The sequence below is a fragment of the Halalkalibacterium halodurans genome (assembly GCF_005671335.1).
Lineage (GTDB): Bacteria > Bacillota > Bacilli > Bacillales > Bacillaceae_D > Halalkalibacterium > Halalkalibacterium halodurans.
Map to the genome: position 1 here is coordinate 2941250 of NZ_CP040441.1, position 56238 is coordinate 2997487.

Here is a 56238-nt window from a genome sequence, read left to right on the forward strand (position 1 = left end):
CATCCGCCGAGGTCTTCTACTGTCCCTTCTCTGCAGACAGGACACGTATCTCCAACTTCAGAGCCGATCGTGACATCGGTTGTTCGCACATCTTGAATCGTGTCGACAAGAACGATTTTTTTCTCGCTTTGCTCGGTTTCTGCTAGTACATCCTCATCCAGCGTATTCTCTTCCGCTTTTAACGAAAGTACTTGAGCGTCACGGCTTCCATCTACATAGACCGTTCCACCTTTAGCTCCGCCGCGGTAAAGTCGTTCATATACCGCTTGAACCTGCTCAACCGTATAGCCTCTCGGCGCATTCACTGTTTTCGAGAGGGAACTATCTACCCAGCGTTGGATGATACATTGGACATCCGCATGGGCTTCTGGCGCAAGTTCCATCGTTGAAATGAACCATTCAGGCAAGTGATTTTCATCGGCTTCAGGATGGGCCCGCAAATATTCTTGGACGATCTCAGCCTTAACTTCAATAAATTTGCCAAGTCGACCACTACGGAAATAAGAAAAGGAAAAATAAGGTTCAAGCCCTGTCGATACTCCGACCATTGTTCCTGTAGATCCTGTCGGCGCAACCGTCAATAAATGGGAGTTACGAATACCATATTCCAATACACCTTGGCGAATATCCTCAGGCATTTTTTTCATATAGCCGGTCTCAATGAAACGTTGACGTAATTGTTTGGTTTCCTCGTCCGTTTGGCCGACTAAAAATGGAAAACTTCCTTTTTCCTTCGCTAGCTCGATGCTTGTCCGATAGGCTGTAGTAGCAATTGTTTCGAAAATTTGATCGACAAGCTTGTTGCCTTCCTCTGAGCCATACACGGTTTCTGTATAAATCAACAAATCATGAAGCCCCATTACACCTAGACCGACACGGCGCTCCCCTTTCGCTTGTTTCGTGTTTTCTTCGAGGAAATAAGGGGTTGCATCGATGACATTATCCTGCATGCGAACGCCTACTTCCACGGTCTGCTTTAGCTTTTTAAAATCAACTGTTTTCTCTTGTTTATTCGCCATTTCTGCTAGGTTAATCGCCGCTAAGTTACATACAGAGTAAGGCGCAAGCGGCTGCTCTCCGCACGGATTAGTCGCCACAACTTTTTGTCCGTATGCTTTCGCATTGGTCATATCATTAGCATTGTCAATGAAGAAAATGCCTGGTTCTGCACTATAGGTTGCACAAATATTAATTAAGTTCCAAAGCTCCTTCGCGCGAATCATCCGATACGTTTTCACCGGAAATCCCCGCTCTTCCCATTCACGAACATCGCCAACGTTGCTCCACTCACGGTTGTAAATATCCATTTCCTCTTCCGTGTAGTTTTCTACATCTGGAAAGCGCAAAGCATACCAGTCGTCGTTATCTACAGCTTCCATAAATTCTTTTGTTAAGCAAACGGAAATGTTAGCCCCCGTTAAAAAGTCTGGGTTGTTTACCGTATACGTTCCACCGATGCGAAGCTTTTCTTCCGCCTCCTTGATGACTTTCGCGTCAAAGCCTCCCATGCCTGGAATTGACTTATAGTTTACGATTCCTTGGTACATCGCTTCTTCCAATTGGCTAAGCGGTGTAAACTTAAGCTTGTCCTTCACGAGCTTACGAATTTGATCATCGTCCGTATTCTCGAGTAAATAACGAAGGATCCGAGGATTTTGCATTTTTGAAATAATAAATTCAAGGACATCCGGGTGCCAATCGGCAAGCATGATCATTTGGGCTCCCCGTCTTGAGCCCCCTTGCTCGACAAGATGGGTAAGCTTAGCAATATCATCTAACCATGATACTGAGCCAGATGATTTCCCGTTCACTCCACGTGCAAGTGTATTTCTCGGGCGAAGGGTAGAACCGTTCGTCCCGACACCGCCACCGCGGCTCATGATCTCCATCACCTGTTTACGATGTTCTGAAATACCTTCACGAGAGTCTTTTACAAACGGCATTACGTAGCAGTTAAAGTAGGTCACATCGGTCTTTGCACCAGCACCGTATAGTACGCGGCCAGCAGGAACAAAATTCATATTAACAAGCTCTTCATAAAACCTTTCAAACGATTGCTGACGTTTTTCTTCTGTCGTTTCTACCGCAGCCAGACCGGTTGCATTCCGCTTCGCGATTTGCTCATAAAAAATCTCAAGCGGCTTTTCGATAACATCAAGAGAACGTGTGATAATGCCTGTGCTCGCTTCCTCCGGATCATCTAATACACCATGAAATTCTTCGTCCACAAGGACTTTGGCACGATTCTCATCCCAATTCAGTTCCAAAATGAAGCCATATCCTCTTGCAGGAAACTTTGGATCATCCTTTACTGTAAGGACGACAAAATCGCCCTCTCTCAATGTTTTCTTCTCTGTATCTTTGAACGTATACCGATCAAGCATCACCAGGCGGGAAACCCCTTTACGAGTCATATGCATATCACTCGTAATCGGGTGTACTTGTTCAAAATGGGCAATATCTTCGTTTAGTCGTTCAATATTTAGTGTCATTCTCTCTGTCATCGTCGTCATGACGTTCTCCTCCTTAAAGATTGTGAATATGTATAAAAAAGCGAATCATTACGCTAAATTACATGTTTTGTCCAATCGAAACGAAGCGTCGATTGTGCTTGCCTTAGCTTACCATACTAACCAAGTGAAATTCAATATATAGTATCCGATTATTAAAAAATAATACTATATATTGATTATTGGTCAAATGACAATGATTTTGTCAAATATAAAATGGCGCATTTGCGGAAGAAAAAGCGAGGAAATTCGTCATTCGTTATTACTCATTCGCTTTTTTGAACAATTTTCTCTATTGCTTTTTTCCTAGCCACCATGCTTACGGACAAATGTGTAGTTTTCATTTTTTGCTTTTTTTATTTGACAATTTCCCGATTCAATGTTGCAATCAAATGGAAATGATTTGACGGAGGGATTTCAATGGATTATTGCCTTTACCAAGACCAGCTTGTTCCACGTGAGCAACTAAAAATTGATCCAGAGGATAGAGGCTATCATTTTGGTGACGGTATTTACGAAGTGGTCCACGTATACCACGGGAAAGCTTTTGCCTTATCTGATCATTTAACTCGCTTTAAAGAAAGTGCCGAAAAACTTGATCTACCTATGCTCTATTCCACAGACAAACTAGGGGAGCTTGTTCAGCAACTTATTGAAAAAAACAAGCTGGAGCATGGAATGGTCTACTTTCAGATGACCCGGGGGATCAGTCCGCGAAACCATTTGTACACGCGTAATGAAACACCCGTCCTTACCGGTTTTTCAAAACCATTACCTGATGAAAAGAGGGAATCCGTTCGTCTTTATTTGACCGATGATATTCGCTGGCTTCGTTGCGACATTAAAACCATTAACTTATTAGGAAATGTCTTGGCCAAGCGTGAAGCAACCGATCATCAATGCGACGAAGCGCTCCTCCACCGTGACGGAACAGTGACTGAAGGCTCGTCATCGAATGTGTTCCTTATTAAAAATGAAACACTCTACACACATCCAGCAACAAATCTCATCTTGAACGGGATTACACGACAAATCACCATCCGGCTAGCCAAAGCAAAAGGGTATACCGTCGTGGAAGAGCCGTTCCCTAAAGAAGTGATAAAGGATGCTGATGAAGCGTTCATTACGAGCACGATCCATGAAATCACACCAGTAACCGAAGTCATCGGTGATGAAACGGCACATTTTCCTGTTGGACCTGTCACGAAAATGTTGCAACAGGCATTTGCAGAAGAAATTGCCAAACACTCTCAAACAGCGATGAAGCAGTGACCCCATAAGGTCACTGCTTCTTTATTATTTTCGAAAGTTCCACTCATCTGTTTCATAGCGCTCTTTCGCAATTTGTTTCACTTCAGCCTCTTCTGCGTCAGTTAGTGTATACGGCTCAAGCTTAATCGACAGCCCTTTTTCAAAACCATCTTTAAATGCTTTTTTCACTTCTTCCATGGATAAAGGCACATCTCGTAGCTCATTAATCGGAACCGCTTTGTTTTTAAAGTTCCTCTGCATCCGTTCTCGCACACGTTCACTCGGATAGTTAAATAAATCAAACAGCTTATCCTCATCTATATCCAACACGATTGACCCGTGCTGTAGAATAACACCCTTTTGCCGTGTCTGTGCACTGCCGGCCACCTTTCGTCCTTCCACGACGAGCTCATACCAAGACGGTGCATCAAAACAAACAGCCGAGCGAGGGTTTTTAAGGGCATTTTTTTCTTCCTCTGTCTTTGGAACGGCAAAATACGCGTCTAATCCTAGATCACGGAATCCTTCTAAAATTCCTTGGGAGATAATGCGATAAGCCTCTGTAACTGAAGCCGGCATGTCTGGATGCTCCTCTGTCACGATCACGCTATAGGTTAATTCCTTGTCGTGGAGCACTCCTCGACCTCCAGTTGGTCTTCTCACAAACCCTAACTGATGTTTTTCTACCATCTCCATGTTAATTTCTTTCTGCACTTTTTGAAAATAGCCAATCGATAAAGTTGGTGGATTCCACCCGTAAAACCGAATCGTTGGAGGAATAAGACCTTCACTATGCCAATTCAATAGCGCTTCGTCAAGCGCCATGTTATATGCGGGATCACGATCTCCTGAGTCGATAAAACGCCATGTTTCCATTATCATCGCTTCTTTCTATGTAATCTCGACCGTAATAAGTTTAACAAACTTGCCACACTCCCGCCAAGAAACTTGTTTTCCGCTATGGAATGATTGCGATTTTTGTGAAACATGATTATAATCAATGGTGGAATGTAACCGAAGGACAAGGGGTGTCAGTGGATTGATGGTTTATGTTTGGCTAGTACTTTTAGCACTTCTCGTATACGTATTATTCAAGCGGCTTTATACGCCAAAGTATTTAAAGACATTAACGCAAGAAGAATTTATTCAAGGGTATCGAAAAGCTCAACTAATTGATGTGAGAGAACCACGGGAATACGATTCAGGCCACATTTTAGGTGCCCGAAATATTCCACTATCCCAACTAAAACAACGATTAAAGGAAGTTCGGACAGATCAACCTGTATATTTATATTGCCAAAGTGGGGCGCGTAGCCGTCAAGCAGCAGCCATTTTAAAGAAGAAGCACGGTGTGGAAGATGTAAACCACTTAAAAGGTGGCTTCCGTAAATGGACAGGAAAAATCAAAAAAAAGTAATGACAAAAACGGTTGAGGTCATCTCAACCGTCTTGCAAAATTGGCCATTTAGCAGCAGATATAAATCTGAAATGCTCCCATTGCAAAAAAGACGAGGTAGATCATCCTCGTCTTTTCCCATTTATTGTGTTATCTTTTCATAGCGTAAAATTGGTTTTCGTGCAGCAGTCGTCTCATCAAGGCGGCCGATGACCGTATGATGTGGGGCTTCTTGCACGACTTCTGGCGTCTCCTCTGCTTCTTTGGCAATTTGGATCATCGCCTCAATAAATTCATCGAGGGTTTCTTTTGATTCTGTTTCCGTCGGCTCTATCATCAAACATTCTTCCACATTTAACGGGAAGTAAATCGTTGGTGGATGATAGCCAAAATCAAGCAGACGTTTTGCAATATCCAGCGTTCGAACACCAAGCTTCTTTTGTTGTCTTCCCGATAAGACAAATTCATGCTTGCAGTGCTGATCGTACGGCAGATCGAAATAAGGTGCAAGTCTTCTCATCATATAGTTTGCGTTCAATACAGCATACTCTGAGACAGTCCGAAGTCCCTCTGGTCCCATCGTTCGAATGTACGTGTAGGCGCGAACGTTGATGCCAAAGTTGCCGTAGTACGGCTTCACACGGCCAATCGAGTGCGGTCGATCATAGTCCAATCGGTAGGAGTCTCCATCCTTAACCACAACTGGCTTCGGTAAATATGGAATGAGCTCCTTTTTCACGCCAACTGGGCCAGAGCCTGGTCCACCCCCACCATGAGGACCTGTAAACGTTTTGTGCAAATTTAAATGGACAACATCAAAGCCCATATCCCCAGGGCGAGCAATTCCTAAAATCGCATTTGAATTGGCTCCATCGTAGTAAAGCTTTCCTCCCGCTTCATGAATAATCGCAGCCATCTCCACGATATGAGCTTCAAATAGTCCAAGTGTGTTAGGGTTTGTTAACATCAAAGCAGCTGTATCTTCACCAACCACTTCTCGCAAATGATCAAGATCGACTAATCCATCCTCGTCGGTACGAACCGTTACCGATTCAAAGCCTGCCACCGTTGCCGATGCAGGGTTTGTTCCATGGGCTGAATCAGGGACAATGACCTTTGTACGATTTGTATCTCCATTCGCTTCATGATACGCGCGAATTAACATTAAACCCGTCCATTCCCCTTGGGCACCCGCTGCCGGTTGAAGGGTGACTTCATCCATTCCTGTAATTTCAGCTAAAGCCGTTTGCAGTTCATACATTAACCGCAACGCGCCTTGAACTTGTGCTTCAGGCTGGTAAGGATGGATGTTAGCAAATCCAGGATAACGAGCCACATCCTCGTTGATCTTCGGGTTGTATTTCATCGTACAAGAGCCAAGTGGATAAAATCCCGAATCGACTCCATGATTTCGCTTCGAGAGGGCTGTGTAATGACGCATTAATTGCAGTTCTGATACTTCAGGTAGCTCTGGTGCTTCTTCGCGTAAAAATTCAGCAGGGATGAGAGTTTCCACAGGTTGTTCTTGGACATCAAGTTCTGGTAAGCTGTGTCCGACTCGTCCCGGCTTGCTCAACTCAAAAATAAGCGCTTGGTCTTTATTCATCATGCGAACATCCCCACTTCTTTTGCAAATTGATCTATCTCCTCTTTTGTCCTTACCTCTGTCACAGCGACGAGCATATGTCCCTCAAGCTCTGGATACACTTTCCCCAGGTCGTACCCTGCAATGAATCCTTTGGCAAGCAACGCTTCCTCCACTTCATGAAGCGGACTGCTTAACTTAATGATAAATTCATTAAAGCAAGGTCCTTCTGCAACGATTTCTACACCATTGGCCTTAAGCTGGGATTTAGCGTATGCCGCTTTTTGTACGTTTTGTAAGGCCATTTCCTTGACGCCACGTTTACCGATTGTGGCCATAGCAACCGCAGCGGCTAGGGCATTAAGGGCTTGGTTCGAACAAATATTAGATGTCGCTTTTTCACGCCGAATATGCTGCTCTCTCGCTTGTAGAGTAAGCACGAAGCCTCGCTGTCCCTGATCATCGGTCGTTTGCCCAACGAGCCGTCCAGGTACTTTTCTCATCAACTTTTTCGTAGTGGCAAAATATCCGCAGTGAGGGCCGCCATATTGTGTTGGAATTCCAAACGGTTGAGCATCTCCAACGACCACATCAGCTCCGAAGGCCCCTGGTGGCTTCAATAACCCAAGAGCAAGAGGATTACTTGAAACGACAAACGTCGCCTTCCCTTGATGACTAACTGATTCAATTTCCGCTAATGGTTCAAGTCGGCCGAAAAAGTTCGGGTGTTGCACGATCACACAAGCGGTTTCCTCATCATACAACGCTTTTAAATGCTCTACATCCGTTACACCATCGTTCGTGTCGATCTCAACTACTTCTAGACGTTGTCCATAAGCATTCGTCTTTAATACATCGCGCGCCTCTGGATGGACAGCTTTGGAAACAAGAATTTTTTTCTTTTTCGTATGTCCACAGCTCATCATTGCTGCTTCTGCCAATGCTGTCGGTCCGTCATACATGGATGAGTTAGCCACTTCCATTCCGGTTAATTCACAAATCATCGTTTGAAATTCAAAGATGGCTTGTAACTCCCCTTGGGAAATTTCCGGCTGGTATGGAGTATATGCCGTATAAAATTCAGAGCGTGAGATGACATGGTCGACAATTGATGGGATGTAATGGTCATACACTCCGGCACCTAAAAAAGAGGCTTTATCTTTTAAGTGTACATTTTCATTTGCTAACTGCTGAAAATAACGAATGAGCTCTGGCTCTTTTAACGCGTTCGGAATGTTCAGCTTCCCTTTGAAGCGAATATCTTGCGGGATATCGGAAAACAGTTCCTCAATTGAGTCGACACCGATTGCCTGTAGCATTTCCTGTCGATCGTCCGTTGTCATTGGTAAGTAACGATGATTCATCGATGTTCCTCCTTAGTTTCCTCTTTTATAAAATGGGGTGGCGACAACCTTTGCTTTTAACTGTCTCTTGCGTACGTGAACGATGACTTCAGTACCTAGCTCACTATGCTCAGCTTGCAGCAAGGCCAGCCCCACATTTTTTTTCAACGTTGGTGATTGTGTGCCTGTTGTCACAAAGCCAATCTTCTGATTATCCACATAAACCTCATAGCCCGTACGCGGGATTCCTTTATCAACCATTTCAAGTCCAACGAGTTTCCGGGGAGCCCCTTGCTCCTTTTGTTTTTTTAGGATCTCTTTTCCGATAAAATCTTCTTTATCGACTTTAACTGCAAAACCAATACCCGCTTCAATTGGCGAAATATCTTTCGTCAACTCCTGGCCGTATAAAGGTAGTTTGGCTTCAAAACGAAGGGTATCTCTCGCTCCCAGGCCACAAGGAACGACCCCATGTTCTTTCCCTGCTTCAATTAGTTTTTTCCATAGGACAGGCGCATCTTCAGCTAAGCAATAAAGTTCAAAACCATCCTCACCTGTATAGCCAGTTCGCGAAAGAAGAACATTCACACCTGCAATGTTGACGCCATCGACAAATCGAAAAAATTTAATGTCTGCTAGAGGTTCTTCGGTGAGTGTTTGCAATACATTCTCAGCAACCGGCCCTTGTAGAGCAAGCTGTGCCGTTTGATTTGATACGTTGGTAATCGAAACGCCGTCGATTGCATGCTTCTCCATCCATGCTATGTCTTTGTCAATGTTGGCCGCGTTTATAACAAGAAGGTACTGATCTTCGCTCCGCCGATAAATGAGCAAGTCATCGACAGTTCCTCCATTTTCATAACACATCGCTGTATATTGTGCCTGACCGTCTTTGATTTTTGACACATCGTTTGTTACTAAGCGCTGCAAGTAGTTAAGAGCCTGGGCACCTGTCACCTCTACTTCACCCATATGAGATACGTCAAACAGTCCTGCTTTTGTTCGAACTGCTTCATGCTCTTCTTTGATGCTTGAAAACTGAACTGGTAAAGCCCAGCCGCCAAAGTCAATGACCTTACCGCCATACTGTTCGTAAAGATCAAATAATGGTGTTTTCTTTAATTCTGTCATACCCTTCCCTCCTAAAGTTGATCGTCTTAATCGTTTACATCACCTTTCAGCATTCTCTCCGCTGTCAGAATGAAAAAAGAACGTTAAACATTCAGACAACTTATTAAAATCTCGTTTTTACGCGAGCCGGTGAACCAAAAGAAAAACGCTCCCCTTCCAATCTAAAAATTAGTCAATTTTTTACATATAACCAAAAAAGGACAGAGCTTTACACAGTAAGTTGTGTAAAGCTCTGTCCGGTTACCAGAAAGTTTCTTTCCCCTTATCGTAAAAAGGAAATGTCTTCGTAGGTGGTCTAGTGTTAGACGCTCTCCAGAGCTGCGTCGAGCAAGAGTCTTTTTGCCTGAGAGATTCACACCTAATTGTGTTTGCTCCTTCGGCGCTGCATCCTTGCAGTCTCTCCCCTTGCTTTCATCCGCTTTTTATCAATCTGTTTCATGAAAACAGAAAAGTTGTCCATACTATATACATAGTAATGTGTTTCATGTATTACATACGTTTATCCTACCAAGTAGATTTCGCTTGCGCAACTCTTTTTGTGGAAAGGATGAAAGCCAATGGATATCCAAATCCAATATTCAACGGACTGGAAGGAGGAATTTCTGAAACGTCTCGAAGATGGTGGCCCTTGGTCTAATTGGGAAATGGGCAAGCTTGCCTATGAGGCAGCCAACTATCAAGTGATCCCAGAATTTCATGGTCTTCAAGCACCAAAGCACCTTCCTCAGCTTCAACCATTTCCACATCAAATTGAGGTCGCACAGACGGTCATTGAGCAAATGAATGGGAAAGCAATCTTAGCGGATGAAGTCGGTCTCGGAAAAACGATTGAGGCAGGTCTCATTTTGAAAGAATATATGATTCGCGGCTTAGCAAAAAAGGTGCTAATTCTCGTTCCAGCCTCTCTTGTCTCCCAATGGGCGTATGAACTGTCTAGCAAGTTCTACATCCCAGCTATTCCGCAAAAAAAAGCCTATGTCTGGGAGCAATATGATGTGGTCGTTGCCTCGATTGATACAGCTAAAAGGCAGCCTCATCGAGACATCGTGTTAAATCAGCACTATGATCTCGTGATCATCGATGAGGCACACAAGCTTAAAAATCCAAAAACGAAAAATTACGCCTTTATCAAATCATTGAAGCGAAAATATTGCTTGCTATTAACCGCCACTCCTGTACAAAACAAATTAGAGGAAATTTTCAACCTTGTCTCCTTGCTAAAACCAGGACATTTGGGAGATTTGGAAAGCTTTGAAAAGGAGTATCGCGCCAACAAGCGTGCACCGAAAAACGAAGACAAACTAAAAGAGCTTGTCAATAAAGTGATGGTTCGAAATCGCCGAGAAGAAACAGGAATCGAATGGACAAAGCGGATTGTTCAGACGGTACCAATTACGTTTAGTGAAGGAGAGCGGGCCTTTTATCACGCGATTACTAAGCTCAAACAGCAGCCAGACGTCATGACGAATTCCTTTTCTCTGTTAACGTTACAACGAGAGATTTGCAGTAGTCGAGAAGCAGCATTCATGACCTTGAAAAATATGATTACAAAATTAGAGCAAGAAGGCCGAACAAGCCCGATCCTTGAGTCGCTGATCGAACAAGTAGGAACGATTGAAGGACATGCAAAAGCAGAGAAAGCACTTGAGCTCATTCAACAAATTAATGACAAAGTCATTATTTTTACAGAATACAGGGCAACTCAGCTCTACCTCCAATGGTATTTAAAGCAGCACGGTATTTCTTCTGTACCGTTTCGCGGTGGATTTAAACGAGGGAAAAAAGACTGGATGCGCCAACTCTTTGAAAACCGCGCGCAAGTGTTAATTGCAACAGAGGCCGGAGGAGAAGGGATTAATTTGCAGTTTTGCCATCACATCATTAACTATGATTTACCATGGAATCCGATGAGAATTGAGCAACGGATTGGCCGGATTCATCGTCTCGGTCAGACAGAGGATGTCCGTATTTACAATTTTGCTGTAAAGGATACGATTGAAGAACAAATCTTAACGCTACTCTATGAAAAGATTCAGTTGTTTGAGCGTGTCGTTGGGGAATTAGACGACATTTTAACCAAAATGAACGTGGGTTCGATCGAGGAGCATATTCGTGACATCTTTGTCCATTCTGATTCAGAAGGTGAGATGAAAATAAAGCTAGACCATTTATCAGCGATCATGAATGACGTCGCCAATGAAAAGGAGGAGGATCATGCAACAGGAGCAACTGCATCAGTTTCTGACGCGTTACTTTGAAGCAAATGACAGTCCACTTATCGACTCAAGTCCCTACCATCTCACCGCTCAATTGTCGATTGATATGGATAAGCGGTTAATGAATCGGCCTTTCTACTGGCACTATCTAGAGAAAACGGGAGGAATCCCACAACCGATGCAAATGACCCTCGTCACCGATCCGGAAAAAGCGCCAAACGACCTGAAAGGGGAGGCGATTCATTTTGGCGCTCCCCGATTGCATCAAATCTTTCAATCAACAAGGGAATTAGGAGGGTTTCTACACCTATATGAGAACGTTCCAACAACGGGGCAACGTTCTGTTCCTCTCCACCCATGGCTTTGTATAAATGCAAAGATTTCGTATCAATGTGATCGAAAAAAAGACGTTTTTCTTTCCCTTGGCTTAAATTTAATCCATGGTCAGATCGTTCAATCTTTTTTTCCAAAGCTAGAGTCCACATCCTTTTCCTATAAAACGCCGGATTATTGTTTTACCTTGTCTCCTCTTATTACACCACAAAGCGGGTTTATCCGCTTGGAAAAAATGATCGAAACCTATGCACGGAATGAGGGAAGTGAATGGGCTGAGCAAGCCAATAGACGTTGGCAAGAGGACTTACACCTTCTTGAGCAGTTTTATGAACATGTGGACGAAAAACCAGAAAGCTATGAAGTAGAAAAAGCCTCTCTTCGTGGACTGTATGAACCACGAATTGTCATTGATGTCGTAAATGGCGGCCTCTTTTATCTACATCAACAAGTGTTTACACCATAGGAAAGAGGCTGGGACAAAACCCGGTAAATAAAAAATAGAGAGGCACTCATCCCAATAAGTTTGGGTGGGTGTCTCTCTTTCCTTTTTATGCTCTGCTAAACTTTGTTGTTGATTTTCGCTACAGGATGCTCGCTTGCCTCGGGCATTGCCTCAGCTTCCTCGGGAAAACCGCCCTGCGGGATCTTCGCCGAATGCTTTTCCCGAAGGCGTCTCGCTCCTTTCGCTACAATCAACTAATTTGTTGAAACCTAAAGGACACCTTCTGGTAAAATTAAAGTAACCACACAATAACTTACCGGGGGTGTCCTTATGTTTAAATATTATAACATGGATCAAGTGATTTTGCCGTTAGATTTAGAAGTAAAGCTTCAGGAAAAGGATATTGCCTACACTGTAAATGACCTCGTGGAACAGATTCCTGATGAAGCCTTCGCCAGTTTTTTGCGTGAAACGGGCAGCCCTGCTTACCATCCACGAATGATGATGAAAGTGATTTTATGTGCTTACACACAATCTGTTTTCTCCGGAAGAAAAATGGAAGCATTACTCAAGGATAGTATTCGTATGATGTGGCTGGCTCAAGGATACGAACCGAGTTACCGTACCATCAATCGCTTTCGTGTCCACGAAGACGTAAAAGAACTACTACGTCAGTGCTTCGTCCAATTTCGTTGCCAGCTTGTGCAGGAAAAATTGATAGAGGAAGAAGCTATCTTTATTGACGGGACGAAGATCGAAGCGAACGCCAATAAATTTACGTTTGTTTGGCGCAAAGCGACGGAAAAATACAGTGCAGCTTTGGTGGAGAAATCCAATCAAATGTATGATGAATTGCTGGAAAAGGAAATTATTCCGGTAATAGAACGGGAAGATCAGGAAGAACTATCTCCTAAAGAACTCCACGAGGTCGTGCAAAAGCTTGACGAGAAAGTGGAGGAATTTGATAAAAAAATTAAAGAAAGTGCAGAAGTAGAGGAACGTAAACAACTACGTTCGGAACGCAAAAGATCGAAACAGTACCTCAAACAGTTCAAAGATTTTTTGGCCCGCAAACAAAAATACCAAAACGACATGTCCATATTCGGAGAGCGTAACAGTTATTCCAAGACGGATCCGGATGCCACTTTTATGCGAATGAAAGATGATTACATGAAGAACGGCCAGCTAAAAGCAGGATATAATGTGCAAATTGCGACAGAAGGGCAATATACGCTTGCATTTGATGTCTTCGCAAATCCAACAGATACACGCACGCTTATTCCTTTTCTGGATAAGATTGAGGAACACTTCTTTAAGCTGCCCCAGTACATTGTCGCTGATGCAGGGTATGGTAGTGAACAGAATTATGAAGATGTAATGAATCGGGAGTGCACTCCACTTATCACGTATAATATGTACCGTAAGGAGAAGAAAAAAAGATATAAAAATAACGACTTTCACTCTGCCAATTGGGAATATGACGAGGAAACAGATTCTTTTACATGTCCAAACGGGCAAAAGTTGACGTTCCGTTACCTATCGAATCGGAAAGATAAAAGTGGTTTTACACGAGCATTTAAAGTCTACGAGTGTGAGGATTGTTCAGGTTGCCCATTCCGTTCCCAATGCACCAAGGCTAAAGAAGGCCATAATCGAAAAATACACTACAATGAAAAATGGGAACAGCAAAAGGAATCCATCAGACAAAAGCTTTCAGAAGAGAAAACGGGCGAAATCTACGGTAAACGTAAGATTGATGTGGAACCAGTCTTCGGATTTTTGAAGGCTAATTTGGGTTTCACTCGTATGTCAGTGAGAGGAAAAGAGAAGGTAAAAAATGAATTAGGTTTTGCATTCATGGCGGTGAACTTGAGAAAGTACACCGCCATGAGCAGTTAATAGGACAACAGATGACCAAAAATACAACTAAAAAGGGTCCAAACATCTTATTTTGATGATCGGACCCTTTCTACAATTACTTCTTAGTTAGATTTGTCCCAGCCTCTTTCTGACCATTACATTGGAATCCCTTGAGTTCCTCCGCTTGAAATGTAGGTGACGATGGTTGCGATCGAAAACCAACCAAATACCGCCATTGAGATTGCGGCAAACCCAACAGCAAAAAGGTTTTTCCGACGCAATTCACGAACAACGGCTAGCCCACAAAGAATGGCTACGAGCAACATTGTAACCGCTACAAACATGGTGTCTCCCCCTTTTCGTATGTAAAAATGACCGATGGAAACAATAAGTTCATCATTATTATAAACATCTTTCGATCCATTAACAGCTTGAAATTATGACAGAGCTGTAAACAATCCCAAGCTGCACTTATAGCTTTCGCATACATTGTCCATTTTAAACGTTTTCTTCTCATTTGTCGAGTTCCTCTAGCCCTCTCTCTTTTGAAAAAAGAGGGGAAACCAAGGTACAATACAGACATACGTAAATCTTTTGGAGGCGATACGATGAGTTGGTTTCAGCTACCGTTAGGTCCACTACAAACCAATTGCTACATTCATACAAACGATCAAGGAGAAGGAATTATTTTTGATCCGGGCGGTGAAGGTGAAAAATTAATCACTTGGTTACGGGAAAGACAAATTACCCCGCTCGCCATTTTATTAACCCATGCCCATTTTGATCACATCGGAGCAGTGGAGGACGTGCGTAATACATTTCATATCCCAGTTTACATACATGAAAATGAAAAAGAGTGGCTCATAGATCCTCAACGAAATGGCTCTAGTCTGTTTATTCCTGGTTCATCAATTAAAGCTCGAGAAGCAGAACACCTCATAACCGGAGAACAAGATTTATCGATTGGTTCATTTTCCTATCAAGTGTTGGAAACACCTGGACATTCCCCAGGGAGCCTTTCGTATTATGCAAAAGAAGATAAAATCGTGTTTTCTGGTGACGCCCTCTTTGCAGGCAGCATCGGACGAACCGATTTACCTGGCGGGGATCATCAACTCTTATTAGACAGCATCCATGACAAGCTTCTTGAGTTACCTGAAGATACGACCGTCGCTTCAGGCCACGGTCCAACGACAACGATCGGCCACGAGATGGACGGCAATCCATTTTTATCAGGCTTTTAAATATGTAGATCCTATCGTTACGAGTTCCCTGATGCAAAAAGAAAGAGGTTATTCCATTGCTTCGGAATAACCTCACACTCTTTTAATGACCCCCGAAGCTCGGTACGAGCAAGAAAGTCGAATAGTACGTAAACCCGATAAAGAAAACCGTTAAGTATGCACCAAAGATGTACATGTATACCCGTTCCGATAAGTTAAGGTAACTTAACGCAATAAAGGCACCTGTTTTGGCAAAGAATAGCAGAGCCACATTATACATGTCACCAACGTAAAATAAGACAGCCATTATTCCTGTCCAAAATGCCATGACACGATACATTCGCTCCATGTCGTCTCCCTCCTTCACATCAAAAGCTGTCGATTCCATTCCCTACGCATAGTTAAGCATTTACACAATAGAGTACAGGTCTATTATATCGGAAACAAGGATCAAATGTAAATGCCACTTTCCTTGTCAAAACTGTGTCCTCTCCTTAAGGCTATTTTGAACGCTGAAGTTTGGCACGAATCTTTGAGTTTTTCCAAGCAATCGACATGGCCACAGGGATGCTTCCAAAAGCATGATGAGACAATGGTGGCCTGTATTCCTTTTTTTCCAACTGCTTTGCCTTACGCTCCTCTTTTGATTCATGCATCCTCATCACGAGCTGCTGGGTAATAAACTTTACTAAATCCTGAAAAGACATAAGTAAGCTCCTTTCTCTCAGCAAAGCCGTCTCTCACAATCATTATTCCCGCATTCAAAAAATTTAACCTTTGTTATGGATTCACTTCCCGATAGTCCCGGAGAGTTCCTTTAGCTAAATCGATTGACACAACGACTGACTTACGCTGACCTGATCCAAGCTCTGCTGTTATTTGTATGGTTGCTGTTGTATCCGTTGACGAACGGACCTGATACGCAACAACATCTTGACCAAATCGTAGCACTGCATTTTCCAAGCCACCGTTCTCCTCTGTTAAAAGTGTTTTCATTCCGACTTGAATGAGCGAATCTAATTGCATGACGTATTCCTGTTGCTGAACGATCCTTTTTTCCATTAACAAAGATTCACACCAATAGAGAGAAGCTGCAGCCAAAAGCATCAAGAGGCATAACATGAGCGGTAAGGCAAACCCGTTTTGATTATGAAGTTTTTTCACTTTTTAACACCTGCTAACTGCTCAAACGTTGGTAATGGTCGTTCCCCTACCCGTCCCGTCTGATCATAAATAGCACAGCGCCATATTTCAGCGGTTGACTCACAATAAAAATCAACAACGTGGTACAGTACAATGATTTGTCCTTGGCGATTAACCTGACGACGAATCCGCTCGTCCGTTATCAGTTCAAAACTAATGATATCACCTGACGGCTGGTACAAAAGGAGACGACGAGATGGTGAATCAAATTCGATCCGAACGGACTGACGTGCTTCTGCCGCTAGTTGGTTAAAAAAAACGATTGTCTCGTTCGTTGAGATGGTGGAGGATGAAGGAAGGGAAAGGAGGGGTAAAAACAGAGGAATGACTGTTAATAGTATCATGATCAAGGCTAACGTGAGTAACACTTCGATCAACGTGAATCCCTTACAATTTTGCAAGCCGACACGTCTCATACGCTTGCCCTTTCCGATTTACCCAATGGATGCATAATTGAACAGCCCCAAGCTCACTTTCCTTGAGATTAAACTGGTACACTGTTTCTCCAACGATCGTTTCTGTACGCAGTTCATGGATAGATAAATATTCATGGTAGGCATCCTCCAACAAAAATTGAGCAACCTTTACCCGTTTAACATCTGCTGACTCGTTCATAAACCAAACAAAAGCAGGGAATAAAGCAGCCGTCATAATCGATAAACAAACAAGGGCAACCAACACTTCTATAAGTGTATACCCTTTACAATCGTTCATATTTCACCTTTCCTTTACCAATCATAATCGTGTATCGATATTGACGATCCCCTGCGTATAAAGAGATAGAACCTGCAAAACGGGGATGGCCATTTGGAAGAAATTCAATCGGGCGATTTCCCCCTAATGTTCCTTCTTCAAAATACATCCCTTCCATTGGAAATGCTCGACTTAGATAGGAACGACTCGAGTCACTAACCAATGTGTATCGTTCATTGTGATGATCGATCTCAACCTTGATTCTCATTCCTTCGGTCATTGCTAGGTGCTGTGCGAACAAAAGATCTTCGTTAAATAGACGGGCAGCATGCTCAGATTGCTGATGCTTTGATTGGCTAGGTAGGAAAGCAAGTGGAAGGCTGATGAGAATGGAAAAGATGAAGAGCACGATGAGGGTTTCCATGAGGGTAAAACCGTTAGATCTACTCACTAATAGCCACGACTCCATTTCGAAGTGTTAGCTTTTTCCCATTGGGGCATTCAGTATGCTCTACATATCCTTCTCGTTTTAATGCATCCAAATTGGTAGGAAGTCGATCATGGTCAATTTCATAAGCGTGAACTTGTGTTTGTAATAACTTAACGGTGGCTTCACAACCTTTATCCCCAGCCACCTCATTGTTTTTCGTCATACTTGGAAGAGCTACAAGCAGCAAAATAGATATGATCATTAAGACGATCATCATTTCGACAAGCGTAAAACCAGCTTGGCGGTGGAACGGTTTTTTCATGTTTCAGCTCCTTTCGTTCATTTAATTAAGACAAAGGGAATAAAGTTGACAAGCTCGAGAGGGAAAGAGAAGATAAAAGAAGGAGTCAATAAAGAAGAATACCCTCCTTTCCATGTAGGGTCATCTTCTATTTCGACAATATGATACAGCTTTCCTTTTTTATTTTCGATTATTTTTACATGGATTCGCAAAAAAGGATGATAAACATGAAACGTTTTTTTATTGGCTGCATTCGATTGTATCAAAAATTCATCTCACCTCTAACGCCACCAACATGCCGTTTTTATCCTACATGTTCCCACTATGGAATTGAAGCGATTCAACGGTTTGGCGTATTGAAAGGTGGATGGCTAACAATTAAACGCATTTCTAAATGTCACCCTTTTCATCGGGGCGGAATTGATCCAGTACCTGAAAAAAAACAAGAAAAATAGCGTCCTTGTTATTAACAAACTTGGACGCCTTCTATTTTCAAAGCGGGTGATGGGAATCGAACCCACGACATCAGCTTGGAAGGCTGAGGTTTTACCACTAAACTACACCCGCATGTTATGTTGTTTTCTGATGATTGGTTTTTCATGCCTCTTCCTCTTCTCGCCAAGCTTGCGTCGCTTGATGCGTCAAGGCAACTCGCTACTTTCTCGGCAGATGTTTTGCTCGTGGCTGAGGCTTTACCACTAAACTACACCCGCATGTTATGTTGTTTTCTGATGATTGGTTTTTCATTTCAATGGCGCGCCCGAGAGGAGTCGAACCCCTAACCTTTTGATCCGTAGTCAAACGCTCTATCCAATTGAGCTACGGGCGCCTGGAGCGGAAGACGGGATTCGAACCCGCGACCCCCACCTTGGCAAGGTGGTGTTCTACCACTGAACTACTTCCGCCTATTGGCTGGGCTAGCTGGATTCGAACCAGCGCATCACGGAGTCAAAGTCCGTTGCCTTACCGCTTGGCTATAGCCCAATATCAAAAGCAAAATGGGGCGACTGATGGGAATCGAACCCACGAGTGCCGGAGCCACAATCCGGTGCGTTAACCACTTCGCCACAGTCGCCAAGACTATAAATGGTGGAGGGGGACGGATTCGAACCGCCGAACCCTGAGGGAGCGGATTTACAGTCCGCCGCGTTTAGCCACTTCGCTACCCCTCCATCTTTGGTTGCGGGGGACGGATTTGAACCGCCGACCTTCGGGTTATGAGCCCGACGAGCTACCAGACTGCTCCACCCCGCGTCGTTATAAAGTAAATGGATGTTGTTTTTTTCTAAAGAAGCAGGACCTCTCCTCTTCTCGTTTCCTCTCAGACGCTATCATGCGTCGAGGTTACTCGTTGCTTTCTCGGCAGAAGTTTCGCTCGTTGCTCCACCCCGCGTCGTTATAAAGTAAATGGATGTTGTTGTAAAGTGGCGGAGGAGGAGGGATTCGAACCCCCGCGCGGTTTAACCCGCCTGTCGGTTTTCAAGACCGATCCCTTCAGCCAGACTTGGGTACTCCTCCAACATCATGCAATTAAATGGTGGAGCCTAGCGGGATCGAACCGCTGACCTCCTGCGTGCAAAGCAGGCGCTCTCCCAGCTGAGCTAAGGCCCCATCATGTGTATCTCGTAGCGACGGTTTATAATATACCATACATTCACTAGAAAAATCAATAGTTATTCCAAAAAAATTTTATTGGCTCATTTTCTTTGAAATTCCTTGTTGTACAGTATACATTATTTTTAAAAGAAGGAAAAGGAGGCTCGTGATGAGCATACATGAATTTTCCGCACGACTTATTAACGGAGAAGAAAAGGCTCTTTCTGATTATAAGGATCAAGTTCTACTCATCGTCAATACGGCCAGCAAGTGTGGGCTCACCCCTCAATATGAAGAGCTACAAATCTTGTATGAAACGTATAAAGATCAAGGATTCACTGTGCTTGGATTTCCTAGTAATCAATTTATGAACCAAGAACCTGGTGACCATAACGAAATTGCTGCCTTTTGTGAACGGAATTATGGGGTGAGCTTCCCTATTTTTGAAAAAGTAAAGGTAAACGGAAAGGAAGCCCACCCTCTGTTTCAATATTTAACAAGTCAGCAAGGAGGCTTGTTTACTGAAAAGATTAAGTGGAATTTCACGAAATTTCTCATTGATCGTTCCGGCAATGTGGTAAAACGGTATGCACCAAGTACTTCTCCTATAAAAATAAAAGACGACATAGAAGAGCTCCTTTAACAAATCGGTCTGAACTTATTCAGGCCGCTTCGTTTATATAGCCCCGATCATTTGGAAAACTGGAAGCATCATCGCTAAAAACAGAACAAGAATGACCGCTCCAATCATACTAAAAACGATTGGTTGGATTGCGACAAGCCATTTTTTCACTCTCCGCTCAAACTCTTCTAGTTGATAGTCGCTAAAATATAAAAGATCCTTTGCTAAATTTCCTGTTTTTTCCCCGTTCTCCACAACAAATGGGAGTTCTTTTAAATAATGAGGACGGCGCCGTAAGCACTCATAAAGTCGTTCACCATTCTCCAGTTCTAACATCATTTCCTCGCCCTCACTTCGAAAGAACAAAAAGAAATCTTGTTCTTTACAGATTGAAAGCGCCTCCATGATGGAAAGTCCTCCTTTTAATAAACCACCTAGCGTTAAACAAAATAGACATGTGATCACTTCCTTCGTCCATTGTGACAAACCTGGTATTCGTAAAAGCACTGTTACTTTTTTCGTTGGGGGAAAACGGTGAAACGTAACAAAATAGGTCAATACAAGTAAAATCGCCACAACGAAAAAGGCAGTAAACAACCATGGAAGCTTTTCACTACAAGCGATTACAAGCTTCGTAATAACTGGCAATTCGATTTGTAGGGAACGGTATAACGTTTCATGGTGGGGAAGGACAAAATACATAAGGATAAACATCAGCAGCAGCGTTACGATGATTAATAAAAGTGGATAGCGCATCGCGCCTTCCCACTTTCGCTTCATCTCCTCCCTTTTCTTAAATAGCTCTCCAGATTTCCGAAACCCTTGGGCCAAATCCCCATTCCGTTCACTGACATACAATAGCAGCTGCACGTCTTGCGGAAGCTGCAAATGGTCAAGAGCTTTGTGCAACGGGTATCCTGATCGTAAATCCATTAGCATTGCGTTCATTTTCTTTTGTGCAGAGGAGGGAGCGTGAATTGCGAGAAATTGAACAGCTTCATAAAGGTGGTATCCTTGTTCAAGCAATTGACCAACGTGCATTAAGTAGCGCGCCTTCTTTTCCTTTGACCACTCTGCACCTTTAAAGGGCACGATTCTTTGCCTCCTTTTCTTCTATATAGCCTAGTGCAATGGCAAACCTACGTTCTTTTCCTAATCCGTCAAAAGAAGAATCGTTTGCTGTTAATGCTTCTTGTAATGCCTTTCCTTCGAGAATGTCAAAAATAGCGGCACGCTTTCGATTGTTGAGCCATGTGCAATAAGGGGAACAATCGCTCGAGAGACAAAGGGGACATTTTCGTGAGATCAGCTCTTGAGCAATGATCGCTACCACTACCTCTCGAAGGTCATGAAGCGCAACCCCCATCTCACATAACCTGGTGATTGTTCCCCTGGCATTGGCACTATGGATCGTTGCCAATACGAGGTGACCGGTTAGAGCGGCACGAACAGCATAAACGGCCGTTGTCTGATCGCGAATTTCCCCAATCATAATCACATCGGGATCATGGCGCAAGGCCGCTTTCAGACCGACTTCATAGGTTAACTGAGCCTTTTCATTCATTTCAAACTGTGTAAACGCGGGATTTAATTGTTCAATCGGATCTTCTATCGTGACAATGTGGAGGTTTTGCATGTGGAGTGCCTTCTGGAGCATGGCGTAGAGTGTTGTTGTCTTCCCTGAGCCTGTCGCTCCTGTTAGGAGAATGAGCCCTTGCGTTCGTGTCATCAAGGAAATGAGCTGTTGAGCTTGTCTTTTTATCAACGGAATTGACTCAAGGGCAAAAGGGGTTTGCTGAGGATGAAGTCGAATGGCCACCGCTTCGAAAAGGGGAGTGGGTAAAGTGGAAACGCGCAGAGAAACTGGAATCTTTTGTTCTAGTATAAGATCCATCGCCCCGCTTTGAGGCTTTCGCCGTTCGCCAATATCTAAACCTGCTGAAAATTTAAAGTGGCTGACGAGTCTTTCTGCCGTTTGAAGGGGAATCCTTTGAAACGGGGCGAGCCGACCGTTTAAACGAAACTGGATGATCCCGTCTTCTCGTGTTCCTGACAAATGAATGTCACTTGCCCCTTGACGTAATGCTTGAAGTAGGAGCTTTCGACTCTGGTTGTGAATGGTCGTCAAAGGTTCACCTCCTTCCATCTACATCTAAAGTTTTACATTCGACAAAAATTAGGACAATCCTTCATTTTTTTGAATAAAGCTGAACCAATTAGTCATACTAGAGTGTGTAACCCATTGGGCTATAGCCAAGCGGTAAGGCAACGGACTTTGACTCCGTGATGCGCTGGTTCGAATCCAGCTAGCCCAGTAAAAAAAACGACGATCGTTCAACGATCTGTCGTTTTTTTATTATGATCGATCTCCGGCCATCCTTCGCACAGCTACACGCTCTTTCAAAATGAGCAAAAAGTTCACTCCGAGCAATAACGCAATAAATGGTCCAAAAAAGAGCCGCCTATGCAAATACCATCCATAAATCATTAAAAACCCGGCTATTAACGTAAGCACCAAGCCTAGTCCAATCAAGGCTTTCATTCACTACCACCCTCCTTTTTCTTCATTTCCTAAAGCACTAGCATGTCACAAACACTAAAAAATTTGCTACGATAGTAAAGATGAACTTTTAAGATAAGAGGAGGTCACTATGCGTATTGCTTTACATAACGGACAGCACGTCGATCTCGCACATTGTGACCGACAAGATTGGCAAAAGCTATATATGGCTAGTGTTGGACAAGAAATAAAATGTATGCACTGCGGAAAACCCGTTAGGTTACGTTTAACCATTCAGCATGAGCCTACCTTTGTTCACCGTCACCCGTCCGAGCTCTGTCTGCAAAAAGAAGTGGACTACATAGAACAAAAGCAACAGGTCAAGAGCAATCACACATCTTCGCCAACTGGAACATTCGTTGGGAGCTTTCGCTTACCGAAGCAACAAAAAATTTCAAACGGTTCAACTGAAATGATAAAAAAGTGGAAGGAACCTGAACGAATGACATCCTTCCCTCCTTTTATCCCGAATGAGGTGAACACAAACCAATCTCGCTCCCCTTTTGACGAACGCTTGAAGGAACAAGGAATTTTCTTAAATGACGACCAATGGCAGGCCATTACAACAACAGAAGGTCCTTTGCTTATTATAGCTGGTGCAGGAAGTGGGAAAACACGCGTTCTCACGACAAGGGCCGCCTATATGATTTCTGAACAACAAATCGATCCGTTGAGTATGCTGCTAGTCACTTTTACACAAAAAGCTGCTCGCGAAATGCAAGAACGGATGTCAACCTATTTTACTCTCCCTACCAATCGTTTAAAGCGGTTAGCTATCGGTACATTCCATAGTATTTTTTATCGAATCGCTGCCCATGCAACTCCTGAGAAGTGGCGAATGGATAAATTATTAAAATGGGATTGGCAACGAATGCAACTTTTAAGAGAGCATGGTCAGAAAAAGGGGTTGGATGAGAAAGAATTTGCTTACGACCAAGCGTTAACACAGATTAGTTGGTGGAAAAACCATATGCTCCATCCAGGTGACATCCAACCAAAGTCAACTTGGGAAGAAAACTGCTTATACCTCTATGAAGGATACGAGCATTCACGTATTAGCCAGCAATGGTTTGATTTTGATGATATGCTCATCGGCGCATATGAAACCCTTACACAAAACCACGAGCTATTAGCGCGGTACCAGGAGCGATTTCGTTATCTGTTTGTCGATGAGTATCAAGACATCAATAAAGTTCAGTATGAGCTCATCCGACTGTTAACACAAAAAGAGAAGAATATTTGCGTCGTTGGAGATGATGATCAGTCCATTTACTCGTTTAGAGGGAGTGACCCTTCTTATATTCAAGCGTTTGAACGAGACTATGAGCACGCAAAACAAATCGTCCTTAAAGACAATTACCGCTCCTCCCATCCAATTGTCATGTGTGCGCAAAATGTGATCCATCATAACAAACAGCGGATTGCGAAGTCGGTGCGTGCGCAATACGATTCAGAAAAGGCGCCTTTGCTTTTTTACCCTTATGATGAAGAGGAAGAAGCGACGATGATTTTAAGCGATATTCAGGAGAAGATTGCCTCTGGCACCTCACCTTCAGCATTTGCCATTTTATATCGTACAAATGTTAGTGTACGTGCGATGTTTGAACGGTTGGTCGCTTCGAATGTCCCATTCCGAATGGAGCAGGAAGGAGAATCATTCTACCAACGCTCCACCGTCCGGAAAGTGCTAGCCTATCTACGTTTAAGTGTGAATCAAGATGATCCGAAGGCGATGGAGGAATTGTTACCGGCTCTTTTTCTAAAAAAAGACACGCTTCAAGAACTAAAGGCGATCACGATCTTTCACGATTGCTCTTTACTCGACGCCCTCCTTCATCTTAAAAATGTACAGCCGTTTCAACAGAAAAAGCTAAAGAAGCTCCTTCCTTATTTTCAGAAGCTTCCACACCTTTCACCTACTCAAGCGATTAGCATGATCGAAAAACACATGGGGCTGACAGACTTTATTAAAAAGCGAGGCAATGAAGGGAATGTCATGGATCGGGGGTCTGATGATTTGAAGGATTTAATCGTTGCGGCTAACTCCTTTGCAACCATTCCTACCTTTTTGGATCATGTGAGTCACATGATTGCAAAGCATCACGAACTAAAAAAAGCACCTGCCCAAGAGGAAGCGGTTCAGCTCATGACCATTCATCGTGCAAAAGGATTAGAGTTTCAGCATGTTTATTTATTAAGCGCAGTGGAAGGAAGCCTCCCTCATGATTATGCTCTCGATGCCTGGAGAGAAGGAGACGATCGCCCATTAGAAGAAGAAAGACGATTGATGTATGTCGCGATGACGCGAGCTCAAGAACAACTGTTCATTTCCGTTCCATCGATGCGCCGCAGTAAAAACGCCCAGCGCTCCCGATTTGTACGAGAGATGTTACGCAATCACAGACAACACCAAAGAAAAGGAGTGGAACAATGAACGAGCAAGCGATCTTACAATCTGCTGAAGCATGGGTCAAGAAACAGCTCATGGATGAATACTCAGGACATGATTGGTATCACATTCGACGAGTTACACTAATGGCGAAGGCCATTGGAGAACAAGAGAAGGTCGACGTATTTGTTGTTCAAATCGCTGCACTTTTTCACGATTTAATCGATGATAAACTAGTCGATGATCCAGAAACAGCCAAACAGCAGTTAATCGACTGGATGGAAGCTGCTGGAGTACCTAGCCAAAAAATCGACCATACTATGGACATTATCAATACGATCTCGTTCAAAGGTGGACACGGTCAATCTCTAGCTACGCGAGAGGCCATGGTTGTTCAAGACGCTGACAGGCTCGATGCCCTTGGCGCCATCGGCATTGCCCGAACATTTGCCTATTCAGGTAACAAAGGGCAGCCCATTTACGACCCAGAGTTACCCATTCGTGAAACGATGACAGTAGAAGAGTACCGTCATGGTAAATCAACGGCTATTAACCATTTTTACGAAAAGCTATTCAAATTAAAAGATTTAATGAACACTGAGACGGGCAAACAGCTTGCGAAAGAGCGTCACGTGTTCATGGAACAGTTTATTGAGAGGTTTTTATCGGAATGGAATGGAGATATGTAATTGTTTATAGAGGTAGCCCGCATTGCGACTACCTCCTTTTCTGTTGATCTTTTACATTTCGTAAAAACCAATTCACTTCCGCATCATTTGTCTCAGGAATTTGAATGTTCTCTACTTTCCGTGACGGCTTTTTTTCCTGCTTTCGCTGTTGTAAAAATGAAAAATCTCCAGCTGAGGATGTAGGTGATAGCTGCTCCTCTGCCGCCTTCTTTCCTTCCTTTTCGTTGACGTCTACACGGTGCTCCACCTTGACCTCTTCGGTGGAGGTTGTTTCATTGTCAAGCTGTGGTTCAACTTTTTGCTCCTTTACTCCTTCAGTAGACTCCACTGCTTCTCCTTCGTGCGATTTCTCTTCTTGCCCTGCATCTTCAATCGCTTCTTGTTGCACGTCTTCTACTCGTTCCTCTACACTCTCCACCTCTGCTACTTTTTCCCGTGCTTGCATATTCTCAAGCTGTTCTTCTAGTTCAACAATGGTCGCTCTTAACCTCTCTCGTTCTTTTGTCATTTCCGTTACTAGTTCTTCTAACCGCTCATATTTGCTCAGCTGTGCAGACAACGCTTCATTTTCCTGTTTTAATTCATCAATCATCCCGTAGTAATAATCATTTTCGTATTTCTTCACACGAATTCGGTATTTTTCAAGCTCTGCTTCAGCATGAATGACACGCTGCTGTAATTGAACAGGAGTCAATCTTTCTAAGGAAAGCGTCCGCCGTTCGATTGACACTTGAATCACCTCTCATAGTTATCTCTTTCTACGTATATGATTCATGACTGCCAGAGATTCACCTGTCCTCTCTAAAATTAAGAGCTACTTGTTCTTACCTAATTAGTAAAAATAGAAAAAATCAGCTTATCTTCAAGTAATAATACAGACCCTTAATCCGCTATAGAAGGTTACGTTTCTAGAAGCGAAAAAAAAGATCACCTTATCCGAAGGCGATCCCTTGTTTTCAAAATCCTTAAGTTTTATATGTGAACTGGCTATTCCGTCATTCTTCGTTTAGCCCCACAGCAGGATTTCACTTTACTCTCTTGATTAGGCTTTATTTGTGGCTGGTTCGGTCTCACACGTGTTCTTGTTCTAGAGGAACTGCTTATCACTTTCTTTTTCATTTGATCCTCTCCTCCTTTTCAATCGAACGTTATATCTTATGAACACACATTGTCTTATGTTTGGACATTTCCCTAACTGCATATCGGCCCTCGCCTATTTTTCATTTTTATATCTAGGAAAGGAACACATTTTCACCCTACTCATACTATACAGTAGTCTGATTACCCAAGACATTAAACAGTTAAGGGTAAAAAAACTTAGGAGGTATTAAGATGGGCAAAGACTTACACAAATTGTGTATTCGAGTGCCAAAAGTGTTTGACTGGGTTGCACGTCAAGTGGATTTACCGCTCATTAGCTTTGATAATGAAGAACTTGACGCACTCTTTGGTTTCGATGATACAACAACTCCAGCAGAAACATTAGCCGATTTCTTGGCAAACTTTCCTGGATTTACTGTTCAAGCAGTCCTTCAAGATCAGACGGTCATTTGCCAAGAAATTCAACAAACAAATGGACGTCAAGAAATTTCAGTGACCATGCCAGATGGTGACACGGTTGATTTAGAGAAAGTAAAAGTTCTTCTAAAAGGGCTGCTAGTTGTCAACATCTTTGATGCGAATGGAAATCTTCTTCTTACATCTGATCCAATTCCATTTGCCACAGCGCAAACGTTCTTCCTTTGCGCCCCGGAAGGTACAGATGTCTTCTGTCATATGACATACTTCCAAGCCGATGCTGAAATCATCCTTACAGATGACTTTGAACAGCTCGACATCTCCATCGTCCTTTGCCTAGATGTGCAAATGGAAGCATTAGTAAAACTTGAAGTGGAAGGTGCATACTGCAAGCCACGTCCAGAATTGCCAATTACAGATCTCGTATGTCCAGAAGATCGTTTCCCACCACAATGTCCTGAAATTTTCCCAGGTAAACACGGTAAGCATTGCATTCCGAAATAAGTGGAAAGCAGGGTGGCCCGACCGCTCTGCTTTTTTTTAAACCCCGAGGGAATTTATTCACATTTTTTAACCATTTCGTTTCTACATGAGGGTTCATCGTTTCATGAATTCCTTCATACATATGATAAAGACGTTCCATGGATTAGCGAAAGGAGTTGACCTGCTTGAGCCGTCAAGATGTGAAACGAACACCCGATCAATTAATTCAGGTTAAACAAAAACTATTATACTATCAATCTGAATTTAAGAGGATCAATCGAGTAAATGAACAGCAAGCAGAAAAGTTAGTTGAACAAAAACAAACGATTGCTTCTCTCCTAGAAAAAGTCCAACAGCTGCAAGAGGTGAATGAAGCTGCTTCAGCAAACGAACCATCCCTTACAGATCGTGAGCCAAGCCCACCTGCTCAGTTAAACGCTCCTGATCAAACAGCCGTTGACGCTTTTTTCAACTACACGATGATCTTACCTAACATGAAAAGTGTAGATGAACAGGTAATTATTAAAGGAAACTTTCTGATCCATAACCGACGGCAAGAGCCGTTAAAGTCCCCAGTGATCTGTCTTGCTTTTAATAAACCTGGAATCGCCAGTTTGTCTGGTAAACTTGTTTTATCTAGCCAAAGACAACTAGATGAGGTGATCATTGATGATGAACGCCTTGAGGAGCAATGGGGATATGCACAAAAGGATGGGTATAAGCACGTAAGACGAACGGGTGAACATTGGCTCAAACCGCTTCACACGAACGAAATTGGAGCCAATGACATACTTAGCTTTTCTCAATTTGAAGTGGCGATCCCTTTAGAAAAAGAGGCAACACTGGTAATCCTTGATGGATTTGTTTATGGGGAAGGGCTGGAAGAAGGAATGGCTGCGAAAAATAAAGTGATGATTCAGGTGCCGTAACATGCTAAAGCTGCTATATGTTCCTTCTGGCTACAGTCGGATTTACTCTTATCTTGACCAGTCTATTTACGAGGCATTTTGTGCAAACTCACAACTAGAAGTTCAACGCTTCCACCATCTCCCTAGCCTGATGGAGCTCCAACAAATGTGTCAAACGTTTAAGCCGTCGTTCATTTTTACCCTACTTGGGTATAAATGGACGACACCTTTGTGGACATGGTGCAAGCGAAAAGGGCTCCCCGTTGTGACTTGGTTTACAGAAGATCCTTATATGATCGACCGATCTCTTGAGGTTCTCCCTTATACGGTCAAGCCGTTCACAATTGACCAAAATGCACTTAGCTTTTATAAACAGCAAGGGCACTCCAACGCGTATTATCTTCCCCTCGGGACGAACGAAACAGTTTATAGACCACTACCTTCAGCAAAAAAGGTGGATGTCACTTTGGTTGGACATCCCTATCCTGATCGAGTCGAAATGATTCGTTCCCTTGCCCTGTCAACCTCTTATCGTATTCGCGTCGTTGGTCCATGGCCGGAGCTACCTGACCATGTTTCCGTCATAAACAGGTGGGTCCCACCAGATAGAGTCGCTTCTTATTATAATAGTAGTAAGCTTGTTTTAAATACCTACCGTCGAAAGGATGAAAAGGGCAATCACAATTCGCAACAAATCGAAAATGTTAGTGTTAACAATCGAACGTTTGAAATTGCAAGCTGCAATGTCATGCAGATTAGTGAATATAAACAAGATTTATACAACCACTTTTCAAAGGATTCGATCGTTTCCTTTCAATCGCTGGAGGAGCTTATCAAGCAAATTGATTACTATCTGCTCCATGATAAGAAGCGAGAAAAAAAAGCACAAAAAGCGTATGAAGAAGCGTTAACACGCCATACCTTTCACCAAAGGATCACGACCATTATAAACAACCTAGCTCATATATAGCACAGGTCTTCGTACTTACATTCCCATTCGTTGCACGATCGCCTCTAAAAAACTTGCAATCCCAGCAATCGCTAAAAAAATAGTGAAAAAAGTAAAGGTTGTGGGCCATAGAAAAAAGCCCGTCAATAGAAAAGCGGCCATCCAAATTCCAGTACACCAATAGCAAGAGATGATCTTCCCGATAAATTTCCTCACTCCGCGTCCTTTTGGTTCAACCAATAAATACTCCTGCCCTTGCTCATCTTTCTTCTCATACGTGGTTAAGAACAGGCCGCGGACCCATTCAAAAATCTCATCAAATACAATCAGATGGGTGAGGCGAAACGTCGCTAAAGACAAGATCACAAGCTCAAGTGCTGAGATCAAGATTCATCCTCCTCTTTGCTTTTTCCCTATGTATACGCGTTCCGCTGCATGTTTCACGATCATTTTTTTCGTACAGACACACATTTTCTCTTGAGGCCATAGCCTAAAAGTGGAAAGCTTTGAGAGGAGAATGTCTATGTATCCATACACTCAGCAACCCTTTAATGCGTATCGACAGCAACCGATCGTTCAATACCTTCCCCCTGTTGTGATCGAACGCTACCTCAATCAGTGGGTCACGACGACGATTCCAGGCTATGGACGCGTGGTCGCATATGTGGCAGACTACAACCCTCGGACTGGCATGGTATCGTTACTTATCTACCCTCCACCAACGTACCGTCAGCAGTTCATTCAAGTTCACCATAGCGACCTTGTCGGAATTAGCCCGTACTTTGGTCCAACACCTCCTAGGCCACAGCCTCCTGGACCTCCTGTACCTCCTCGACCACCTTGGCCACCTAGACCTCGTCCTCCATGGTGGTGGTTCCCTTGGTTCCCATGGGGCCAATCAGGTCAATGGGGTGGAGGCGGATTTGGCGGAACTATGGAAGACTAGTTGCGGCAGAAAAAGGCTCCCAGTCATTTGGGAGCCTTTTACCTTTGTTATTATGAAAGAGATAAAATGTTATATCCGCTGTCTACGTGTAAAATTTCCCCTGTGATTCCTCTTGAAAGGTCACTCATGAGGAACAATGCAGTATCCCCTACTTCTTCTTGCGTAGTTGTTCGGCGGAGTGGTGCACGCTCTTCGATTTCTCTTAAGACGTCATTGAAGCCGCCGATTCCTTTGGCCGCAAGGGTGCGGATCGGTCCAGCGGAAATAGCGTTTACGCGAATGTTTTCCTTGCCAAGATCGTTTGCTAAATACTTTACGCTTGCGTCAAGAGACGCCTTCGCTACGCCCATAACATTGTAATTACGGACAACTTTTTCACCGCCTAAATAAGTAAGTGTTACGATGCTTCCTCCTTCGTTCATGAGCGGACGGGCCGCTTTCGCCACAGCCGTCAAAGAGTATGCACTAATATTGTGAGCTAATAAAAAGCCATCGCGAGTCGTATTTAAATACTCCCCTTCTAACTCCTCTTTATTAGCAAAAGCGATGCAGTGAGCCAATCCATGAATTGTGCCAACTTGCTCCTTGATGCTCGCAAATGTTGCTTCAACGGCTTCATCACTTGTCACATCACACTCTAATACGAGGTGATCATCACGCTCTAACGTTTCAACTAATCCTCTAACATTTTTCTCAAGTCGTTCTCCCGCATACGTAAAAATCAGCCTTGCTCCTGCATTGGCTAGGGACTGAGCAATTCCCCAAGCAATGCTACGCTTATTGGCGACGCCCATGACAACATATGTACGATCAACTAATGACAATTGAATCAATTTCGTCTCCTCCAATCGTGGATTTCAGAATTAATATTTGTTCTTAATACTTGGTCCTAATTATATCACGGTTCTCTATTCTTTTGAAGGGAGGTCCGTTCCATGCAAGTAAAACAGGGTAAAAGGATGCCTACGGAGACATCCTCTCAATCAAGTCTTTTTAATCTTCATAGGAACGTGAAGACATCATGCGCGGGACGTCGGTTCCTCTACTCCCTCTTGAATCGGTTTTCTCCGTTTCAGGAGGATAAATCATAATAAAGCTTTCGGGGTTGGCCTTCGCCAATACGTTTGGTAACTGCTCCAATTGCGGATGCCATGCGAGCGTTCCTCTTCTCGCGCTTAAAACGACGACGAGATCATCTGCTCGCAACGTTAACATCCATTGTTTGTGCCACTCATTCCATGAGGAAATTCCAACAACCGTCGTGCTCACATCAGGCTTGATTTCCTTAATGGTTTTTTCGTATGGACGTGCATCATCCTTAACAACAACACATACGAGTGTAGCACCCACTTGGTTGGCAAGACGTTTGACCGTTCGCAAGCTTCGATAGTACCCTGTCTTATGGTCGACACCCGACGGGAGGACGAGGACAATCCGCTTCGTCGTATTTAACGGATGCCCTAATTTTGACACGAGTACCATCTCTTCTGTCCGTTCTAGCAATTGATCGAGAATCCCACCAAAAATAAGCTGCGGCGTCGACCGCTTCCCATTCCACCCGATCACAAGCGTTGTAATTCTTGTTTCCTCAATAGCTCGGATAATTCCTGACGCAATATTCGGGTCAAGTCGCGTCAGCATTTGGATCGGAACAGAGGCGCCAGCTGCGTATGTCACGGCATGGGCAAGCACCTTTTCCGCTTTCGCCACCTCCGATTCTGCATCGCCATTTGTTCCTTGGGCAACCGTTAGTGGGTAGAGGGGCTCTGATGATTGGCCACGAACAATAAATGCCAGATCAAGCAAGGATTCAACCGTTTTCGGATTGGCGATTGGAACCATGACACGCTCAGGTGCTTCCGATGGATCAAATGGTTTTAGCTCTTCTTCTAATGCGAGCTTCCTCGCGTACTTCTCCACAACATATGGGCCGACCATACACGTCACTAGAATCATCACAATGACCGCATTAACAACAGCCGAATCGAACAATCCTAAGTCAAAACCGACGAGTGTTGCTGCTAAAGTCGCCGCTGCTTGAGGCACGGACAAACCGAACATGAGTTTAATTTGGTCCATGGAATAGTTGTAGAGCTTACCACTAATAAACGCAGCAAGAAATTTCCCTAGTTGGACGAAGATCACGACAAGCGCTGCTAAGAGCCAGGCGGAAGGGTCTCCGAGCAAGACCCTGATATCCATTAGCATCCCAACAGATAAAAGGAAGAACGGAATAAATAGCGCATTTCCGACGAACTTAATTCGGTTCATGAGGGGGCTATGTTCTAGGATGAACCGGTTCAATGCTAGACCGGCAAGGAACGCCCCTATGATCGGTTCAAGTCCTGCAAGCGTTGCCCCGTATGCCGTAACAAATAAGATCGACATGACGAAAATGAATTCTAATGCACCTTCACTGCTCATTGTCCGGAAGAACGACTTAGCCAAAATAGGAATAAGGATCAGCGTAATGGCCACATAAAGAACTAAGGAAACGGCTATCGTAAACCAAAAGGTTGAATTTAGTTCACCTTGTATAGAACCAGCGACAATGGCTAAAACCAAAAGGGCTAACGTATCGGTCATAATTGTGCCACCAACAGCCGTCGTGACCCCTCGATCTTTTGATATCCCTAGCCGGCTCGCAATCGGATACGCCAGCAGCGTATGGGAACCGAGAATAGAGGCAAGCAAAATCGCAGCCGGGGTAGAGAAGCCGAGAATGAACGTAAACACAAGGCCAAACAGAAATGGAATCGTGAAGGATAACGTACCGAAAAGAACACTTCGGTTACGGTATTTTTTAAAACCTTCGAGGTCAATTTCAAGTCCGGCGATGAAAATGATGTAGAGTAAACCGACGGTTCCTAACAGCACAATCGTCGGGTCACGGTCAAGTAAGGCGAAGCCGTTCGGTCCGATCACAACACCTGCAAGGATTAATCCGATAATTCCTGGGATTCGCAACCTAGACATCAACAACGGAGCAACGAAAAACACAACCATGGCAATCGCAAAAATTAGCACAGGATCTGTGATCGGATGATCAATCAAAGGGTCATCCTCCTTTCCACTTTTGTTTAACTTTTTCCAATCTTAAAGCCGACCAATCTCACTGTCAACTCATTTGTAGAACACGGATGTATTCAAGTATGCTTTACTTACTATTGATGTCATCATACCATTGTCGGGAGGAAAAGACATGCAATTCGATATTATTGGTGATGTACACGGTTGCTATGATGAGCTTATGGAGCTAATTGATAAACTTGGCTATGAATATAAACGAGGCAGTTATGATCACCCTGATGGTCGTTTGTTAGCCTTTGTTGGTGATTTAACCGATCGCGGGCCTCATTCTCTCGAAGTCATTCGGCTCGTAAGCCACATGGTGAAAAAAAAGACGGCCTATTATGTACCTGGAAACCATTGCAACAAGCTCTACCGTTACATGATCGGTCGAAAGGTTCAAGTAAAGCACGGCCTAGAAACAACGGTCGCTGAACTAAATGCTCTTTCTGAAGAAGAGAGAATCGAAGTCATTGCTCAATTTAAGGAGTTGTATGAACAGGCGCCCCTCTATCATTCTTTCCCTGAGGACAAGCTTGTGATTACCCATGCAGGAATTCGCGAGGACGACATAGGTTCTTACGGTAAGCGGGTGGAAACGTTTGTCCTATATGGCGATATTACTGGGGAAACCAACCCTGATGGTACACCGGTTCGTCGAGATTGGGCTGCAACCTATCAGGGAGATTGGTGGATTGTTTACGGGCACACCCCTGTTCGAAGGCCTCGCATCATTCATCGAACAGTGAATATTGACACGGGCTGTGTCTTTGGTGGGGCGCTAACTGCTCTACGCTTCCCTGAAATTGAGTTTGTTTCGATCCCTTCTAGGCAGCCACTCGTTTCTGAAAAATTTCGTAACTTTCCGGGTTAACCGTTGATCCGTCATGAGGAAATGTGGAAAAATAGCCATTAGGTGATGAATTTATGAAACGTTTTGTTCAATTCAGTCTAATAAGCCTCTTTATCGCTCTGTTCGCTGGGTGTCAAGCGGGGGAACCCGATATTATCGGAGACATAGAGGAAAGTTACATCAGCTGGAATGATGAGCGTGGGCAATTAACCATTTTTGCCCGCCTGTTAAATGAATCATCATCCGATGCTAACAATTTAACCGCTCGCTTTGAATTTGATCATCCTCTCTTAAAGGAACAAATTTCTGAAGAGGGCTATGTCGTATTCTCATCCAATGGCGAACCCATTCCTTTTTCCGTGTCCGGTGATGGAACTTACTTTCTTTCTGAGTCCTTCGATATTGACTGGGAAGTCCCGATTGAAGAATTAGCTGGTGATGTGTCGGTTACGATTTTTGATCGATATGGAAACGAAATCGCTCACTTTACCATTGAACACGCGATTGAAGAGTAGCAGGAAAAAGATTGCAACGGATAAACAATCCGGTCGCAATCTTTTTTCATTATTAAGCCTTCAGATGCCGAATCAGTTCCTTCATATCAGGGGGCAAACCTTCCGTAAATGTTTGTTCCACCTCTGTAAACGGACAATGGATAGTAAGCTCTGTACTGTGGAGGGCCTGTCTCTCGATCCCCTTCCGCTCCCCACCGTAAAGGTCGTCCCCAAATAGAGGGTAGCCCAAATAGGAAAAATGGACTCGAATTTGATGAGTTCGTCCCGTTTCAAGCTGCACCTGTACAATTGTCCCTTGATTAAGACGATCGATGACTTTAAAATGAGTAATCGCCAGCTGCCCATCTTCCCGTACTTCTCTTGTAATGAGGCTTTCTTCTTTTCGGGCAATAGGAGCTGTGATCGTCCCTTCTTGTTGCTCGATTTCCCCTTGAACGATCGCCACGTATGTTCGTTTAATGTTTCCTTGACGCTGCTGCTTTGATAATTGATCATGGGCTAATTGATGCTTGGCCACAATCAAGAGTCCGGAGGTATCTTTATCAAGTCGGTTCACCGCATGAAAGGTTGCAGCCATTTTTTGTCGCTGAAAATAATTAAGTAACCCGTTAGCAAGCGTCCCTTGCGGATGATCGCGGGAAGGGATCGTCGGAACTCCCGCTGGCTTGTTCACGACCAAGTAATGATCATTTTCATAGATAACATCGAAAGGGACTGGCTCAGCTATCATGGAAGGACTAGGGTACTCATGAGGGAGCTCTAAAGTGACTTGATCATTCACGTGGACGGTCTCGCGGACGGTGACCTCTTCCCCGTTCAACAAAATCGTGCCACCTTTAAACTTTATCGCTGCTAACGATCGTTTTGAAACGTGTTTTCCCTCGCGTAAAAATGTTCGTAACAACTCCCCGTCCCATTGTTCATCCACCGTCCATTCCACTTTCGCTTTACGAATCACCGATAAATGACTCCTTCACTCGTTTCCAAAAAGGAAAGGGTCTAAAGCGGGCGAAGCGAATTTTTTCTTCCGCCACTCGGCATTGAATCGATTTGACTCGCTTATAAGCAAGGGTAAAGTGATCGATTGTCACTTGAAGTTCCACCTGATTGAGCGGTTTAATCAAGCACGTGTGATGCTGAGGCAATACGAGCGGCGAGCCAATCGTCCGGTAGACCCGATTATTGATCGACGCCATTTCGGAAATTTGGATCGATGCTAAGGATGGGTGTAGGATGGCACCACCTAACGCTTTGTTGTAGGCAGTGCTACCAGAAGGGGTCGAAATGCAAAGCCCGTCTCCGCGAAACACTTCGAACACGTCCCCTTTAATTTCTACATTACTTACAAGGGAGCCCTCCTGACTTTTGACCGTACACTCATTTAAGGCGAGCAGTCGTTTCGATTCGCTCTCATCCGTATGACGAACCACAACTTCTAGCAAGGGATATTCGACAATTTGATAAGGTGTTTTTGCAATATGTATCACGAGTTTTTCCACTTCATCAGGAACCCAATCAGCGTAAAATCCTAAATGTCCTGTGTGAATCCCGACAAACGCAGTATCCTCTAACCGACTCGTATAGCGATGAAACGCATGCAATAGCGTCCCATCTCCACCGACGGTTATGACGATATCAGGCTCTTGCTCATCGAGCTTTAAGCCAAAATCGAGTAAATAGCGTTTAATTTTTTGCTGCAATGTGTTGGAAACGTCATCCCCTCTGGAAGTAACGGTAAAACGCATGCTGCCTCGCCTCCTTTTACGTCAATGTACGCCCTTGCTCCTGTTTTCGCGTAATAATTTGCTGGGCTTCACGAACTTCATCACGAATTTGTGACATTTCTTCATCAAGCCGAAAAGCTGCCTCTGCCGCCCGTTGCAGTCTTGTTTTTATGTTTAGCGGGATTTCTCCACTATATTTATAATTTAATGAATGCTCAATCGTTGCCCAAAAATTCATCGCCAACGTCCGGATTTGCAGCTCAACGAGAATTCGCTTTTCCCCTTCAATCGTTTGCACTGGGTAGCGGAGCACCAAATGATAGGAGCGGTAGCCGCTATCTTTTTTTTGCTCCACATAATCCCGTTCCTCCACGATTTCAAAATCCGATCGGGAACGAATGAGTTGAACGACCGTTTCAATATCCTCCACAAACTGAGTCACGATCCGAAGCCCAGCCAAATCTTGCATTTTTTCCTCTAATTGATCAAGGGGAATATTTTTCCGAATCGCTTTATCTAATATGCTTGAAATCGGTTTTACCCGCCCAGTAACAAACTCAATCGGTGTATGTTTGGATGATTTTTGATACTGTTCGCGAATTCCCTTTAATTTCACTTTTAATTCTTCAACTGCTTGCTTGTATGGTGTTAAGAAAACATCCCAATTGTTCACTAAATCACCGTCCTGTCAGGCTCTACTCACCGAACGCGTTTTGTACCGCCCTCTCCATCTCTTCTCCATAATTACCATTGCCAGCAATATTATCGATTAAATAACGTAATTCGTTATAGAAATTGTGACACGTAATCAACGTTTCTTGGTTAAGATGAGCGACTACCTCTTTCCCGCTGTTCATCCCTTCCTTTAGAACAGTCCATGTTGCTTCAGGGAAACGCAGGTAAAAGAACGTCTCCTCATCTTCAAGTACATACACGAAGGCATGATCGTCTGAATCAACGAGCATTCGCTCTGTCGCTTGTAATTGTTTAGCCTGTTCCCTTTTTACTTCTTCTTCTAATGTCGCCACCACTGTATTGTGCTCCAATCTAAGCTCGGCAACTGTTCCTTTATTCATTCTTAAATCCCTCCGAAAACAAATGACATAACCTTATTCAGTTTATCATATTTTCTCGTGCGTAAGAACTGATTGCACCATTGAAAAATCTCACGTGATCATGCAAACTAAGCGTAATAGCTTCGACAACTTTAATGATTGAAAGGACGATCATCATTGGGAAAAGAAATTGAAATCGAACGGAAAACACTCGTATCGAAGGAAACGTTCAAACGTCTCATTAGCCAACTACATATTGGAGAAGGTGATTTTAAGCTTCAGCGCAATCATTATTTTGAAACGGACGACTTCCAGTTAAAAAAACAAAGCTCGGCTTTAAGAATTCGTGAAAAGGAAGCTATATTTACCTTTACGTTAAAGCAGCCTCACCCTGCTGGACTTCTTGAAACCAATCAAACGCTTAGCAAACAGGAGGCCAAACTCGCCCTTGAATCGGCACACTTTCCAAGCGGTGAAGTGATGGACGCATTACGGGATTTGTCGATTCCTATTTCGCAGCTTAAACATATTGGCACCCTTTCCACTTCTAGAGCTGAAATTTCCTACGAGCAAGGCATTCTTTGTCTCGACCATAGTTCCTATTTAGGTATAGAGGATTATGAAATAGAGTTTGAAGGAACGAGCGAAGAACATGCAACAGTTACTTTTCAAGAAATCCTTAAGACATTCAGCATTTCGCAAGTTCCGACAGAAAACAAAATTCAACGATTCTTTTCAAAAAAAGAGAAAAATTAACGGTGAAGCTGTGATGCAGATATGGTATGATGGATGTAGTGAATAAGTACGAGGTGATGACAAGCATGAATCCATCCATCTTGGGGCTTCAGTCATTTCAATCAACACCCCAACCTTTTACAACAGCAACCAATCAATCTACATACTTTCAATCCGTCTTTTCTGCCTTTTTAACAGAACAGTTATTGCTCGGGGAGCAAATGAGCCAATCGAGCACGAACGATAAATCTGATTTATTTTTGGATGAAGCGACCAGGAGGAAGGTCCTAGGTCAGCAAGCTCAAGTAATCGCTTCATATGAACCTGTGCAAATGAACATTCAACAGTCACAGCCAGCGATGAGCTCGAATGAACTCTCTGCCCAATTTGACCAAGGGGAACGTTTCCGTCCGCTCATTAATGCAGCTGCCAAAAAATACGGTGTTGATCCGAATTTAATTTATGCTGTTATTAAACACGAGTCGAATTTCAACCCACTTGCGAAAAGCAGAGCTGGTGCCTCTGGTTTAATGCAACTCATGCCAGCAACTGCCCGTCAATTAAATGTGAATAACATGTTCGATCCTCAGCAAAACATTGACGGAGGAACACGTTACTTAAAGCAAATGCTCGACCGTTATGACGGAAATATCCAGCTTGCATTAGCTGCTTACAATGCTGGCCCGGGAAATGTCGATAAATATGGGGGAATTCCGCCATTTAAAGAGACACAACATTATGTTCCCCGGGTATACGGAACGTACTTAAATGCTTAGTTTTGACCTCAAAAAAGGTCTGGTGAGGAAATTTCACCAGACCTTTTTAAACTTGGCTCTACAATAAATGTTGGGGTTTTTGCACAAAAGAGGGCAAAAAAAAATGCACGCAGGCTCCTTTATCCATTATCCTTGAATTGTTGAGAAACAAAGAAAGGATAGGAGCTGCGTGTACGATGAATTTTACCATGGATTTGCCCGGATTAAAAGGTGTGAAGGTCACAAAGATGGAGGAACGAGAGGACTTTATCGCGCTCCATGTAGAAATGCCGCGAACGCCTCATCGTTGCCCATCCTGCGGGGAGAGAACCGAGAGAATCCATGATTACCGCATCCAAAAAGTTCAACATCTCAAGCTCTTTGAACGGTGGGTGTATCTATTCTATCGAAAGCGCCGGTACGCGTGCAGATGCGGGAAGCGGTTTGCGGAGAAAGCCTGTTTTGTAGAGCGATATCAGCGTCAGACAGTGGAATGGAATCAAGCGTTTCGCTTACGGCTCATTCAAGGGAAGAACTTTACGGACACAGCGAATCAATTCCAAACGTCCGTGACAACTGCCATGCGCCGGTTTGATCAATTGGCGGCCCCCCTCGTGAAGAAGGTGGATCACCTTCCTCCTCGGATTGCGATTGATGATTACAAAGGGGATACGAAAGCGGGGAAATATCAAGTGATCATTGCGGATGCAGATACACGGAAGCCACTGGATATCTTACCGGATCGTAAAGCCGATACGCTTAAACGATATCTTCAAGAGAAGGGTCATCATGTGAAAACAGTCGTGATGGATCTAAGTTATACCTTCAAGTCGGCTGTTCAAAAGGCCTTAGGCCACCCACTCATCATTGGGGATCCGTTCCATTTCTGTCGTTACATCTACTGGGCTCTGGAAGGGGTTCGCCGCCGAGTGCAAAAAGCGTTCCATCCGTATCATCGAAAACGATGTAAACGGATCAAACATCTGTTTCAGAAAGAGAGAGAAGGACTGGATGATAAGCAAAAGAAGAAGGTAGAGCGGTACTTAGAGCTATCCCCTGATTTAAGGGAAGCGTATGAGCTAAAAGAACATTTTCGTCAGTGGTATCAAGAAGCGAAGATGCAAGGAAGGGAAGGACGAATGAGCGAGGTGAAACAAGGGCTCTACGCCTTTTACCGAAGAGTGGAGGCGAGCCGGTTAAAGGAGTTCCACCGAGCCATTCAGACGCTGAAGAACTGGCAGACCGAGATCTTGAATAGCTTCGCGTTTGGCTTGAACAATGGTTTTATTGAAGGGCTGAATAATCAAACGAAGGTGATTAAGAGAAATGCCTTTGGTTTTCGGCGTTATGATCGCTTGCGAAACCGTATTCTCTTGCATCATCAATTCAAACATCAGACATTCGGGGTAGGATAAGAGGGGCTCGCCCTCCTATGCCACCCCAACATTTGACTAAGAACCTTAAACTTAAAATCAAACTACGCCTCACTCTTCTTGACTTGCACATAGGTAGAAAAAAATGTTGCCCCGCCGCCAAAATCAGATAAGTCTCCTCCTGTTAAGGTATTAAAATTTCCTTGTTGTTCATGTTGATGATGCCACCATACCCCGCGAGCGATGATAACACCTTGCTGACATGCCTCTGAAACGTTGGCTGTGCACGTTAGCTGTCCATGATCGTTGAAAAGACAAACACGATCACCATCATAGATTCCTTCTCGCATTGCATCTTTTTTTGAAAGCTGAACGACCGGCTTTCCTTTCGCGTATTCTATAAATTGAGAATTCAACCCTTTTCTTGACGGTGAAATGATTAGCTGATACGGAGCGGCTGCTTGTTTATATGGGATTTTTTCTGGTAAAGGTGGTAATCCTGCCTCGTGCATCGCCTCTGAATAAAGTTCAATTTTTCCTGACGGTGTTTCATATTCACCGATTTTCCACGGCTCAATTTGTTGCGCTGATAGATGTGTCGGCTTCCAACGAATTGGCTTTCCTGATAAAAACTGCTCCCAGACAGTGGAATCGACAGGGCTGTCTCCAAATATCGCCTGCTTCATTAACGTTTCGTCATTGTCGCGAAAGCATAACTCTTGAAAATGAAAGGCGTTTGCTAGCATTCGAAACAACTCGGTATTCGATTTGCTTTGACCGATCGGGGAAATCACTCGTCTCCCTAACTGCCAGTAAGGATGCCAATACGAACGATATACATCGTCATGCTCTAAAAAAGTCGTGGCCGGTAAAACGATATCCGCAAATTTAGCCGTATCGGTCAGCTGCTGTTCATGGACGACAACAAACAAATCGTCTCGGGCTAACCCTTGAAGCACCTTCCTTTGATCTGGAGCAACCGACGCTGGGTTGCTATTGTAAACAAACAATGCCAAAATCGGCTCTTGTTGACTAAGAAGGACCTTTCCTAGCTCATTCATGTTAACACGTCGTTCCTCATTCGTCCGTAAATCTGGACGGTGGAGAATATCGAAAGAATACTCACCATGTTTCAAGTTAAAATAAATCGCCCCACCTCCCTTCGCTTCCCAAGCTCCTGTAAGAGCAGGTAAACTAAGAATCGCCCTCGTACTCATTCCACCTGAATGGTGATGTTGCTGGCCATTGCCAATCCTAATAAAGGATCGCTTTTCTGTCCCGTACATGCGGGCTATCCTTTGAATGTCTTCTTTATTGATTCCTGTCATTCGTTCTACTCGATCTAATGAATAGGTGGCAACATGCGCTGCAAGCTCCCGAAACCCGACAGTTTGCCTTTCAATAAAAGAACCGTTAATGAGCTCCTCTTCGATTAAGACATGCTGAATGCCTAAAGCCAATTCTAAATCCGTCCCTGGTTTGATTTGAATAAACCAATCGGCTTGCCTTGCTGTTTCTGTTCGCTCTACATCAATAACAATAACCTTCGCTCCACGCTTACGAGCCTCAAGTATGTACAACCATTGATGGACGTTCGTTACGACTAGATTGCTTCCCCATACGATGACCAGATTGGCGAACCTCGTCTCCTCTGGTTGTAAGCCGACAGAGGCTCCCATCGTATAGCGAAAAGCTTCGGTTCCGGCAGCAGCACAGATCGTCCGTTCAAGTGTCGCAGCACCTAAACGGTGAAAAAAGCGTCGGTCCATGCTACCATTTTGAATGATCCCAATCGTTCCACTATAGCTGTAAGGCAATATGGCCGTTGGATTTGCGGAAGCTATAATTGCCTGAAATCGATCCACAATTATTGAAAGTGCCCGCTCCCATGATATCGGCTTGAATGCCCCGCTCCCCTTTTCACCTGTACGAATGAGCGGGGTTAACACTCGATGGGACCCATGTACTTTCTCACGGTAATGTTGCCGAACCTTCCCGCATATTACGCCCTCGGTTACGGGATGCTGTGGATCCCCATGGAGTGAAATCACTTGATCGTTCTCTGTTGTTATGATAAGTCCACACGTATCAGGACAGTTGTGAGGGCAGACACTTTTCCTCGTTGCCATTTCGATAGCTCTCCTTTTTCTTCACCAACTACTTCTCCATTTGATCATAACAAATGATAGCTCCTTTGAAAAAAGGCTGATTCCCCCCCTTTAGGAACAGATCATTTGCCCTCAGCGCAGGCTGTTGCTAAAATGAAGCATAGATAAGACGATGAACAACTAAAAGGGGATAAACATGGTTGAACTAAATCGTACGGTTTACGAGCGTATCGGTGGAGACAAAACGGTATCCGCCCTTGTGGATGCCTTCTACACGAATGTTGCAGGCGACCCAATTCTTGCGCCAATCTTTCCAAATGACCTTACAGAAACGAAACGAAAACAACAACAATTTCTTACGCAATTTTTGGGTGGACCTTCACTATATACAGAGGAACATGGACATCCTATGTTACGAGCACGACACTTACCTTTTCCAATCACGCCTCGTCGTGCAAAAGCTTGGCTCACATGTATGGAACGAGCGATGGATGAAATCAACTTGCCAAGCCCAGAGCGAGAGGAAATGATGGCACGACTGACGATGACTGCTCATCATATGGTCAACCAACCAGAGGAGCACCGCTAGAAAGGGGGATTGACCATGGCGCATCACGAGAATCAAACGAATTGCAATGACGAGAGGGGCATATGTAGCCTTGACTCCGACGTTGACGACCAGAAGCAAAAAAAGCGAAAGCCGCTCGAAATTTATACATTCATCGATCCACTATGTCCTGAATGCTGGGCGTTTGAACCCATTTTAAAAAAGCTACAAGTGGAGTACGGTCAATATTTTCGTATTCGTTTCATTGTGGCTGGGAAACTAGAAGCGTGGAATTTATGTCGTGGAAAATATAAAGGGGCCCAATCACGAGAAGATTTAGCTCATGTGTGGAGAAAAATCACCGAAACATTTGGGATGCCTTGTGACGGTGATGTGTGGCTAGAGGACCCTATCACGTCCTCCTACACGCCATCCTTGGCTATTAAAGCGGCTGAATTACAAGGGCCACAAGCAGGAGTGCGCTTCTTACGAAAGCTTCGGGAGCACCTGTTTTTGAATAAGCAAAATGTCACGAAAGAAGACATACTTATAAGCTGTGCCCAGCGTGCTGGATTGGATGTAAAGGAGTTTAAGCAGGACCTTCATTCAAAAGGAGCAGCTAAAGCCTTACGTTGTGATATGCAAACAACAAAGGAAATGGATGTGGACCTTGTTCCAACTTTCGTGTTTTTTAACGATAACGTAGATGAAGAAGGAATCAAAGTCACAGGTCATTACCCCTATCACATTTACGTTCAAATTTTGGAGGACATGCTTGGATTTAAACCAGAACGCCAACCTCCAATGTCGTTAGAACACTTTTTAAAGAAATATGAATTTGTTGCTTCGATTGAGGTTGCCGTTGTGTTTGACTTAGAGATCGATGAAGCGGAAAAGCAGTTAAAGAAACTAGTGCTGAAGCAAAAACTGGAACTGGTTCCGATGAAATACGGGAACTTTTGGAGATATTTAGAGTAGAAAAAAGACAGCCGAGAAAGCTGTCTTTTTTCTTTATGGGGGGAGAGAATGTGATGTGCTTCACATATATAATGTATCATACTGGAAACAGTAAAACAATGGGGCTCAATGATCGTTCAGAGAATTGACACATTCCTATTTCAGCAAACTTTTGCATACATTGAAAAAGAAACGATTTGTACATGGGAGGAATGAAGCACATGTCGCGCTTTTTGATCGGAGTCGGCCTTATCGGAACGATCGTAAGCTTCTATTTCTTACTTCTCTCTTTTCTGAGCATGTTCCCGCTCTTTATCTCCGCCCCCCTTCTTTTTGCTAGCATCTATTTAATTGTGTACCAGTTTCACCACCGCAACCGGTTTCGTGGGTTCTAAAGTGGGAACTGTTTTTCCCCTTTTACCTTAGTACGAAAAATAACCATGCAGTTCTATGATAGACTGCATGGTTATTCACCCTTTGTTTTAAAGGAGTGCCTCGATCTCATCTAACGTTTTCTCAAATAGAGAAAGAGCCTCTTGGATTGGTTTCTTTGACGTCATATCGACACCAGCATGCTTTAAAATGTCAATCGGATATTGCGAGCTACCAGCTTTCAAAAAGTCGAGATAGCGCTCAACAACAGGAGCTCCATCCTCTAAAATTTGTTTAGCAAGGGCAGTAGCAGCACTGTATCCTGTCGCGTATTGATAGACATAAAAATTATAGTAGAAATGAGGAATTCTTGCCCATTCAAGACCGATCTCCTTGTCAATGACAATCTCATCTCCAAAATACTTTACATTTAAATCATAATACAGCTTTGATAACAGCTCTGGCGTCAATGGAATGCCATCTGCAGATTGCTCATGAATAAGCTGTTCAAACTCAGCAAACATCGTCTGCCTAAAGACTGTTCCACGAAAACCTTCCAAGAAATGATTGAGCAAATAAATCTTTTCTTGCTCATTGTTTGTGTTTTTCACCATGTAATCATTTAACAGTGCTTCGTTTAAAGTGGAAGCGACTTCGGCAACGAAGATCGTGTAGTCGCCATAAGGATATGGTTGGTGTTTCCGCGAATAAAAACTGTGCATCGAATGTCCAAGTTCATGGGCTAATGTAAAGACATTATCAATATTATCCTGCCAATTCATGAGAATGTATGGCATCGTGCCGTACGCTCCAGAAGAATAGGCTCCACTTCGTTTACCTTTGTTTTCAACAACGTCAATCCAACGTTTCTCATAACCTTGCTTAATTTCATCTGTATAGCTTTCGCCTAGTGGAGCGAATCCCTTTAACACAAGCTCTTTCGCTTCATCGTAGGAAATCTTCATCTCCACATCCTTGACGAGCGGTGTATACAGATCATACATATGGAGTTCATCCACACCTAAAATTCGCTTTCTTAATTTAACATAGCGATGAAGTAAGTGTAGGTTGTCATTGACGGTTGAAACGAGTTGATCATAGACCACTTCGGGAATAAAATTGCGTGACAATGCCGCTTCCCGAGCCGATTTATATTTTCTTACATTTGCGTAAAACAAATCTCGCTTCACTTGACTACTCAGTGTAGAAGCAAAGGTATTCTTGTATTTTTCATATGTGGAATAAACCGCTTGAAACGCATCTTTTCGTACACGCCGATCTCCACTTTCTAAAAACTGCAAATATCTTCCGTGGGTGACTTCTACTTCTTCTCCATTCTCATTCACAATGGTCGGGAATGTCATATCTGCATTGTTTAACATACCAAATGTATTGCTAGGAGCGCTCGTCACTTCACTCGCCTGTGCTAAAATTGATTCTTCGGCTTCTGACAGCACATGGGGACGTTGCTTGTTTAGTTCATCTAACATATGACGATACAACGTGAGTGGTTCATGTTCATTGAGGAAGGTGTCGATCTTCTCTTTTTCGATTGACATAAGCTCTGGGACAACAAATGAAGCCGCTTGCCCAACTTGAGAAGCTAAGGTCTGCGCCCTATCATTTAGCCCTTGATAAAACGAATTGGTTGTGTCTTGGTCATAACGCATATGAGCATATGTATACAGTCGTCCCAATCGTTCGGTTATTTCATCCTGTTGTTGCAAGGCTGCATACAAAATCTCAGCAGATTGACTTAACTTTCCTTTAAACTGTACTAATGATGAAATAAGTCCCTTCACTTCATTAAATTCTTTTTCCCATTCTTCATCTGTACTAAAGATGGCTTCTAAATCCCATGTTAAGTCGACAGGGATTTCGCTTCTCTTCGGTAACGTTTTTGCCATGTTTCCGACCTCCTTCTAGTTGACTCTCTCCTAGAATACCGATTTTTTCTTAGGTTTTCCAGTCTTACCTATTTTAATCGCTACAATTCATGAATAGGTATTACATGATAACCTATTCTCATACAATGTTAAGTATGCATGATAGAATGCTTCATCTTGGGTGAGGGCTTCCTCAGCAGAATGTGGAAATGATCGTTCACGTAGGCGCACATATTGGTTGTGACCTGGGGCCTTTGCAAGTATCCTTGCTGAAACAAGTAGATCTAAATATCCTTTGATGGATTGTTCAAGATGAGAAAGGTGTTGAACGATAGGACGTAATTTGAATATGCGCTGGGATTGAAAGGAGCGTAAAACAGTGAGAAGTGGGAACGGGGCCATGAGCGGTTGTCGTTCGATGACATGGCATAATATCCAAGACTGCCAAAGGTATGTTGGAGTGGCAACCCATTCATGACCTTTGCTTGGCCAACCTGCTTCGATCGGAAACAACTGAGGATGTAAATTTTGTTCGTAGAGCCATGATTGGAAATGTCTTTGATCTGGTGAAGGGTAGGGGATTGGATATTGAAAACGCCACTGTTTCTTCTGCGTTAACCACGCATCGCTTGGTAAGCTTTCATGAGGTTTGAGAGAAGGATACACCCAATCTTGGAATGTTTGGTTAAGGTGAGCTTTTTCTTTTAGGACGGCTAACGTTTTTGTGAGAGAAATCGGGGTTATGTTTGAGAGGGTAAAAAACTTTAACGATGTTGGACAAAAATACCGTAGATGTAAATGTTCGTATGGATCTTTGCATAAAGCTAACCATTCAAAGGATTGAAGGCGAAAATGAAACGTCCCTTCCCGGTTCAACCGATTGCCTCCAAGAACCCAAATAGGGTAAATCCCTGCTCGCTTGTAGCCGTCCGTCCGCTTTTTTATCTCTTGAAGGGGCAATGAGGAACATTGATATTCGACAGCAACCAGTTGTTTATCCTTTCGAAGGAGAATATCTGGACGCTGCTGCAAAATCGGAAGATATACCTCTAGCGCCACTTCAAGCTTTTGCCGCTTTAGCCATTGATACAATAACCGTTTTCCTGATAAATGATAATGAGATTCTGGTTCCGTTGAGACACGGCAAGCTTCTTTAGATTGATGGGCGAAATGCCATTGCCGTTGTGAGCCAATCTTCAGTACGAGCTTTTCCTTACAAGCTGGGCAGTAGAAGCCCTGCTTCTTCTGAAGCGATTGCAACACCTCCTTTTGCCAAGAGTCGAGCAAGTTAACGGTTTGTCCATTTTGTAATTTTGCTGTGAGCATAGCAGCACCTCCCTCCTATTCCATTCGACCTATTATTACAAAATCCTGCTTCGTTCACATTATTTCTCAGGAAATAAAAGTGTACTAAGAAAAACTTGTCCTAATTGCCAATCCTATGTGACCGTATTTTATCCTTCTTAAAGTAAAAAAAAGACAGGAGCATAAGCCCTATCTTCTTCTGTCTATAGCAAAGGTGATAATAGCCGACAAGTGGATTCAAGTACGCGATAATACCAAGCTCTGTTTCTAAATTGCTCAAAGCGAATTTGATTTGTATGCTCCAAATCGTAGACAAAATCACTTACGAGTGTGGTTACACTTTTCGTGCGATAAAGAAAGGCGTTCACTTCAAAATTCAAATGGAAGCTTCGCATATCCATGTTCGATGTTCCAATCGAAGCAATCTCATTATCGACGATAATAATTTTGCTATGAAGAAAGCCTCGTGTATATTCGTATACTTTCACTCCCGCTTCAAGAAGCTCTGGAAAATAAGAGCGGGAAGCATGAAAAACAATCCGTTTATCTGGACGATTAGGAACGAGAATCCTAACATCAATACCACTTAGGGCAGCAATTTTTAAAGCACTTAAAATATCTTCATCCGGGATGAAATATGGACTGGTGATCCAAATCGATTTCTTCGCTGATGTGATCATGGAAAAGAATAGCTTTTTATTAATTTCCCAACGAGTATCAGGACCACTCGCAATCATCTGGACACCGCCATCATCCTTCATATTTGTCAATGCTGGGGATAGGTAAGATGGCTTCAAAATCGTTTCTCCTGTTTCGTGGGCCCAATCCCGGAGGAAAATGAGCTGTAATGTACGTACAGCTTCTCCGCGAACATACAGATGGGTATCTCGCCAAAATCCGAAATATGGGTCTTTTCCTAAATATTCATCGCCAATATTTAAACCACCTACGAAGCCCACGGTTCCGTCGATGACGATAATCTTTCGGTGATTGCGGTAATTGATCGTATGATTAATAAACGGTAGCTTTACAGGGGCAAACGGAACAATCTCTACTCCGGCCTGCTTCAGATCCTGAATATAAGATTTAGAGAGCTTCCAGCTACCTACACCGTCATAAAGAAAACGTACATGAATTCCTTCCTTCGCTTTCTGCATTAGGATCTCTTTAATTTCCTGACCAATTTCATCATCACGAACAATATAATATTCGAGATGAATATGATGCGTTGCCATTCGTAACGCTTGTTTAATATGGGCAAACGTTTCTTTCCCGTCTGTCAGCACTTTCGTATTGGTTGAAAATGAAATCGGATTGTTCGCTAGTCGATGAGCCAGTCGAAACAACAGTTGTTGATGACCACCCATTTTCTGCAGCTGTTCTTCATTTAGCTGACGATTTCCCTCTATTTTTTCAAATGCCTCTTCATCTGATAATGCCTTTTTCATAAAGGTTTTACTTTTTCGATGATTTTGTCCGAACATCAAATAAAAGATGAAGCCAACGACTGGAAACACGGCAAGCACCATTAACCATGTTAACGTTTTTGTCGGGTGACGGTTTTCTAAAAATATAACGATACCTATAAAGACAACCGTGATGGTAATGAGTACACTAAAAGCTCCGACAATCCAGCCTTGCCAAAACGAACGGGTAAGGTACAAACCTGTCGAAAGGATCAATAAAAAGAGTAAGACGTTTAACCGATTTTTCATAGTGACGAGCTCCTATCTCATCTTTCTCGAATCTAGATCGTACAATTCCAACTTTTATTATATACGTATCGTTTAGGAAAGAAAGACTCTCTCCTTTTCTTTAGATCTATACGAAATATAAAGAAAAAGGTTGCTAATTCTTAATAGTTTTTCGGTTCTTAGTCAAATGTTGGGGTGGCATAGGAGGGCGAGCCCCTCTTATCCTACCCCGAATGTTTGATGTTTGAATTGATGATGCAAGAGAATACGGTTTCGCAAGCGATCATAACGCCGAAAACCAAAGGCATTTCTCTTAATCACCTTCGTTTGATTATTCAGTCCTTCAATAAAACCATTGTTTAAGCCAAACGCGAGGCTATTCAAGATCTCGGTCTGCCAGTTCTTCAGCGTCTGAATGGCTCGGTGGAACTCCTTTAACGGGCTCGCCTCCACTCTTCGGTAAAAGGCGTAGAGCCCTTGCTTCACCTCGCTCATTCGTCCTTCCCTTCCTTGCATCTTCGCTTCTTGATACCACTGACGAAAATGTTCTTTTAGCTCATACGCTTCCCTTAAATCAGGGGATAGCTCTAAGTACCGCTCCACCTTCTTCTTTTGCTTATCATCCAGTCCTTCTCTCTCTTTCTGAAACAGATGTTTGATCCGTTTACATCGTTTTCGATGATACGGATGGAACGCTTTTTGCACTCGGCGGCGAACCCCTTCCAGAGCCCAGTAGATGTAACGACAGAAATGGAACGGATCCCCAATGATGAGCGGGTGGCCTAAGGCCTTTTGAACAGCCGACTTGAAGGTATAACTGAGATCCATCACGACTGTTTTCACATGATGACCCTTCTCTTGAAGATATCGTTTAAGCGTATCGGCTTTACGATCCGGTAAGATATCCAGTGGCTTCCGTGTATCTGCATCCGCAATGATCACTTGATATTTCCCCGCATTCGTATCCCCTTTGTAATCATCAATCGCAATCCGAGGAGGAAGGTGATCCACCTTCTTCACGAGGGGGGCCGCCAATTGATCAAACCGGCGCATGGCAGTTGTCACGGACGTTTGGAATTGATTCGCTGTGTCCGTAAAGTTCTTCCCTTGAATGAGCCGTAAGCGAAACGCTTGATTCCATTCCACTGTCTGACGCTGATATCGCTCTACAAAACAGGCTTTCTCCGCAAACCGCTTCCCGCATCTGCACGCGTACCGGCGCTTTCGATAGAATAGATACACCCACCGTTCAAAGAGCTTGAGATGTTGAACTTTTTGGATGCGGTAATCATGGATTCTCTCGGTTCTCTCCCCGCAGGATGGGCAACGATGAGGCGTTCGCGGCATTTCTACATGGAGCGCGATAAAGTCCTCTCGTTCCTCCATCTTTGTGACCTTCACACCTTTTAATCCGGGCAAATCCATGGTAAAATTCATCGTACACGCAGCTCCTATCCTTTCTTTGTTTCTAGGCAATTCAAGGATAATGGATAAAGGAGCCTGCGTGCATTTTTTTTGCCCTCTTTTGTGCAAAAACCCCAACATTTATTGTAGAGCCAGTTTTTCCTCAAAGCAGAAAAACGACCACTTCTCCTCAAGTGGAGAAAGGCCGTCTAACAAACAATGTACTTATGCACGTTTTGGAAATTGCTCACGTACTACCGTCAAAGCATTGCTATCAATGATCACCTTTCCATATTCCATAATCCGATAAATCGATAAATCCGACTCATAGCCATACTCTAACATTTGACTTAACATGTCATCCTGCTCATCTTCACTGTACGTTTCATCGTTAAAGACGACGTGCAAGTAATACGTTCCTTCAAAATGAACCAACGTGTTATTAATATCATCAATAAAGAAATTATGGCTAAGGTCAATAATGTCCTCAAAATCTGCAAAGCCGATCACAATTTCAAGCGACTCTTCAAGAAAATCATCTTCGGTCATCATAGAAGACTCTTGTCCTTGACCATCCCCATCTTCTTGGGTTACCGGAATCTCCAACTTCACATTTCCGTCAGAGATTTGCCCGCGAGTCACGACAATCTCCAACCCTTTTTCTAACGCATGGACTTGAATCCATAATGGACCTTCTAATTCAAAATCTTCCCGATCATTGGCCTCATTCATCATTTCAAAGAAGAGCTCTTCGCCCCGTTCGCGATTATACCAAATCTCATCACGGTCAAAACCGCGTGATTCTATATCTTTATACGTTATAAAAAACTTTACTGTTGAATCGTTAATGCGTTCGATTTCCATTTTTGCTCTCCCTCCTACTCTTTTAGAGGATTGTTTCGTTCGAGAATTTCCCTTTGAACGCAAATGACACTTCGACTCCACCATAGTGTAGGACTAAAATGGTGTAAAACCAAAAAAGCTTGGTCTTTTTGTTACCTCTATTTTATGATAAATCGGCTTGGATTGGAAACAAAAAACCCGATTTCCAAAGATTTTTATGAAAATTTCTACGAATGGACTGTCATGTTAAGGACTGGACCTACTCTTCGATAATTTCAAGTTCTTATTTACGCCAATTTGTATAGATTGTATTAGTAGACAAGCAACACCGTCTATAATTTTTCATTCTCAACGATATAGCTCCAAATGTCAAGGATCTACGTTCTAGCAATCTTTAAAGCCAAAGGGTGATACAACTTGTTCGATTTAGACTTTATCCTATCTGTGATCACAATTATTGGCATCGATCTCATTTTAGGTGGAGATAACGCTATCGTCGTTGCTCTCGCGTGCCGTCACTTACCGAAGCAGCAACGAAATAAAGCGATCATGATTGGAATTGGCCTTGCACTACTCGTTCGCGTGCTCCTTACAATGGTTGCAGTTCAGCTATTGGAGATTCCATTTTTATTAGGCATTGGTGGTGCACTCTTGATTTATATTGCCTTTCAATTGCTAGTCGATAACAACAGTGAGCAAGAAATTAGCACCGGACCCACACTAGGGAGTGCGATAAAAGCTATTGTCATTGCTGATTGTGTCATGGGATTTGATAACGTGTTGGCAATCGCTGGCGCTTCTCATGGGAACCCCATTCTCGTCATTACTGGCCTATTGATCTCTGTCCCAATCATCATTTGGGGGAGCAAACTCATTCTCGTTCTTTTTGATACATTTCCGATCATTGTCTACATTGGTGCAGGAATATTAGCCTTTACAGCCTCGCGCATGATTACGCATGAACCGATGCTAGCTCCCCTGTTTATTAATCAACCAGGTTTTATGATTTTCTTTCAGGTAACGGTTATCGCTTTTGTTTTAGCACTTGGTTATACTTGCAAAAATAAAAAGAAAAGCCACCTTGCATGACACAAGCTGACTTTGTGACTAATTTTCATTTAGTTTACTAAACGCTGTGCTTCCTGTAGTTGGAATGTACGAACCTTTCTTGGTAGGAAACGACGAATTTCAGCTTCATTGTATCCTACTTGTAGACGCTTTTCATCAAAAATGATCGGACGTCGCAACAGACCAGGATTCTCACTAATAATTTTAAACAGAGTTTGTAAAGGTAATGCTTCTAGCTCAACATCCAACTCCTGAAATACTTTTGAACGTGTAGAAATGATTTCGTCCGTACCATCTTCCGTCATACGTACGACTTCCTTCACTTCTTCAACTGTTAGTGGGGAAGAAAAAATGTTTCGTTCTTCAAACGGAATATTATGCTCTTCAAGCCAAGCTTTTGCTTTACGACAAGACGTACAGCTCGGTGATGTTAAAAGAGTAACCATCGTCCGGACCTCTCCCTTCGGAATTAAACTCCTATGCCAACTCGCTCCTGCTTATACGAAACTTATTATACATGAATAGACAAGTTGTGCATAGCATTTATTGCTAAAACTACTATCCAATAACCAAATATAGACGAGACGACTAAAACACACATAGGGATCTTTCCCGTTCTCTCTCTATTTTAAACGAAAACCCATTCGACTTTCTATACATTTGTGTATGTTTAGTTACAATTTTAACAAAAACATTTGAATTCGTCTATTCCTTCGTATAACGAAAAGTATAAAAAATGAACTTAATTTTATTAGAAAAATGCAAAACGCCTACTTAAAAACGCACCGGCTGTCCTGAGCAACGGAGATAAAAAAATTAAGGTAAGCTGCAAACGGATGATCTCAGCCCCTTGCGCAAGGTATCTCACGATTAGACCTTACGTGCTTATAAAAAAAGGTTCTTAGTCAAATGTTGGGGTGGCATAGGAGGGCGAGCCCCTCTTATCCTACCCCGAATGTCTGATGTTTGAATTGATGATGCAAGAGAATACGGTTTCGCAAGCGATCATAACGCCGAAAACCAAAGGCATTTCTCTTAATCACCTTCGTTTGATTATTCAGTCCTTCAATAAAACCATTGTTTAAGCCAAACGCGAGGCTATTCAAGATCTCGGTCTGCCAGTTCTTCAGCGTCTGAATGGCTCGGTGGAACTCCTTTAACGGGCTCGCCTCCACTCTTCGGTAAAAGGCGTAGAGCCCTTGTTTCACCTCGCTCATTCGTCCTTCCCTTCCTTGCATCTTCGCTTCTTGATACCACTGACGAAAATGTTCTTTTAGCTCATACGCTTCCCTTAAATCAGGGGATAGCTCTAAGTACCGCTCCACCTTCTTCTTTTGCTTATCATCCAGTCCTTCTCTCTCTTTCTGAAACAGATGTTTGATCCGTTTACATCGTTTTCGATGATACGGATGGAACGCTTTTTGCACTCGGCGGCGAACCCCTTCCAGAGCCCAGTAGATGTAACGACAGAAATGGAACGGATCCCCAATGATGAGCGGGTGGCCTAAGGCCTTTTGAACAGCCGACTTGAAGGTATAACTGAGATCCATCACGACTGTTTTCACATGATGACCCTTCTCTTGAAGATATCGTTTAAGCGTATCGGCTTTACGATCCGGTAAGATATCCAGTGGCTTCCGTGTATCTGCATCCGCAATGATCACTTGATATTTCCCCGCATTCGTATCCCCTTTGTAATCATCAATCGCAATCCGAGGAGGAAGGTGATCCACCTTCTTCACGAGGGGGGCCGCCAATTGATCAAACCGGCGCATGGCAGTTGTCACGGACGTTTGGAATTGATTCGCTGTGTCCGTAAAGTTCTTCCCTTGAATGAGCCGTAAGCGAAACGCTTGATTCCATTCCACTGTCTGACGCTGATATCGCTCTACAAAACAGGCTTTCTCCGCAAACCGCTTCCCGCATCTGCACGCGTACCGGCGCTTTCGATAGAATAGATACACCCACCGTTCAAAGAGCTTGAGATGTTGAACTTTTTGGATGCGGTAATCATGGATTCTCTCGGTTCTCTCCCCGCAGGATGGGCAACGATGAGGCGTTCGCGGCATTTCTACATGGAGCGCGATAAAGCCCTCTCGTTCCTCCATCTTTGTGACCTTCACACCTTTTAATCCGGGCAAATCCATGGTAAAATTCATCGTACACGCAGCTCCTATCCTTTCTTTGTTTCTGGACAATTCAAGGATAATGGATAAAGGAGCCTGCGTGCATTTTTTTTGCCCCTCTTTTGTGCAAAAACCCCAACATTTATTGTAGAGCCTAAAAAAACCTAGAGTTTTCTCTAGGTTTAGGGCTTCGTACGTTATCGCTTCGTCGATTGAGTGGCAGGTCCACGTCTAGGAGCTTTTAAATTTTTTAGATTTTTCTTAAGGAGTTCCTTCAGCAACTCCCTTTTCTTTCTTTGCTTTGCTTTCGTCCGTTTTTTCATGGACAACCACCTCTGCTACCGAAAGGGTATGATAATGGGAAGAACTAAAGCTGTGTGTCCTCCTGCTTGGGCTTGGATTCATCAAATGTAAGCACCTGATCCACATCTTCATAGGAAGCACCATATAGCTCTTCATCCTTATACGTATGAATCGTCTCATACGTATGCTTCATTTTTTCATAAATACTTTCTTCTGATTCATCCGTTGGTGACCAATAAAAAATTTCTAGCTCGTTGACTTCATTTGTCGCCAGTGAACGTCTGCTGTAACCGATTGATTCAGCATGCTTAAAACCTTCTCGCTCGTAAAAGCGCAGTCGCTTTTCAGAATCAGAATCTTCGTAGTCAAGCGGCTCTACTTCAAGGATAATTGGCTTCCCCTTTTCTTTCAACTGATTGAGTAACCTTTTGCCGAGTCCTTGTCCACGCGCATCTTTCGAAACAAACAAATAATCCACAAAAATAAAATCATCTGTTTCTACATACATCATAACATGATTTTTACCTTCATCCTTATGATAAATATCTGACTTTTCCTTTAAAAGTAACTCCATATGTTCCTTGGACTTCATCTCTTCAATAGGGAAGTATTGGTTTAGCTTTTCGTACCAATTCAATGTTTGTCAACCTCCAGCACGTAGGATATGTATAGTATACGCTTGATCGTTGGTTTCATAAATCGCCGTTAATCAATGAATTTTTCGATAATCGGCCATCGAGGACGCCATAAACCATTCACGATCAGCTAGGGTAAAATCTCAACATCATCCCCCTTGAACCTTCCTACACGTTCATCAGTCCAGCCTTTGCGGATTACAAAAAAGAGCAAAGGGCTTATTTTCCCCTTGCTCCCCTTCTTTACGATTGCATTCATCCACTCCAAAAAGGTAAACCAATGGCTCCATCTTTCTCAATCTTCATCTTTCGCATCCCAATCCTCCGGCAG

General features: G+C 43.4%; 58 protein-coding genes, 10 tRNA genes and 1 riboswitch (2 of these 69 only partly in view). Of the genes, 24 read left to right on the plus strand and 44 right to left on the minus strand.

Annotated elements, in window-relative coordinates; genetic code table 11:
• Positions 1 to 2513, minus strand: partial view of a vitamin B12-dependent ribonucleotide reductase gene (locus FED51_RS14260; RefSeq protein WP_053430710.1) — the 5' portion only. The gene continues 46 nt to the left of window position 1, outside the view; 2513 of the gene's 2559 nt are visible here — the first part of the coding sequence; it begins with the start codon at positions 2511 to 2513; its stop codon lies off the left edge, out of view.
• 417 nt (positions 2514 to 2930) lie between these two features.
• Between FED51_RS14260 and dat the strand changes: the two genes are divergently transcribed.
• Entirely contained in the window at positions 2931 to 3782 is an 852-nt protein-coding gene (gene dat / locus FED51_RS14265) for a D-amino-acid transaminase (protein WP_010898959.1), read from the plus strand.
• Positions 3783 to 3806: 24 nt separating this feature from the next.
• Here the strand turns inward: dat and FED51_RS14270 are convergent, their stop codons facing one another.
• Positions 3807 to 4643 carry a lipoate--protein ligase family protein gene (locus tag FED51_RS14270; protein ID WP_041820722.1) on the minus strand — a complete coding sequence of 279 codons (837 nt, stop codon included), beginning with the start codon at positions 4641 to 4643 and terminating at the stop codon, positions 3807 to 3809.
• 160 nt (positions 4644 to 4803) lie between these two features.
• Here FED51_RS14270 and FED51_RS14275 point away from each other — a divergent pair, with 160 nt between their 5' ends.
• The gene (locus FED51_RS14275; RefSeq protein WP_041820725.1) at positions 4804 to 5178 is read left to right on the plus strand and encodes a rhodanese-like domain-containing protein; all 375 of its coding nucleotides are present in this window, start codon (positions 4804 to 4806) and stop codon (positions 5176 to 5178) included.
• Between the two features lie 121 nt (positions 5179 to 5299).
• Here FED51_RS14275 and gcvPB read toward each other — a convergent pair whose 3' ends face one another.
• From gcvPB to gcvT, 3 genes are read right to left on the minus strand one after another with little or no spacing between them, the layout of a single operon-like run.
• Entirely contained in the window at positions 5300 to 6766 is a 1467-nt protein-coding gene (gcvPB, locus tag FED51_RS14280) for an aminomethyl-transferring glycine dehydrogenase subunit GcvPB (RefSeq protein WP_138090637.1), read from the minus strand.
• A complete protein-coding gene (gene gcvPA, locus FED51_RS14285; protein ID WP_134230194.1) occupies positions 6763 to 8106 on the minus strand; it encodes an aminomethyl-transferring glycine dehydrogenase subunit GcvPA in 1344 nt (447 codons plus the stop codon). Before gcvPA ends, gcvPB begins: the two co-directional genes overlap by 4 nt.
• A 12-nt stretch (positions 8107 to 8118) precedes the next feature.
• A complete protein-coding gene (gene gcvT / locus FED51_RS14290) occupies positions 8119 to 9216 on the minus strand; it encodes a glycine cleavage system aminomethyltransferase GcvT (RefSeq protein ID WP_138090639.1) in 1098 nt (365 codons plus the stop codon).
• Positions 9217 to 9537: 321 nt separating this feature from the next.
• Positions 9538 to 9631, minus strand: a riboswitch (glycine riboswitch).
• A gap of 142 nt (positions 9632 to 9773) precedes the next feature.
• Between gcvT and FED51_RS14295 the strand changes: the two genes are divergently transcribed.
• The 3 genes from FED51_RS14295 to FED51_RS14305 all read left to right on the plus strand — a co-directional run bounded on the left by FED51_RS14295 (position 9774) and on the right by FED51_RS14305 (position 14109).
• Positions 9774 to 11474: a DEAD/DEAH box helicase gene (locus FED51_RS14295; protein ID WP_053430705.1), complete on the plus strand. Its 1701-nt coding sequence runs from the start codon at positions 9774 to 9776 to the stop codon at positions 11472 to 11474.
• The gene (locus FED51_RS14300; RefSeq protein ID WP_053430704.1) at positions 11431 to 12231 is read left to right on the plus strand and encodes a YqhG family protein; all 801 of its coding nucleotides are present in this window, start codon (positions 11431 to 11433) and stop codon (positions 12229 to 12231) included. Before FED51_RS14295 ends, FED51_RS14300 begins: the two co-directional genes overlap by 44 nt.
• Positions 12232 to 12540: 309 nt before the next feature.
• A complete protein-coding gene (locus FED51_RS14305; RefSeq protein ID WP_138090235.1) occupies positions 12541 to 14109 on the plus strand; it encodes an IS1182-like element IS663 family transposase in 1569 nt (522 codons plus the stop codon).
• Between the two features lie 116 nt (positions 14110 to 14225).
• Here FED51_RS14305 and FED51_RS14310 read toward each other — a convergent pair whose 3' ends face one another.
• A complete protein-coding gene (locus FED51_RS14310) occupies positions 14226 to 14414 on the minus strand; it encodes a DUF2759 domain-containing protein (RefSeq protein WP_010898967.1) in 189 nt (62 codons plus the stop codon).
• Between the two features lie 264 nt (positions 14415 to 14678).
• Here FED51_RS14310 and FED51_RS14315 point away from each other — a divergent pair, with 264 nt between their 5' ends.
• Positions 14679 to 15314 carry an MBL fold metallo-hydrolase gene (locus FED51_RS14315; RefSeq protein WP_138090641.1) on the plus strand — a complete coding sequence of 212 codons (636 nt, stop codon included), beginning with the start codon at positions 14679 to 14681 and terminating at the stop codon, positions 15312 to 15314.
• Positions 15315 to 15396: 82 nt separating this feature from the next.
• Here FED51_RS14315 and FED51_RS14320 read toward each other — a convergent pair whose 3' ends face one another.
• The 7 genes from FED51_RS14320 to comGC form a co-directional block, all read right to left on the minus strand.
• Positions 15397 to 15642, minus strand: coding sequence for a DUF2626 domain-containing protein (locus tag FED51_RS14320; RefSeq protein WP_010898969.1), 246 nt, complete (start codon positions 15640 to 15642; stop codon positions 15397 to 15399).
• A gap of 151 nt (positions 15643 to 15793) precedes the next feature.
• Positions 15794 to 16000, minus strand: coding sequence for a YqzE family protein (locus FED51_RS14325; protein ID WP_053430702.1), 207 nt, complete (start codon positions 15998 to 16000; stop codon positions 15794 to 15796).
• Between the two features lie 73 nt (positions 16001 to 16073).
• Positions 16074 to 16457, minus strand: a complete 384-nt coding sequence (gene comGG, locus FED51_RS14330; RefSeq protein ID WP_010898971.1) for a competence type IV pilus minor pilin ComGG — start codon at positions 16455 to 16457, stop codon at positions 16074 to 16076.
• Positions 16454 to 16864, minus strand: a complete 411-nt coding sequence (locus FED51_RS14335; protein ID WP_233422119.1) for a competence type IV pilus minor pilin ComGF — start codon at positions 16862 to 16864, stop codon at positions 16454 to 16456. The genes comGG and FED51_RS14335 overlap by 4 nt, the downstream gene beginning before the upstream one ends.
• 19 nt (positions 16865 to 16883) lie before the next feature.
• Positions 16884 to 17210, minus strand: coding sequence for a type II secretion system protein (locus FED51_RS14340; RefSeq protein ID WP_010898973.1), 327 nt, complete (start codon positions 17208 to 17210; stop codon positions 16884 to 16886).
• On the minus strand, positions 17197 to 17640 hold the full coding sequence (gene comGD, locus FED51_RS14345; RefSeq protein WP_053430700.1) for a competence type IV pilus minor pilin ComGD: 444 nt from the start codon (positions 17638 to 17640) through the stop codon (positions 17197 to 17199). The genes FED51_RS14340 and comGD overlap by 14 nt, the downstream gene beginning before the upstream one ends.
• The gene (gene comGC / locus FED51_RS14350; RefSeq protein WP_053430699.1) at positions 17633 to 17941 is read right to left on the minus strand and encodes a competence type IV pilus major pilin ComGC; all 309 of its coding nucleotides are present in this window, start codon (positions 17939 to 17941) and stop codon (positions 17633 to 17635) included. Before comGC ends, comGD begins: the two co-directional genes overlap by 8 nt.
• 206 nt (positions 17942 to 18147) lie before the next feature.
• Here comGC and yidD point away from each other — a divergent pair, with 206 nt between their 5' ends.
• Positions 18148 to 18375, plus strand: a complete 228-nt coding sequence (gene yidD / locus FED51_RS14355; protein WP_010898977.1) for a membrane protein insertion efficiency factor YidD — start codon at positions 18148 to 18150, stop codon at positions 18373 to 18375.
• A 41-nt stretch (positions 18376 to 18416) separates the two neighbouring features.
• On the opposite strand, the gene FED51_RS14360 is transcribed toward yidD, so the two are convergent.
• The 9 genes from FED51_RS14360 to FED51_RS14400 form a co-directional block, all read right to left on the minus strand.
• Positions 18417 to 18487 (minus strand) — tRNA-Gly (locus FED51_RS14360).
• 185 nt (positions 18488 to 18672) lie between these two features.
• Positions 18673 to 18749, minus strand: a tRNA-Arg gene (locus FED51_RS14365).
• A 1-nt stretch (position 18750) separates the two neighbouring features.
• Positions 18751 to 18825, minus strand: a tRNA-Gly gene (locus tag FED51_RS14370).
• Positions 18826 to 18829: 4 nt separating this feature from the next.
• Positions 18830 to 18904: transfer RNA gene (locus tag FED51_RS14375), tRNA-Gln, on the minus strand.
• A gap of 15 nt (positions 18905 to 18919) precedes the next feature.
• Positions 18920 to 18995, minus strand: a tRNA-His gene (locus FED51_RS14380).
• 12 nt (positions 18996 to 19007) lie between these two features.
• A tRNA-Tyr gene (locus tag FED51_RS14385) sits at positions 19008 to 19092 on the minus strand.
• A 5-nt stretch (positions 19093 to 19097) separates the two neighbouring features.
• A tRNA-Met gene (locus FED51_RS14390) sits at positions 19098 to 19174 on the minus strand.
• Between the two features lie 171 nt (positions 19175 to 19345).
• Positions 19346 to 19438, minus strand: a tRNA-Ser gene (locus FED51_RS14395).
• Positions 19439 to 19455: 17 nt separating this feature from the next.
• A tRNA-Ala gene (locus tag FED51_RS14400) sits at positions 19456 to 19531 on the minus strand.
• A 154-nt stretch (positions 19532 to 19685) separates the two neighbouring features.
• On the opposite strand from FED51_RS14400, the gene FED51_RS14405 reads away from it, so the two are divergent.
• Positions 19686 to 20159 (plus strand): glutathione peroxidase, encoded by a 474-nt coding sequence (locus tag FED51_RS14405; protein ID WP_010898978.1) that lies wholly within the window; start codon positions 19686 to 19688, stop codon positions 20157 to 20159.
• Positions 20160 to 20192: 33 nt separating this feature from the next.
• Here FED51_RS14405 and comGB read toward each other — a convergent pair whose 3' ends face one another.
• Both comGB and comGA read right to left on the minus strand, forming a co-directional pair.
• Positions 20193 to 21230 (minus strand): competence type IV pilus assembly protein ComGB, encoded by a 1038-nt coding sequence (comGB, locus tag FED51_RS14410; RefSeq protein WP_053430698.1) that lies wholly within the window; start codon positions 21228 to 21230, stop codon positions 20193 to 20195.
• Positions 21220 to 22266, minus strand: a complete 1047-nt coding sequence (gene comGA, locus FED51_RS14415; protein ID WP_010898980.1) for a competence type IV pilus ATPase ComGA — start codon at positions 22264 to 22266, stop codon at positions 21220 to 21222. The genes comGB and comGA overlap by 11 nt, the downstream gene beginning before the upstream one ends.
• Positions 22267 to 22381: 115 nt before the next feature.
• Between comGA and FED51_RS14420 the strand changes: the two genes are divergently transcribed.
• Positions 22382 to 22453: transfer RNA gene (locus FED51_RS14420), tRNA-Gln, on the plus strand.
• 41 nt (positions 22454 to 22494) lie between these two features.
• Here FED51_RS14420 and FED51_RS14425 read toward each other — a convergent pair.
• Positions 22495 to 22680, minus strand: a complete 186-nt coding sequence (locus tag FED51_RS14425; protein ID WP_134229388.1) for a hypothetical protein — start codon at positions 22678 to 22680, stop codon at positions 22495 to 22497.
• A 109-nt stretch (positions 22681 to 22789) separates the two neighbouring features.
• Here FED51_RS14425 and FED51_RS14430 point away from each other — a divergent pair, with 109 nt between their 5' ends.
• Positions 22790 to 25132 carry an ATP-dependent helicase gene (locus FED51_RS14430; protein WP_138090643.1) on the plus strand — a complete coding sequence of 781 codons (2343 nt, stop codon included), beginning with the start codon at positions 22790 to 22792 and terminating at the stop codon, positions 25130 to 25132.
• Positions 25129 to 25776 carry an HD domain-containing protein gene (locus FED51_RS14435; protein ID WP_010898983.1) on the plus strand — a complete coding sequence of 216 codons (648 nt, stop codon included), beginning with the start codon at positions 25129 to 25131 and terminating at the stop codon, positions 25774 to 25776. Before FED51_RS14430 ends, FED51_RS14435 begins: the two co-directional genes overlap by 4 nt.
• Before the next feature lie 28 nt (positions 25777 to 25804).
• Here FED51_RS14435 and FED51_RS14440 read toward each other — a convergent pair whose 3' ends face one another.
• On the minus strand, positions 25805 to 26506 hold the full coding sequence (locus FED51_RS14440) for a hypothetical protein (protein ID WP_134229390.1): 702 nt from the start codon (positions 26504 to 26506) through the stop codon (positions 25805 to 25807).
• A 602-nt stretch (positions 26507 to 27108) separates the two neighbouring features.
• Between FED51_RS14440 and FED51_RS14445 the strand changes: the two genes are divergently transcribed.
• The 3 genes from FED51_RS14445 to FED51_RS14455 all read left to right on the plus strand — a co-directional run bounded on the left by FED51_RS14445 (position 27109) and on the right by FED51_RS14455 (position 29655).
• Entirely contained in the window at positions 27109 to 27798 is a 690-nt protein-coding gene (locus FED51_RS14445) for a BMQ_0737 family morphogenetic spore coat protein (RefSeq protein ID WP_010898985.1), read from the plus strand.
• A 164-nt stretch (positions 27799 to 27962) separates the two neighbouring features.
• On the plus strand, positions 27963 to 28706 hold the full coding sequence (locus FED51_RS14450; RefSeq protein WP_138090645.1) for a hypothetical protein: 744 nt from the start codon (positions 27963 to 27965) through the stop codon (positions 28704 to 28706).
• A 1-nt stretch (position 28707) separates the two neighbouring features.
• Positions 28708 to 29655, plus strand: coding sequence for a CgeB family protein (locus FED51_RS14455; protein WP_053430693.1), 948 nt, complete (start codon positions 28708 to 28710; stop codon positions 29653 to 29655).
• Between the two features lie 15 nt (positions 29656 to 29670).
• Here FED51_RS14455 and FED51_RS14460 read toward each other — a convergent pair whose 3' ends face one another.
• Positions 29671 to 30021, minus strand: coding sequence for a DUF1360 domain-containing protein (locus FED51_RS14460; protein WP_010898988.1), 351 nt, complete (start codon positions 30019 to 30021; stop codon positions 29671 to 29673).
• Between the two features lie 136 nt (positions 30022 to 30157).
• On the opposite strand from FED51_RS14460, the gene FED51_RS21165 reads away from it, so the two are divergent.
• On the plus strand, positions 30158 to 30580 hold the full coding sequence (locus FED51_RS21165; protein WP_053430692.1) for a hypothetical protein: 423 nt from the start codon (positions 30158 to 30160) through the stop codon (positions 30578 to 30580).
• Positions 30581 to 30630: 50 nt separating this feature from the next.
• On the opposite strand, the gene fabI is transcribed toward FED51_RS21165, so the two are convergent.
• Both fabI and FED51_RS14475 read right to left on the minus strand, forming a co-directional pair.
• The gene (fabI, locus tag FED51_RS14470; protein ID WP_050769032.1) at positions 30631 to 31410 is read right to left on the minus strand and encodes an enoyl-ACP reductase FabI; all 780 of its coding nucleotides are present in this window, start codon (positions 31408 to 31410) and stop codon (positions 30631 to 30633) included.
• A 163-nt stretch (positions 31411 to 31573) separates the two neighbouring features.
• Complete coding sequence (locus FED51_RS14475) at positions 31574 to 33634, minus strand: cation:proton antiporter domain-containing protein (protein ID WP_053430691.1); 2061 nt, start codon at positions 33632 to 33634, stop codon at positions 31574 to 31576.
• A gap of 148 nt (positions 33635 to 33782) precedes the next feature.
• Between FED51_RS14475 and prpE the strand changes: the two genes are divergently transcribed.
• Together prpE and FED51_RS14485 are read left to right on the plus strand one after the other, a co-directional pair.
• Positions 33783 to 34523, plus strand: a complete 741-nt coding sequence (prpE, locus tag FED51_RS14480) for a bis(5'-nucleosyl)-tetraphosphatase PrpE (RefSeq protein WP_010898992.1) — start codon at positions 33783 to 33785, stop codon at positions 34521 to 34523.
• A gap of 53 nt (positions 34524 to 34576) precedes the next feature.
• A complete protein-coding gene (locus FED51_RS14485; protein ID WP_053430690.1) occupies positions 34577 to 35017 on the plus strand; it encodes a hypothetical protein in 441 nt (146 codons plus the stop codon).
• A 52-nt stretch (positions 35018 to 35069) separates the two neighbouring features.
• On the opposite strand, the gene FED51_RS14490 is transcribed toward FED51_RS14485, so the two are convergent.
• Genes FED51_RS14490 through FED51_RS14505 form a run of 4 tightly spaced genes read right to left on the minus strand, consistent with a single transcriptional unit; the run spans position 35070 to position 37817 of the window.
• Positions 35070 to 35975 carry an RluA family pseudouridine synthase gene (locus tag FED51_RS14490; protein ID WP_138090647.1) on the minus strand — a complete coding sequence of 302 codons (906 nt, stop codon included), beginning with the start codon at positions 35973 to 35975 and terminating at the stop codon, positions 35070 to 35072.
• Positions 35965 to 36762, minus strand: coding sequence for an NAD kinase (locus tag FED51_RS14495; protein WP_053430689.1), 798 nt, complete (start codon positions 36760 to 36762; stop codon positions 35965 to 35967). Before FED51_RS14495 ends, FED51_RS14490 begins: the two co-directional genes overlap by 11 nt.
• 16 nt (positions 36763 to 36778) lie before the next feature.
• On the minus strand, positions 36779 to 37414 hold the full coding sequence (gene yjbM, locus FED51_RS14500) for a GTP diphosphokinase (RefSeq protein ID WP_010898996.1): 636 nt from the start codon (positions 37412 to 37414) through the stop codon (positions 36779 to 36781).
• Positions 37415 to 37436: 22 nt separating this feature from the next.
• Positions 37437 to 37817: a UPF0738 family protein gene (locus FED51_RS14505; RefSeq protein WP_010898997.1), complete on the minus strand. Its 381-nt coding sequence runs from the start codon at positions 37815 to 37817 to the stop codon at positions 37437 to 37439.
• Between the two features lie 156 nt (positions 37818 to 37973).
• Between FED51_RS14505 and FED51_RS14510 the strand changes: the two genes are divergently transcribed.
• The 3 genes from FED51_RS14510 to FED51_RS14520 all read left to right on the plus strand — a co-directional run bounded on the left by FED51_RS14510 (position 37974) and on the right by FED51_RS14520 (position 40701).
• Positions 37974 to 38552, plus strand: a complete 579-nt coding sequence (locus FED51_RS14510; protein WP_010898998.1) for a CYTH domain-containing protein — start codon at positions 37974 to 37976, stop codon at positions 38550 to 38552.
• Positions 38553 to 38608: 56 nt separating this feature from the next.
• Positions 38609 to 39307 (plus strand): lytic transglycosylase domain-containing protein, encoded by a 699-nt coding sequence (locus FED51_RS21490; protein WP_010898999.1) that lies wholly within the window; start codon positions 38609 to 38611, stop codon positions 39305 to 39307.
• 176 nt (positions 39308 to 39483) lie between these two features.
• A complete protein-coding gene (locus FED51_RS14520) occupies positions 39484 to 40701 on the plus strand; it encodes an ISL3-like element IS651 family transposase (protein ID WP_138090649.1) in 1218 nt (405 codons plus the stop codon).
• A 62-nt stretch (positions 40702 to 40763) separates the two neighbouring features.
• Here the strand turns inward: FED51_RS14520 and FED51_RS14525 are convergent, their stop codons facing one another.
• Positions 40764 to 42788, minus strand: a complete 2025-nt coding sequence (locus tag FED51_RS14525; protein ID WP_053430688.1) for a molybdopterin-dependent oxidoreductase — start codon at positions 42786 to 42788, stop codon at positions 40764 to 40766.
• A 175-nt stretch (positions 42789 to 42963) separates the two neighbouring features.
• Between FED51_RS14525 and FED51_RS14530 the strand changes: the two genes are divergently transcribed.
• The 3 genes from FED51_RS14530 to FED51_RS21170 all read left to right on the plus strand — a co-directional run bounded on the left by FED51_RS14530 (position 42964) and on the right by FED51_RS21170 (position 44666).
• The gene (locus tag FED51_RS14530) at positions 42964 to 43356 is read left to right on the plus strand and encodes a globin domain-containing protein (RefSeq protein WP_010899001.1); all 393 of its coding nucleotides are present in this window, start codon (positions 42964 to 42966) and stop codon (positions 43354 to 43356) included.
• A 15-nt stretch (positions 43357 to 43371) separates the two neighbouring features.
• A complete protein-coding gene (locus FED51_RS14535) occupies positions 43372 to 44292 on the plus strand; it encodes a ClpXP adapter SpxH family protein (protein WP_053430687.1) in 921 nt (306 codons plus the stop codon).
• Positions 44293 to 44492: 200 nt separating this feature from the next.
• Positions 44493 to 44666, plus strand: a complete 174-nt coding sequence (locus tag FED51_RS21170; RefSeq protein WP_166740050.1) for a hypothetical protein — start codon at positions 44493 to 44495, stop codon at positions 44664 to 44666.
• 87 nt (positions 44667 to 44753) lie between these two features.
• Here the strand turns inward: FED51_RS21170 and pepF are convergent, their stop codons facing one another.
• The 5 genes from pepF to mecA all read right to left on the minus strand — a co-directional run bounded on the left by pepF (position 44754) and on the right by mecA (position 51796).
• Positions 44754 to 46550, minus strand: a complete 1797-nt coding sequence (gene pepF / locus FED51_RS14540; RefSeq protein WP_053430686.1) for an oligoendopeptidase F — start codon at positions 46548 to 46550, stop codon at positions 44754 to 44756.
• A gap of 87 nt (positions 46551 to 46637) precedes the next feature.
• Positions 46638 to 47855 carry a competence protein CoiA family protein gene (locus FED51_RS14545; protein ID WP_053430685.1) on the minus strand — a complete coding sequence of 406 codons (1218 nt, stop codon included), beginning with the start codon at positions 47853 to 47855 and terminating at the stop codon, positions 46638 to 46640.
• Between the two features lie 182 nt (positions 47856 to 48037).
• Positions 48038 to 49549, minus strand: coding sequence for a cardiolipin synthase (cls, locus tag FED51_RS14550; protein WP_010899005.1), 1512 nt, complete (start codon positions 49547 to 49549; stop codon positions 48038 to 48040).
• Positions 49550 to 49747: 198 nt separating this feature from the next.
• On the minus strand, positions 49748 to 50965 hold the full coding sequence (locus FED51_RS14555) for an ISL3-like element IS651 family transposase (protein WP_138090144.1): 1218 nt from the start codon (positions 50963 to 50965) through the stop codon (positions 49748 to 49750).
• Between the two features lie 192 nt (positions 50966 to 51157).
• Complete coding sequence (gene mecA, locus FED51_RS14560; RefSeq protein ID WP_053430684.1) at positions 51158 to 51796, minus strand: adaptor protein MecA; 639 nt, start codon at positions 51794 to 51796, stop codon at positions 51158 to 51160.
• 396 nt (positions 51797 to 52192) lie between these two features.
• Here mecA and FED51_RS14565 point away from each other — a divergent pair, with 396 nt between their 5' ends.
• Positions 52193 to 52864, plus strand: coding sequence for a TerC family protein (locus tag FED51_RS14565; protein WP_010899007.1), 672 nt, complete (start codon positions 52193 to 52195; stop codon positions 52862 to 52864).
• Between the two features lie 29 nt (positions 52865 to 52893).
• Here the strand turns inward: FED51_RS14565 and spxA are convergent, their stop codons facing one another.
• The 5 genes from spxA to FED51_RS14585 form a co-directional block, all read right to left on the minus strand.
• Positions 52894 to 53289 carry a transcriptional regulator SpxA gene (spxA, locus tag FED51_RS14570; protein ID WP_010899008.1) on the minus strand — a complete coding sequence of 132 codons (396 nt, stop codon included), beginning with the start codon at positions 53287 to 53289 and terminating at the stop codon, positions 52894 to 52896.
• 495 nt (positions 53290 to 53784) lie between these two features.
• A complete protein-coding gene (locus FED51_RS14575) occupies positions 53785 to 55002 on the minus strand; it encodes an ISL3-like element IS651 family transposase (RefSeq protein WP_138090576.1) in 1218 nt (405 codons plus the stop codon).
• 164 nt (positions 55003 to 55166) lie between these two features.
• Entirely contained in the window at positions 55167 to 55292 is a 126-nt protein-coding gene (locus tag FED51_RS21590; RefSeq protein ID WP_010899009.1) for a hypothetical protein, read from the minus strand.
• Between the two features lie 44 nt (positions 55293 to 55336).
• A complete protein-coding gene (locus FED51_RS14580; RefSeq protein ID WP_053430683.1) occupies positions 55337 to 55909 on the minus strand; it encodes a GNAT family N-acetyltransferase in 573 nt (190 codons plus the stop codon).
• A gap of 293 nt (positions 55910 to 56202) precedes the next feature.
• Positions 56203 to 56238 carry the 3' portion of a hypothetical protein gene (locus tag FED51_RS14585; protein ID WP_010899011.1) on the minus strand. The gene runs 192 nt beyond the window's last position, so only the last 36 of its 228 coding nucleotides appear in the window; the start codon falls outside the window, past its right edge — the gene reads right to left on this strand; its stop codon occupies positions 56203 to 56205.

What these genes read in the sequence shown, in the direction of transcription:
- FED51_RS21165 (WP_053430692.1), top strand. Translation starts at nt 30,158, where the DNA reads ATGTATCCATACACTCAGCAACCCTTTAATGCGTATCGACAGCAACCG.
- FED51_RS14270 (WP_041820722.1), bottom strand. Translation starts at nt 4,643, where the DNA reads ATGATAATGGAAACATGGCGTTTTATCGACTCAGGAGATCGTGATCCC.
- FED51_RS14315 (WP_138090641.1), top strand. Translation starts at nt 14,679, where the DNA reads ATGAGTTGGTTTCAGCTACCGTTAGGTCCACTACAAACCAATTGCTAC.
- FED51_RS14545 (WP_053430685.1), bottom strand. Translation starts at nt 47,855, where the DNA reads ATGCTCACAGCAAAATTACAAAATGGACAAACCGTTAACTTGCTCGAC.
- FED51_RS14505 (WP_010898997.1), bottom strand. Translation starts at nt 37,817, where the DNA reads ATGAATAAAGGAACAGTTGCCGAGCTTAGATTGGAGCACAATACAGTG.
- FED51_RS14425 (WP_134229388.1), bottom strand. Translation starts at nt 22,680, where the DNA reads ATGAAAGCCTTGATTGGACTAGGCTTGGTGCTTACGTTAATAGCCGGG.
- FED51_RS14535 (WP_053430687.1), top strand. Translation starts at nt 43,372, where the DNA reads ATGGCGCATCACGAGAATCAAACGAATTGCAATGACGAGAGGGGCATA.
- FED51_RS14340 (WP_010898973.1), bottom strand. Translation starts at nt 17,210, where the DNA reads ATGAACGATTGTAAAGGGTATACACTTATAGAAGTGTTGGTTGCCCTT.
- dat (WP_010898959.1), top strand. Translation starts at nt 2,931, where the DNA reads ATGGATTATTGCCTTTACCAAGACCAGCTTGTTCCACGTGAGCAACTA.
- FED51_RS14320 (WP_010898969.1), bottom strand. Translation starts at nt 15,642, where the DNA reads ATGGAGCGAATGTATCGTGTCATGGCATTTTGGACAGGAATAATGGCT.
- FED51_RS14300 (WP_053430704.1), top strand. Translation starts at nt 11,431, where the DNA reads ATGCAACAGGAGCAACTGCATCAGTTTCTGACGCGTTACTTTGAAGCA.
- FED51_RS14525 (WP_053430688.1), bottom strand. Translation starts at nt 42,788, where the DNA reads ATGGCAACGAGGAAAAGTGTCTGCCCTCACAACTGTCCTGATACGTGT.
- FED51_RS14575 (WP_138090576.1), bottom strand. Translation starts at nt 55,002, where the DNA reads ATGAATTTTACCATGGATTTGCCCGGATTAAAAGGTGTGAAGGTCACA.
- FED51_RS14305 (WP_138090235.1), top strand. Translation starts at nt 12,541, where the DNA reads ATGTTTAAATATTATAACATGGATCAAGTGATTTTGCCGTTAGATTTA.
- FED51_RS14435 (WP_010898983.1), top strand. Translation starts at nt 25,129, where the DNA reads ATGAACGAGCAAGCGATCTTACAATCTGCTGAAGCATGGGTCAAGAAA.
- FED51_RS21170 (WP_166740050.1), top strand. Translation starts at nt 44,493, where the DNA reads ATGTCGCGCTTTTTGATCGGAGTCGGCCTTATCGGAACGATCGTAAGC.
- gcvPA (WP_134230194.1), bottom strand. Translation starts at nt 8,106, where the DNA reads ATGAATCATCGTTACTTACCAATGACAACGGACGATCGACAGGAAATG.
- FED51_RS14520 (WP_138090649.1), top strand. Translation starts at nt 39,484, where the DNA reads ATGAATTTTACCATGGATTTGCCCGGATTAAAAGGTGTGAAGGTCACA.
- spxA (WP_010899008.1), bottom strand. Translation starts at nt 53,289, where the DNA reads ATGGTTACTCTTTTAACATCACCGAGCTGTACGTCTTGTCGTAAAGCA.
- FED51_RS14325 (WP_053430702.1), bottom strand. Translation starts at nt 16,000, where the DNA reads ATGTCTTTTCAGGATTTAGTAAAGTTTATTACCCAGCAGCTCGTGATG.
- cls (WP_010899005.1), bottom strand. Translation starts at nt 49,549, where the DNA reads ATGAAAAATCGGTTAAACGTCTTACTCTTTTTATTGATCCTTTCGACA.
- FED51_RS14485 (WP_053430690.1), top strand. Translation starts at nt 34,577, where the DNA reads ATGAAACGTTTTGTTCAATTCAGTCTAATAAGCCTCTTTATCGCTCTG.
- FED51_RS14530 (WP_010899001.1), top strand. Translation starts at nt 42,964, where the DNA reads ATGGTTGAACTAAATCGTACGGTTTACGAGCGTATCGGTGGAGACAAA.
- gcvPB (WP_138090637.1), bottom strand. Translation starts at nt 6,766, where the DNA reads ATGATGAATAAAGACCAAGCGCTTATTTTTGAGTTGAGCAAGCCGGGA.
- comGC (WP_053430699.1), bottom strand. Translation starts at nt 17,941, where the DNA reads ATGAAAAAACCGTTCCACCGCCAAGCTGGTTTTACGCTTGTCGAAATG.
- FED51_RS14455 (WP_053430693.1), top strand. Translation starts at nt 28,708, where the DNA reads ATGCTAAAGCTGCTATATGTTCCTTCTGGCTACAGTCGGATTTACTCT.
- FED51_RS14405 (WP_010898978.1), top strand. Translation starts at nt 19,686, where the DNA reads ATGAGCATACATGAATTTTCCGCACGACTTATTAACGGAGAAGAAAAG.
- FED51_RS14555 (WP_138090144.1), bottom strand. Translation starts at nt 50,965, where the DNA reads ATGAATTTTACCATGGATTTGCCCGGATTAAAAGGTGTGAAGGTCACA.
- FED51_RS14310 (WP_010898967.1), bottom strand. Translation starts at nt 14,414, where the DNA reads ATGTTTGTAGCGGTTACAATGTTGCTCGTAGCCATTCTTTGTGGGCTA.
- prpE (WP_010898992.1), top strand. Translation starts at nt 33,783, where the DNA reads ATGCAATTCGATATTATTGGTGATGTACACGGTTGCTATGATGAGCTT.
- FED51_RS14445 (WP_010898985.1), top strand. Translation starts at nt 27,109, where the DNA reads ATGGGCAAAGACTTACACAAATTGTGTATTCGAGTGCCAAAAGTGTTT.
- mecA (WP_053430684.1), bottom strand. Translation starts at nt 51,796, where the DNA reads ATGGAAATCGAACGCATTAACGATTCAACAGTAAAGTTTTTTATAACG.
- gcvT (WP_138090639.1), bottom strand. Translation starts at nt 9,216, where the DNA reads ATGACAGAATTAAAGAAAACACCATTATTTGATCTTTACGAACAGTAT.
- FED51_RS14495 (WP_053430689.1), bottom strand. Translation starts at nt 36,762, where the DNA reads ATGCGTTTTACCGTTACTTCCAGAGGGGATGACGTTTCCAACACATTG.
- FED51_RS14295 (WP_053430705.1), top strand. Translation starts at nt 9,774, where the DNA reads ATGGATATCCAAATCCAATATTCAACGGACTGGAAGGAGGAATTTCTG.
- FED51_RS21590 (WP_010899009.1), bottom strand. Translation starts at nt 55,292, where the DNA reads ATGAAAAAACGGACGAAAGCAAAGCAAAGAAAGAAAAGGGAGTTGCTG.
- FED51_RS14275 (WP_041820725.1), top strand. Translation starts at nt 4,804, where the DNA reads ATGGTTTATGTTTGGCTAGTACTTTTAGCACTTCTCGTATACGTATTA.
- FED51_RS21490 (WP_010898999.1), top strand. Translation starts at nt 38,609, where the DNA reads ATGACAAGCATGAATCCATCCATCTTGGGGCTTCAGTCATTTCAATCA.
- yidD (WP_010898977.1), top strand. Translation starts at nt 18,148, where the DNA reads ATGAAACGTTTTTTTATTGGCTGCATTCGATTGTATCAAAAATTCATC.
- pepF (WP_053430686.1), bottom strand. Translation starts at nt 46,550, where the DNA reads ATGGCAAAAACGTTACCGAAGAGAAGCGAAATCCCTGTCGACTTAACA.
- FED51_RS14430 (WP_138090643.1), top strand. Translation starts at nt 22,790, where the DNA reads ATGCGTATTGCTTTACATAACGGACAGCACGTCGATCTCGCACATTGT.